The 57,671-nt window shown below is 55.6% G+C and carries 51 protein-coding genes, 1 tRNA gene and 1 pseudogene; 20 read left to right on the forward strand and 33 right to left on the reverse strand.

Annotated elements, in window-relative coordinates; all coding sequences use genetic code 11:
• Positions 1-79: 79 nt before the first annotated feature.
• The gene (locus tag AC4PS7_RS03630; RefSeq protein WP_029529211.1) at positions 80-1,306 is read right to left on the reverse strand and encodes an aminotransferase class I/II-fold pyridoxal phosphate-dependent enzyme; all 1,227 of its coding nucleotides are present in this window, start codon (positions 1,304-1,306) and stop codon (positions 80-82) included.
• Positions 1,307-1,643: 337 nt separating this feature from the next.
• On the opposite strand from AC4PS7_RS03630, the gene AC4PS7_RS03635 reads away from it, so the two are divergent.
• From AC4PS7_RS03635 to AC4PS7_RS03655, 5 genes are all read left to right on the forward strand, one after another.
• Positions 1,644-2,318, forward strand: coding sequence for an NAD(P)H-binding protein (locus AC4PS7_RS03635; RefSeq protein ID WP_010212268.1), 675 nt, complete (start codon positions 1,644-1,646; stop codon positions 2,316-2,318).
• Positions 2,318-3,226: a LysR family transcriptional regulator gene (locus AC4PS7_RS03640; protein WP_010212267.1), complete on the forward strand. Its 909-nt coding sequence runs from the start codon at positions 2,318-2,320 to the stop codon at positions 3,224-3,226. The genes AC4PS7_RS03635 and AC4PS7_RS03640 overlap by 1 nt, the downstream gene beginning before the upstream one ends.
• An 89-nt stretch (positions 3,227-3,315) precedes the next feature.
• Positions 3,316-4,509, forward strand: a complete 1,194-nt coding sequence (locus AC4PS7_RS03645; RefSeq protein WP_047541425.1) for a CaiB/BaiF CoA transferase family protein — start codon at positions 3,316-3,318, stop codon at positions 4,507-4,509.
• Positions 4,506-5,447: a hydroxymethylglutaryl-CoA lyase gene (locus AC4PS7_RS03650; protein ID WP_137206112.1), complete on the forward strand. Its 942-nt coding sequence runs from the start codon at positions 4,506-4,508 to the stop codon at positions 5,445-5,447. Before AC4PS7_RS03645 ends, AC4PS7_RS03650 begins: the two co-directional genes overlap by 4 nt.
• Before the next feature lie 59 nt (positions 5,448-5,506).
• The gene (locus AC4PS7_RS03655; RefSeq protein ID WP_010212262.1) at positions 5,507-6,838 is read left to right on the forward strand and encodes an MFS transporter; all 1,332 of its coding nucleotides are present in this window, start codon (positions 5,507-5,509) and stop codon (positions 6,836-6,838) included.
• Here the strand turns inward: AC4PS7_RS03655 and AC4PS7_RS03660 are convergent, their stop codons facing one another.
• A complete protein-coding gene (locus AC4PS7_RS03660; RefSeq protein WP_010212261.1) occupies positions 6,839-7,327 on the reverse strand; it encodes a DMT family transporter in 489 nt (162 codons plus the stop codon).
• Between the two features lie 77 nt (positions 7,328-7,404).
• Between AC4PS7_RS03660 and AC4PS7_RS03665 the strand changes: the two genes are divergently transcribed.
• Positions 7,405-8,322, forward strand: a complete 918-nt coding sequence (locus tag AC4PS7_RS03665; protein WP_010212259.1) for a LysR family transcriptional regulator — start codon at positions 7,405-7,407, stop codon at positions 8,320-8,322.
• A 204-nt stretch (positions 8,323-8,526) separates the two neighbouring features.
• The gene (locus AC4PS7_RS03670; RefSeq protein WP_005785958.1) at positions 8,527-9,054 is read left to right on the forward strand and encodes a DUF4142 domain-containing protein; all 528 of its coding nucleotides are present in this window, start codon (positions 8,527-8,529) and stop codon (positions 9,052-9,054) included.
• 54 nt (positions 9,055-9,108) lie between these two features.
• On the opposite strand, the gene AC4PS7_RS03675 is transcribed toward AC4PS7_RS03670, so the two are convergent.
• The 3 genes from AC4PS7_RS03675 to AC4PS7_RS03685 all read right to left on the reverse strand — a co-directional run bounded on the left by AC4PS7_RS03675 (position 9,109) and on the right by AC4PS7_RS03685 (position 11,220).
• Positions 9,109-9,534: a low affinity iron permease family protein gene (locus tag AC4PS7_RS03675; protein ID WP_010212258.1), complete on the reverse strand. Its 426-nt coding sequence runs from the start codon at positions 9,532-9,534 to the stop codon at positions 9,109-9,111.
• Between the two features lie 84 nt (positions 9,535-9,618).
• Positions 9,619-10,119 carry a methylated-DNA--[protein]-cysteine S-methyltransferase gene (locus AC4PS7_RS03680; RefSeq protein ID WP_010212257.1) on the reverse strand — a complete coding sequence of 167 codons (501 nt, stop codon included), beginning with the start codon at positions 10,117-10,119 and terminating at the stop codon, positions 9,619-9,621.
• 207 nt (positions 10,120-10,326) lie between these two features.
• A complete protein-coding gene (locus tag AC4PS7_RS03685; RefSeq protein WP_492179064.1) occupies positions 10,327-11,220 on the reverse strand; it encodes a LysR family transcriptional regulator in 894 nt (297 codons plus the stop codon).
• Between the two features lie 95 nt (positions 11,221-11,315).
• On the opposite strand from AC4PS7_RS03685, the gene AC4PS7_RS03690 reads away from it, so the two are divergent.
• Positions 11,316-12,479 (forward strand): MFS transporter, encoded by a 1,164-nt coding sequence (locus AC4PS7_RS03690; RefSeq protein ID WP_492179065.1) that lies wholly within the window; start codon positions 11,316-11,318, stop codon positions 12,477-12,479.
• Positions 12,476-13,660: an MFS transporter gene (locus tag AC4PS7_RS03695; protein WP_137206113.1), complete on the forward strand. Its 1,185-nt coding sequence runs from the start codon at positions 12,476-12,478 to the stop codon at positions 13,658-13,660. Before AC4PS7_RS03690 ends, AC4PS7_RS03695 begins: the two co-directional genes overlap by 4 nt.
• Before the next feature lie 75 nt (positions 13,661-13,735).
• Here AC4PS7_RS03695 and AC4PS7_RS03700 read toward each other — a convergent pair whose 3' ends face one another.
• The 15 genes from AC4PS7_RS03700 to AC4PS7_RS03770 form a co-directional block, all read right to left on the reverse strand.
• Positions 13,736-14,041, reverse strand: a complete 306-nt coding sequence (locus AC4PS7_RS03700; protein WP_021491044.1) for a DUF6482 family protein — start codon at positions 14,039-14,041, stop codon at positions 13,736-13,738.
• 23 nt (positions 14,042-14,064) lie between these two features.
• Entirely contained in the window at positions 14,065-14,589 is a 525-nt protein-coding gene (locus AC4PS7_RS03705; RefSeq protein ID WP_021491043.1) for a DUF3833 domain-containing protein, read from the reverse strand.
• 1,053 nt (positions 14,590-15,642) lie between these two features.
• Positions 15,643-16,488, reverse strand: a complete 846-nt coding sequence (locus tag AC4PS7_RS03710; protein WP_464710630.1) for a hypothetical protein — start codon at positions 16,486-16,488, stop codon at positions 15,643-15,645.
• A gap of 1 nt (position 16,489) precedes the next feature.
• Entirely contained in the window at positions 16,490-16,915 is a 426-nt protein-coding gene (locus tag AC4PS7_RS03715) for a hypothetical protein (protein ID WP_464710631.1), read from the reverse strand.
• A gap of 147 nt (positions 16,916-17,062) precedes the next feature.
• Positions 17,063-17,527, reverse strand: coding sequence for a hypothetical protein (locus AC4PS7_RS03720; RefSeq protein ID WP_464710633.1), 465 nt, complete (start codon positions 17,525-17,527; stop codon positions 17,063-17,065).
• A gap of 21 nt (positions 17,528-17,548) precedes the next feature.
• Complete coding sequence (locus AC4PS7_RS03725; RefSeq protein ID WP_492179067.1) at positions 17,549-18,646, reverse strand: helix-turn-helix domain-containing protein; 1,098 nt, start codon at positions 18,644-18,646, stop codon at positions 17,549-17,551.
• A complete protein-coding gene (locus tag AC4PS7_RS03730) occupies positions 18,636-19,256 on the reverse strand; it encodes a hypothetical protein (RefSeq protein WP_019096084.1) in 621 nt (206 codons plus the stop codon). The genes AC4PS7_RS03725 and AC4PS7_RS03730 overlap by 11 nt, the downstream gene beginning before the upstream one ends.
• A gap of 684 nt (positions 19,257-19,940) precedes the next feature.
• Positions 19,941-20,741, reverse strand: a complete 801-nt coding sequence (locus AC4PS7_RS03735; RefSeq protein ID WP_492179069.1) for a hypothetical protein — start codon at positions 20,739-20,741, stop codon at positions 19,941-19,943.
• Positions 20,742-20,840: 99 nt separating this feature from the next.
• Positions 20,841-21,991 (reverse strand): IS3 family transposase gene (locus tag AC4PS7_RS03740; RefSeq protein WP_139136479.1). Its coding sequence is split into 2 segments (ribosomal slippage): positions 20,841-21,757 and positions 21,757-21,991, totalling 1,152 coding nucleotides; the frame shifts between segments, so codons are not numbered across the junction.
• A 332-nt stretch (positions 21,992-22,323) separates the two neighbouring features.
• Entirely contained in the window at positions 22,324-22,431 is a 108-nt protein-coding gene (locus AC4PS7_RS03745; RefSeq protein ID WP_371923353.1) for a helix-turn-helix domain-containing protein, read from the reverse strand.
• 33 nt (positions 22,432-22,464) lie between these two features.
• A complete protein-coding gene (locus AC4PS7_RS03750) occupies positions 22,465-23,865 on the reverse strand; it encodes a hypothetical protein (RefSeq protein WP_104911771.1) in 1,401 nt (466 codons plus the stop codon).
• A gap of 58 nt (positions 23,866-23,923) precedes the next feature.
• Positions 23,924-24,253: a hypothetical protein gene (locus tag AC4PS7_RS03755; RefSeq protein ID WP_104911772.1), complete on the reverse strand. Its 330-nt coding sequence runs from the start codon at positions 24,251-24,253 to the stop codon at positions 23,924-23,926.
• Between the two features lie 97 nt (positions 24,254-24,350).
• Positions 24,351-26,492 carry a DEAD/DEAH box helicase gene (locus tag AC4PS7_RS03760; RefSeq protein ID WP_492179071.1) on the reverse strand — a complete coding sequence of 714 codons (2,142 nt, stop codon included), beginning with the start codon at positions 26,490-26,492 and terminating at the stop codon, positions 24,351-24,353.
• Positions 26,493-26,593: 101 nt separating this feature from the next.
• Complete coding sequence (locus AC4PS7_RS03765; RefSeq protein WP_492179072.1) at positions 26,594-28,225, reverse strand: HamA C-terminal domain-containing protein; 1,632 nt, start codon at positions 28,223-28,225, stop codon at positions 26,594-26,596.
• Positions 28,226-28,766: 541 nt separating this feature from the next.
• Positions 28,767-29,222 carry a helix-turn-helix domain-containing protein gene (locus AC4PS7_RS03770; protein WP_104912641.1) on the reverse strand — a complete coding sequence of 152 codons (456 nt, stop codon included), beginning with the start codon at positions 29,220-29,222 and terminating at the stop codon, positions 28,767-28,769.
• Between the two features lie 288 nt (positions 29,223-29,510).
• Between AC4PS7_RS03770 and AC4PS7_RS03775 the strand changes: the two genes are divergently transcribed.
• Together AC4PS7_RS03775 and AC4PS7_RS03780 are read left to right on the forward strand one after the other, a co-directional pair.
• Complete coding sequence (locus tag AC4PS7_RS03775; RefSeq protein WP_492179073.1) at positions 29,511-30,242, forward strand: metallophosphoesterase family protein; 732 nt, start codon at positions 29,511-29,513, stop codon at positions 30,240-30,242.
• Positions 30,243-30,713: 471 nt separating this feature from the next.
• On the forward strand, positions 30,714-31,211 hold the full coding sequence (locus tag AC4PS7_RS03780; protein ID WP_104911775.1) for a hypothetical protein: 498 nt from the start codon (positions 30,714-30,716) through the stop codon (positions 31,209-31,211).
• Positions 31,212-31,384: 173 nt separating this feature from the next.
• On the opposite strand, the gene AC4PS7_RS03785 is transcribed toward AC4PS7_RS03780, so the two are convergent.
• Positions 31,385-32,461, reverse strand: a complete 1,077-nt coding sequence (locus AC4PS7_RS03785; RefSeq protein WP_492179075.1) for a hypothetical protein — start codon at positions 32,459-32,461, stop codon at positions 31,385-31,387.
• Between the two features lie 778 nt (positions 32,462-33,239).
• Entirely contained in the window at positions 33,240-34,493 is a 1,254-nt protein-coding gene (locus AC4PS7_RS03790; RefSeq protein WP_492179077.1) for a hypothetical protein, read from the reverse strand.
• A 401-nt stretch (positions 34,494-34,894) separates the two neighbouring features.
• Here AC4PS7_RS03790 and AC4PS7_RS03795 point away from each other — a divergent pair.
• Positions 34,895-37,042 (forward strand): annotated as a pseudogene (locus AC4PS7_RS03795) (AAA family ATPase).
• An 88-nt stretch (positions 37,043-37,130) separates the two neighbouring features.
• The gene (locus tag AC4PS7_RS03800) at positions 37,131-38,429 is read left to right on the forward strand and encodes an FRG domain-containing protein (protein WP_492179079.1); all 1,299 of its coding nucleotides are present in this window, start codon (positions 37,131-37,133) and stop codon (positions 38,427-38,429) included.
• A 339-nt stretch (positions 38,430-38,768) separates the two neighbouring features.
• On the opposite strand, the gene AC4PS7_RS03805 is transcribed toward AC4PS7_RS03800, so the two are convergent.
• Positions 38,769-39,836: a tyrosine-type recombinase/integrase gene (locus tag AC4PS7_RS03805; RefSeq protein ID WP_492179081.1), complete on the reverse strand. Its 1,068-nt coding sequence runs from the start codon at positions 39,834-39,836 to the stop codon at positions 38,769-38,771.
• Between the two features lie 454 nt (positions 39,837-40,290).
• On the opposite strand from AC4PS7_RS03805, the gene AC4PS7_RS03810 reads away from it, so the two are divergent.
• Positions 40,291-41,082 carry a hypothetical protein gene (locus tag AC4PS7_RS03810; protein WP_492179082.1) on the forward strand — a complete coding sequence of 264 codons (792 nt, stop codon included), beginning with the start codon at positions 40,291-40,293 and terminating at the stop codon, positions 41,080-41,082.
• Positions 41,083-41,268: 186 nt separating this feature from the next.
• Here the strand turns inward: AC4PS7_RS03810 and AC4PS7_RS03815 are convergent, their stop codons facing one another.
• A complete protein-coding gene (locus AC4PS7_RS03815) occupies positions 41,269-42,051 on the reverse strand; it encodes a GIY-YIG nuclease family protein (RefSeq protein WP_492179084.1) in 783 nt (260 codons plus the stop codon).
• Positions 42,052-42,115: 64 nt separating this feature from the next.
• The gene (locus AC4PS7_RS03820; RefSeq protein WP_032893006.1) at positions 42,116-42,472 is read right to left on the reverse strand and encodes an MbcA/ParS/Xre antitoxin family protein; all 357 of its coding nucleotides are present in this window, start codon (positions 42,470-42,472) and stop codon (positions 42,116-42,118) included.
• Between the two features lie 206 nt (positions 42,473-42,678).
• On the opposite strand from AC4PS7_RS03820, the gene AC4PS7_RS03825 reads away from it, so the two are divergent.
• Positions 42,679-44,010: an RES family NAD+ phosphorylase gene (locus tag AC4PS7_RS03825; protein ID WP_492179086.1), complete on the forward strand. Its 1,332-nt coding sequence runs from the start codon at positions 42,679-42,681 to the stop codon at positions 44,008-44,010.
• 130 nt (positions 44,011-44,140) lie between these two features.
• On the opposite strand, the gene AC4PS7_RS03830 is transcribed toward AC4PS7_RS03825, so the two are convergent.
• On the reverse strand, positions 44,141-44,788 hold the full coding sequence (locus AC4PS7_RS03830) for a TetR/AcrR family transcriptional regulator (protein ID WP_492179088.1): 648 nt from the start codon (positions 44,786-44,788) through the stop codon (positions 44,141-44,143).
• A 348-nt stretch (positions 44,789-45,136) separates the two neighbouring features.
• Between AC4PS7_RS03830 and AC4PS7_RS03835 the strand changes: the two genes are divergently transcribed.
• On the forward strand, positions 45,137-45,979 hold the full coding sequence (locus AC4PS7_RS03835) for a hypothetical protein (protein WP_492179090.1): 843 nt from the start codon (positions 45,137-45,139) through the stop codon (positions 45,977-45,979).
• A gap of 391 nt (positions 45,980-46,370) precedes the next feature.
• Here the strand turns inward: AC4PS7_RS03835 and AC4PS7_RS03840 are convergent.
• From AC4PS7_RS03840 to AC4PS7_RS03865, 6 genes are all read right to left on the reverse strand, one after another.
• Positions 46,371-46,444: transfer RNA gene (locus tag AC4PS7_RS03840), tRNA-Gly, on the reverse strand.
• 86 nt (positions 46,445-46,530) lie between these two features.
• On the reverse strand, positions 46,531-46,725 hold the full coding sequence (locus AC4PS7_RS03845) for a hypothetical protein (RefSeq protein WP_080923184.1): 195 nt from the start codon (positions 46,723-46,725) through the stop codon (positions 46,531-46,533).
• 25 nt (positions 46,726-46,750) lie between these two features.
• Positions 46,751-47,635, reverse strand: coding sequence for an alpha/beta fold hydrolase (locus tag AC4PS7_RS03850; RefSeq protein ID WP_021491042.1), 885 nt, complete (start codon positions 47,633-47,635; stop codon positions 46,751-46,753).
• Positions 47,636-47,939: 304 nt separating this feature from the next.
• Complete coding sequence (locus AC4PS7_RS03855; protein WP_198832131.1) at positions 47,940-48,632, reverse strand: pseudouridine synthase; 693 nt, start codon at positions 48,630-48,632, stop codon at positions 47,940-47,942.
• The gene (locus tag AC4PS7_RS03860; protein ID WP_010212244.1) at positions 48,632-48,844 is read right to left on the reverse strand and encodes a cysteine-rich CWC family protein; all 213 of its coding nucleotides are present in this window, start codon (positions 48,842-48,844) and stop codon (positions 48,632-48,634) included. The genes AC4PS7_RS03855 and AC4PS7_RS03860 overlap by 1 nt, the downstream gene beginning before the upstream one ends.
• A gap of 84 nt (positions 48,845-48,928) precedes the next feature.
• A complete protein-coding gene (locus tag AC4PS7_RS03865) occupies positions 48,929-50,551 on the reverse strand; it encodes a methyl-accepting chemotaxis protein (RefSeq protein ID WP_010212243.1) in 1,623 nt (540 codons plus the stop codon).
• 262 nt (positions 50,552-50,813) lie between these two features.
• On the opposite strand from AC4PS7_RS03865, the gene AC4PS7_RS03870 reads away from it, so the two are divergent.
• A complete protein-coding gene (locus AC4PS7_RS03870) occupies positions 50,814-51,179 on the forward strand; it encodes a hypothetical protein (RefSeq protein WP_010212242.1) in 366 nt (121 codons plus the stop codon).
• 52 nt (positions 51,180-51,231) lie between these two features.
• Here AC4PS7_RS03870 and dspII read toward each other — a convergent pair whose 3' ends face one another.
• Positions 51,232-52,344 carry an enoyl-CoA hydratase/isomerase DspII gene (gene dspII / locus AC4PS7_RS03875; RefSeq protein WP_010212241.1) on the reverse strand — a complete coding sequence of 371 codons (1,113 nt, stop codon included), beginning with the start codon at positions 52,342-52,344 and terminating at the stop codon, positions 51,232-51,234.
• 136 nt (positions 52,345-52,480) lie between these two features.
• Between dspII and ung the strand changes: the two genes are divergently transcribed.
• The 3 genes from ung (at position 52,481) to AC4PS7_RS03890 (ending at position 57,562) form a co-directional block, all read left to right on the forward strand.
• Positions 52,481-53,173, forward strand: coding sequence for a uracil-DNA glycosylase (gene ung / locus AC4PS7_RS03880; RefSeq protein ID WP_010212240.1), 693 nt, complete (start codon positions 52,481-52,483; stop codon positions 53,171-53,173).
• Between the two features lie 212 nt (positions 53,174-53,385).
• Entirely contained in the window at positions 53,386-55,407 is a 2,022-nt protein-coding gene (locus tag AC4PS7_RS03885) for a hypothetical protein (RefSeq protein ID WP_010212239.1), read from the forward strand.
• Between the two features lie 193 nt (positions 55,408-55,600).
• Positions 55,601-57,562 (forward strand): hypothetical protein, encoded by a 1,962-nt coding sequence (locus AC4PS7_RS03890; protein WP_010212238.1) that lies wholly within the window; start codon positions 55,601-55,603, stop codon positions 57,560-57,562.
• The last annotated feature ends 109 nt before the right edge of the window (positions 57,563-57,671 follow it).

Genomic DNA, 57,671 nt, shown 5'->3' on the forward strand with positions numbered 1-57,671 from the left:
GTTGAGCAAGTCATCGAAAACCCAACTGTTAGAACGAGCCGCATTGTTAGAAGCTCTGAATTATTGGAAAGCACAAAGATTAAAGGTCGATTTTATTTTCTTCTATCAGACTCATGAGCCTTGAGCAAAATGAAAGTATTGTTTCATGGGCCATGTCCGCTCGGAGCGTTACGCGAATTGCCGCGTTCCCTCGGGGCACCACGGGGAAAAACACGGCCGAAGTGAAGAAGCCACTGTTGGCGAGTTGTGCAGCGATTATGTTCGCTTTTTCCGCCTCGCCACAGGGTATCAAACGGATAGCAGTGCGCGTACCTTGCTGCTCCGTCTCTATAAGGCTGTCAAATAGCTGTATGTTGGCGAGGAGCCTTTCCTGGAGTATAGGTAACTCATTCGTTTGATGGATTTTTATAGAGGCTAGGCCTGCGCCGATAGAGGCGGAATTTAAACTTTGGGACCAGTTGCTAGGGCCGCCGTATCGATACATGAGGCTCTTTTGTTTTTCACTACCAAACATCACTAATCCTCCGCTGGCACCGAATGACTTGCCGAGAGACGCGACAATCAAAGTTTGATCGTCTAGCGATTGAAAGTGTGGTCGGATGAATCCTCTTCCTTTCTCTCCAAATGCAGATAAAGCGTGAGAGTCGTCCAGATAAAGAAATAGCCCATACCGCGATTTAAGATAGAGCAAGCTGTCAATATCCGCTTTTCCACCCATGCTGTAGATGCCGTCTGCTATGTATGCGACGTGTTTGCGCTTCTTACATAAGTCTTCAATAAAACATATGTCATTGTGAGGTGCGGTTGTTACATCTGTCTCATCTGCACAGGAAGCTTTAATATGGTTCATCGAATAATGAGAGTGTTTGTCGAATACCATTGTCGGGGGCGTGTTATCAGTGAAGGCGCCACTAGCAAGTAAGGGCAATAAGCCGGCACTGGCTGCACTGCAGGACAAGGTGCTTAGACATGTTGAGTTGAATAGAGTTGATAGCGTTGTTTCGTATTGCTCAAGTATGTCTAGCTTACATCGATTTTTTGAATTTGCGATTCGTAATGTCTTAGCGGTCGTTATGCCTTGGATAGCGCCTTCCAATATTTGTGGGTGGTAGTCAAGACCAAGATATGAGGTGGTGCAGAAGTGGTGAAGGTCTCGTCCATATTGGTCAGTAAAATAGTTGGGTTTCTTTACGGTTACATTAAGTTCACAAATTCGTCCGGTTTTGGCTGATTGCCAGTCTTTATCAGAGAGCGCGATTATCTTTTTGTGGTTTGAGAATTTATGTGTGACTTGTGGAGTTTCCATTTTTTCGTCCTTGGAGGTGATGGGCGGAAACAGTAACGGGAAAAGTTTTGAAGGTTAAGTCAGGCGCTTCCTATACGATCAATGCCAGGCGAACATTTTAGTGTGAGTAATTTCCTACGAGGTTTAATGGCAAATCAATGTTTGCGTCTATGTAGTAATGGGGGCGAGGAGTATTTTATTGTGGTGTGTCGAGCTAAGCGTTTGAGGGGGCTTGCGATTTGTTGAGGTCGCCTCTCACTATATTGAGTAAGGTGGCAGTGTTGAGGACGGATGTGACGATGGCTTTCGAAGGCCTGTCTCTCAGGTAGTCAAACTGGCGGGATGAAGGGAGTACTAGATGAGAGTTCTATTATTCGGTGCCACCGGCATGGTCGGCCAGGGCGTGCTACGCGAGTGCCTGTTGGCCGCCGACGTGCAGGAAGTCGTCGCCGTCGCCCGCACGCCCTTGACCCAGGAGCACGGTAAGCTGCATCAGGTGTTGCACAGCGACATGCTGGATTTCCAGCCCCTGGAAAATCTGCTGCAAGGCTTTGATGCGTGTTTCTTCTGCCTCGGCGTTTCGTCGGCGGGGATGAATGAAACCCAGTACACCCAACTCACCTATGACCTCACCCTGGTCGCCGCCAGTACGCTGGCGCGGCTCAATCCGCAGATGACGTTTATCTATGTGTCCGGCGCCGGTACGGATAGCTCCGAGGCGGGCAAGTCGATGTGGGCGCGGATCAAGGGCAAGACCGAGAACGCGTTGCTGCGCCTGCCGTTCAAGGCCGTGTATCTGTTTCGGCCGGGAGTGATCCAGCCGTTGCATGGCGTGCGTTCGAAGACGCCGTTGTACCAGACCTTCTACTCAGTGCTTGGGCCGTTGTTGTCGTTGGTGCGGCGGCTGAAGCCGGGTTGGGTCGTGAGCACCGAGACGGTGGGCCGGGCGATGTTGCAGGTGGCAAGCCAAGGTGCGCCGCAGCCGGTGGTGGAGCAGGCCGAGATCAATCGGCTGGCCAGCGAGCGTCGCTGATGTTGCACAAGAGCCTGGTGCGTCGGCTGGACTTGATCACGCTGCAGCTGTTCGTTGCGGTGTTTGAGGAAGGTACGCTGACCCGCGCCGCCAACCGTGAAGCCATTGCCGTGTCGGCCGCCAGCAAGCGGCTGATGGAGCTTGAGCAGGTGCTGGGCGTCAGTCTGTTCGTGCGACGGGCCAAGGGCATGGACCTGACGGCGGCCGGCGAAACGCTGTTGCACCATGCGCGGCAGATGCTGTTCAACGTAGAGAAGATGGGCCTGGAGCTGGGCGAGCACAGCCACGGCGTGCGCGGTTATGTGCGGATGCTGGCCAACCTGTCGGCAATCATTCAGTTTCTTCCGGAAGACCTGCGGGATTTTTCCGAACGGCATCCCGAAGTGAAAACCGACCTGGAGGAACGCCCCAGCAATGGCGTGGTGCAAGGCGTGCTGGATGGCGTGGCGGACCTGGGCATCTGCTCCAGTGACACCGATACCAAAGGCCTGCCCAGCGTGACCTATCGCCACGACAAACTGGTGGTGCTGATGCCGGCGGATCACCCATTGGCGGCGCGCAAAAACCTGGCATTTGCCGACACCCTGGACAGTGATTACGTGGGCCTGCACGCTGCCAGCTCGATCAATATGCGCACCCACGCCGCCGCACGCGAGGCGGGCAAGATGCTGCGCCTGCGCATACATGTGCCGGGGTTCGATGCGATGTGCCGGATGGTCCAGGCGAATATGGGCATCGGCATCCTGCCGCAGAAAGCGTACGAACTGTTTGGGCGTGCCTTGGGTTTGCATGCCGTGCCGCTGACGGACGACTGGTCGGATCGCAGCCTGATCCTGGTAGTGCGCGATGAGGCGCAGTTGTCGCCGGTCAGCCGGCTGCTGTTCGATTATCTGAGTGTTCGCGTTTAGCGAACGCTCCTTGCCAACTGACGGTTGGATTTCTCCGGCCTCTGGCCTCTAGTCTTGGCGTCACATTCCAAGAATAAGAGGTACACCCCATGACGGCTCCCCTGAGCGGTATCAAGGTGGTCGAGATCGGCACCTTGATTGCCGCGCCGTTCGCCGCCCGGATGATGGCCGAGTTTGGTGCCGAGGTGATCAAGATCGAAGCCATGGGCCAAGGCGATCCGCTTCGCAAATGGCGAAAGCTGCACGAAGGCACCTCGCTGTGGTGGTACCTGCAATCGCGCAACAAGAAGTCGCTGGCGCTGGACCTCAAGTCGCCGGAAGGCTTGGACCTGATCAAGCAATTGCTCGGCGACGCCGACGTCCTCATCGAAAACCTGCGCCCCGGCGGCCTGGAGAAACTCGGCCTCGGCTGGGACGTGTTGCATGCCCTCAACCCCAAGTTGACCCTGGTGCGCATCTCCGGCTACGGCCAGACCGGCCCTTATCGTGACCGTCCGGGCTTTGGTGCGATTGGCGAGGCCATGGGCGGGATTCGCTACACCACCGGCAATCCGGATTCGCCGCCAGCGCGAGTGGGCGTGAGCCTGGGGGATTCGCTGGCTTCGTTGCACGGTGTGATTGGCGCACTGATGTCGTTGCTGCGGGTCAAGACGGGGCAGGGCGACGGGCAGATTGTCGATGTGTCGCTGGCCGAAAGTGTGTTCAACCTGATGGAAAGCCTGGTGCCGGAATACGACATGCTCGGCCATGTGCGCGAACGCAGCGGCGGCGCCTTGCCGGGCATTGCACCGTCCAACACCTACCTGACGGCCGACGGTGCCTACGTGGTGATCGCCGGCAACAGTGATCCGATCTACAAGCGGTTGATGACCACCATTGGCCGTGCCGATCTGGCCGAAGCGCCTGAATTCGCCCACAACGATGGTCGGGCCGCCAAGAGTGGGTTACTCGACGCCGCGATCACGCACTGGACCAGCAGCCTGCCCATCGAGCAAGTGCTCAGCGCTCTGGAGGCCGCTGAAGTACCGGCCGGGCGTATCTACTCCGTAGCCGATATCGTCAGCGACCCGCACTACCAGGCGCGTGACATGTTGCTCAATGCCGAACTGCCCGGCGGTGTGTCGGTGAAGATGCCCGGCATCGTCCCCAAGCTCTCGGAAACCCCTGGCGGCGTGAATTGGCAGGGCCCGACGTTGGGCCAGCACACCGACGATATTCTCGGTAGCCTGGGCCTCACCGGCGCCGATATCCAACGCCTGAAAACCGCGGGAGTGGTGCAATGATTTCCGACTACTGCGACGCGCTGATCGTGCAGGAAGTGTCGCCGCGCGACGGCCTGCAGATCGAGCCGACCTGGGTCGAGACGGCCGACAAGATCGCCCTCATCGACCAGCTATCCCTCGCCGGTTTTTCGCGGATCGAGGCGGGTTCGTTCGTCTCGCCCAAGGCCATTCCGGCGTTGCGCGATGGTGAGCAAGTGTTTCAGGGCATTGAGCGCAAGGCCGGTGTGATCTACGTGGCGCTGATCCCCAACCTCAAGGGCGCGCAGCGTGCCATTGAGTCTTGCGCCGATGAACTGAACCTGGTGATGTCCGCCAGCCAGACCCACAACCTGGCCAATATGCGCATGCGCTGCGAGGCGTCGTTGGCGGCGTTTGGTGACATCGTCAGTTTTGCCGGCGACTTCCCGGTGAGGCTCAACGCCAGCATCGCTACCACCTTCGGTTGCCCGTTCGAAGGCAAGATCGATGAAGACCGCGTGTTGCAGATTGTCGAGGCGTATCAAGCACTGGGTATCCGGGGCATCAGCCTCGCGGACACGACTGGCATGGCCAACCCGCGCCAAGTGGAACGCTTGGTCAAACGCGTGCTGGAGCGCGTGTCCGCCAGTGATCTGACCCTGCATTTCCACAACACCCGCGGCCTGGGCTTGTGCAATGTGCTGGCCGCCTATGAGGCCGGCGCCCGTCGTTTTGACGCGGCGCTGGGTGGCTTGGGTGGCTGCCCGTTTGCGCCGGGGGCGTCGGGCAATATCTGCACCGAAGACCTGGTGAACCTGTGTGATGAAGTCGGGATTCACACCGGCATCGACCTGCCGCACCTGCTGAATATGTCCCGCCGTCTTCCCGCTTTGCTTGGACACGAGTTGCCCGGCCAGGTAGCCAAGGCCGGACGCAATTGCGACCTGCATCCACCCCCGGCGTACATCGCCACGCTGTAACGCCGCACCAGACAACAAAAACAATCGGGCGCCTGTGAGCAGCCCGCTGGAGAGAAACCATGAGCACTAATACGTTGGAGGCCGGCGCGCGCCCGGCCGCTGAAATCGATGCCGAAAAAGCCCTGGTCAGCAAGGTCGCCTGGCGCCTGATGCCGCTGATCATGGTGTGCTACCTGTTCGCGTTTTTTGACCGGATCAACATCAGCTTTGCCAAGTTCCAACTGCAGGCGGACCTGAGCCTGAGCGACACCGCCTATGGCCTGGGGGCCGGGCTGTTCGTGGTGGGGTATGTGATCTTTGAAGTGCCGAGCAACATGATGCTGTACAAGGTCGGCGCCCGGCGCTGGATTGCACGGATCATGATGTCGTGGGGCCTGGCGACGGCGGCCATGGTGTTTGTCACGGCTGAGTGGCAGTTCTATGCGCTGCGCTTTCTGATCGGCGCGATGGAGGCGGGGTTCGCGCCGGGTGTGCTGTATTACCTGACCCTGTGGTTCCCGCAGCATTTCCGAGGACGCATCACCTCGATGCTGTTCCTGGCGTCGGCGTTTGCGGGCCTGGTGGGCGCACCGTTCTCCGGCCTGGTGCTGGAACACCTCGACGGTGTGTTGCAGATGCGCGGCTGGCACTGGTTGTTCCTGCTCGGCGGCTTGCCATGCATCGGCCTGGGGTTTCTGGTGCTGACGCTGCTCAAGGATCGCATCGAAGACGCCCACTGGTTGACGGCGGCGGAGAAGACCCTGCTGTCGAGCCGCATCGCCAAGCATGAGCCGAACCAGCACGGTGGCTCGCTGTTGTCGGCAATCCGTATTCCAGGGTTCCTGATGCTCGGCTTCATCTACTTCCTGATCCAGGTGGCATCCTACGGCCTCAACTTCTGGGCGCCGCAGTTGATCCGCAGCGCGGGCACCCAGAGCCCGGTGATGATCGGCCTGCTCACGGCGATTCCTTATGTGTGTGGTGCCATCAGCATGGTAGTGATCGGGCGGCTGTCGGATGCTACGGGTGAGCGCCGCAAGTTCGTCTGCGGCCTGGTGGTGCTCGGGGCAGTGGGCTTCTTCAGTGCTGGCATTTTTGCCGACCACACCACCTTCCTGATCATTGCTCTGGGCATGTTGGGCGCGGGTATCATCGCCTCGATCCCGACCTTCTGGACGCTGCCGCCCAAGTTGCTGGCCGGCGCCGGTGCAGGCGCGGCGGGCGGTATTGCGGTGATCAACACCCTCGGGCAATTCGGTGGCATTGTCAGCCCGGTGATGGTGGGGCGCATCAAGGACCTCACCGGCAGTACCACACCCGCTCTGTACGTGATTGGCGTGTGTGCGCTGTTGGCGGCAGCATTGCTGCTGTGGGGCCTGCCGCAGAAACTGCGCACCCTCGATAAGGGTTGATCAGCCTGCGGTTGCCAACGCCCGGGCAGGTGTGGCACTGAACTGAATCAACACCACGCCGCCGATCAACAACAACGCCCCCAGTACGCGGGGCGTTGTCAGTTGGCGTTCCACCAGGCCGAACAGACCGAAGTGATCCAGCACCAGCGACGCCAGAATCTGCCCGGCCATGGCCAGTGCGATAAACCCCGAGGCGCCAAGCTTAGGCAACAGCATCAACGCCAGGGAAATAAAACACACGCCAAACGCGCCACCGGCCCACATCCACAGCGGTGCCTTGCTGATAAACGCCAGGCTCGGCAGCGGGAGGCGCAGCGCCAGAATCACCGGCAGCAACACGATGATGCTCACCAGCAACGACGCCAGCGTGGCCCACAGCGGGTGACCAAGCCCGCGCCCGAGGTTGGCGTTTATCGCACTCTGAAACGGCACCACCGCCCCCGCGATGACCGCCAGCGCGAATAAACCCACCCAATGCAACGTTGTCATGTCGAATCTCCCAGAGGTTTTGCTGGACTCTAGGCTATTCGTCGCGCAAATTTAAATTCCAATTTCTTATGCAGAGCATGCAGCTGATGAATGATCTGCGCCGCATTGACCTCAACCTGCTGGTGATCCTCGACGCCTTGCTCAGCGAGCAACACGTCACCCGTGCGGCTGAGCGCTTGCACCTGAGCCAACCGGCGGTCAGTCACGCGTTGGCACGCTTGCGTGACCTGCTGGGTGACCCGCTGCTGGTACGCCAAGGTGGCAGTCTGGTGCCGACTGCTCGCGCGCTGGAGTTGGCCCCGCCGCTGACAGAAGCGCTCGGCCAGGTACAGGCGTTGCTGGCGCCGAACCGCTTTGACCCGGCGTCGGCCAAGCGCAGATTTCGGGTGGCGATGTCCGATTACAGTGCGGCGATTTTCCTACCCGACCTGGTGCGAACGCTGCGCCGCGAAGCGCCGGGTATCGATCTGCAAATCATCCAGGCCAGCCGTGAGGGCATGGTGGACGGGGTGCTCAATGGCGACCTCGACCTGGCGGCGGGTGTTTTTCCCGATATGCCTGCCGAACTGCGGACTACGCCGTTGTTTGAAGAGCACTACACGTGCCTTGTGGACCGCGATAGCCTGCCGGCAAGCGGCACACTGGATCTGCCGACCTACCTGTCACGCCCCCATGTATTGCTGGAAATGCGCGGCAGTGGCACTCCGGAAATCGAGCGGGCACTGACAACGATTCGCGAACGTCGGCATGTGGCGATCAGCCTGCCGCACTGGGGTGTAGCGCCGCAACTGATTCAAGGCACCGACCTGATCCTTACCGTATCGTCCCGTGGCCTGCTGAATATTGATCACCAGCACTTGCTGGCGGTGCCCGCGCCGTTTCATATCCCTTCGTTTGCATTTGAGCTGGCGTGGCATGCACGGCGGGGCGGGGATTCGGGGTTGCAGTGGTTGATTGGGCAGGTGCAGGGTGTATTGTCCGAAGGCCACTGCTGACAGGACAACAACACCCTGCGCTGCGGCTTCACCCACCTCGCCTACCTCCCATTGCCGGGGCTGTTTTGGCAACAAGCCCGCTGGATTTGACGATGACCGTTCGTCGCACTGGCGAGTTTTTTCTAAACCTTTGCCGCCCTAAAAATTCGAATTGAGGGCGGGGTGTGTTCCCCCGCCCTTATTTTTAGTCTGGAGGAACCCATCATGAGCCGCATGGCTATCCGGTTACGCACCGCCAGTTTCGCGATGCTGCTGGGCCTCGGCGCCAGCAATGCCTTCGCCCAGTCGCCTGCTGAATTCATCGAGCAGGCTTCGGCCAAAGGGATGGCCGATATCGAAACCAGTCGCATGGCTCACGCCAAGACCTCGTCCCAGGAGATCAAGGATTACACCATCGAGGTGATCAACGAACGCACCCTGGCCAACCAGCACCTGGCGGCTATCGCGAAGAAGCTTGACCTGCCGGTGGCGCCTCGGGAAAAGATCGTCGACAAAGCCGAAACCCTGATGCCCGAACTCAAGGACGGCGACTCCTTTGATGCGGCCTATACCGCGCAACAGGTCAAGGAAAACGAAGACGCCATCGCCCTGTTCAAGAAGGAAGGTGCAGCGTCGGATGTACCGGAAATAAAAGCCCTGGTGGATGAGACGCTGCCCAAGTTGGAAGAGCGTCTGCAAAAGGCTCGCGCCTTGGCATCGACTTACGGTAAAGGTCATCAAGGCGACGGTTGAAGCCATGACTTGAAGTAAAAAACGGCGGTTGGACCTGTTCCAACCGCCGTTTTTTCATGCCTGGTTCAAATCGGTTTTGATCGGTGCCGCATCGTCGGCAGCATGACCGCAACTGCTGTTCAGACTCACCGTGCCCGCGTTGCCGATGCTGCGGTATTCCTGGCGCAGTTTTTCCAGTTCCTTGCGATCCAGTCCATCCAGGCTGAGTACGGCATTCTGCGCATCCTTGGACACACGTAGCAGTTCATCGATCTTGATATGCAGGATGTCGTTGTCGCGGTTCTGCGTGTTCTGGATCAGGAACACCATCAGGAACGTGATGATGGTGGTTGAGGTATTGATGATCAGTTGCCACGTGTCGTTGTAGTGGAAATACGGCCCGCTCAGACTCCATGCCAGGATCAACGCCACTGCCGCGTAAAACGTGCGCGGGCTGCCGGCCCAACGGGACAGGGATTGAGAGACTGCGGAGAATTTCATGACCGTTTTTCCTTTGTAAGGGGGTGATGAAATAATGGACCGCACGGTGGCTTTGAAATTTCTTTTTACATTTGATCCGCGTTTTTAGAACACCAGTTCGGCCTGGCCTGTCCCTTCCAGCGTCAGTAAATACTGCTTGGCTTCCAACCCGCCCGCAAAGCCGGTCAACCCGCCCGATGCGCCAATGACCCGATGGCACGGCGCAATGATCGAGATGGGGTTACGCCCATTGGCCGCCCCCACTGCGCGTACGGCTTTGGGGTTGCCAATCTGCTGGGCGATCTGGCTGTAGCTGCGGGTTTCGCCGAAGGGAATGGTCAGCAACGCCTGCCAGACCTGTTTCTGGAAGTCGGTGCCGGCGAAGTCCAGTTCCAGCTCGAAATGTGTGCGGGTACCCGCGAAGTATTCCTGCAACTGGCATTCGGTTTCCAACAGCACCGGGCTTTCAGGCGCTTCGTACAAGTCGCCCAGACGCACACGGTTGGCGCGCTCGGTAGCCCACAGGATGGCGCCGAGTTTATCGTTGCGCGCCACCAGGGTGAGCTGGCCGACAGGGGAGGGCATGAGCTTGTATTCGTAGGCCATGATCAGGGCTCCTGAAGGTGGGTGTAGGGGGAGTCTAGACCGGCGGCCCTATGGGCAAACTACGTTTCTTGCGGTCAAATTCAGCGCCGCCAGTCGAGCCATTCCGAGAACGCTGGATAAGGGTCGATGACCGGTCTTTTTGGGGCGGCGGTAGTTGGCATGTGTGAGCGCATAGAAATGGCGTCCGGGAGAGGTGTTGCGATCGAGTTACCGCATGTGCAGGGGCTGCGCAATGACGGCGAGGAACGCATCAACCAGCACACTTTTTGTTGCAGTCCGGGTCAACACCAACAACTGGGCACAGGCGTCCACTTCCACCAACGGCCTGTACGTCACGCCCTTATTCATCAGGCTCTGGGTACATTCCGGCACCAACGCCACACCTTGTCCGGCAGCCACCAGCGCAATGATCGACGTGATCTGCCGCCCGGTCGGTCCAAGGCGTAAAGGCTGGCCGTGATGCCGATAAAGCTGTTCGATGGACTGGTTGAGCCCCGATCCATAATCTGCAGGAAACAGAATCAACGGGTAGGCACTGAGCTGCGCCAGGTTGACGCTTGGCTGGCGCGCCAACGGGCTTTCACTGGACACGGCGGCCACCAGCCGTTCTTCGCCCAGCGACAGCGCTTGCACCGCTTCGTCTTGCGGCAACAAGCGACTCAAACCGAGATCCAGCCGCCCATCCGCCACTTGCGCGCCCAGGCTGCCGGAGGCGCATTCCACCAGGGTCAACTGCACATCGGGAAAGCGCTGGGCAAACGCCTGGATCGCCTGGCTGAACAGGTCCGACAGGGCAATCGAACTCACATAACCCAACGCCAGCTGCCCTGCGGTGCCCGCCGCCAGTTTGCCCGCGATCACTTGCGCCAATTCCACCTGCTCCAGCACGCCGCGGGCGTAGGGCAGGAACGACTGGCCTTGCGCGGTAAGGCTGACCGTACGGCTGGTGCGATCGAATAGCTTGAAGCCCAACTCGGTCTCCAGCGCCGATATCTGCCGTGTCAGCGGCGGCTGCGCCAGGTGCAGGCGAATGGCGGCTCGGCCGAAGTGCAACTCTTCGGCGACCGTCAGAAAGTAACGCAGCTTGCGTAGGTCGAGCATCCTGGTCCTTGGGTATTGATCGGTCCGAAATCGGTATTGGTTTCAGACCTGCCGGCCATTCTATAAAGACCTCACAAAATAAAACGAGAGGTTTCATGAAACCGCGCCTGCATTGTGCCCGCGTTGCCCTGTTCCTGTGTGGCTGCGCGGCATTTCTCAACCTGTATGCCACCCAGAGCATTCTGCAGACCTTTGCCACGCAGTTTCACATCAGCGCCAAGATGGCGGGGTGGAGCATCACCGTGACGACGCTGGCCGTGGCGATCACCGCGCCGTTTGTCAGCCGGCTGACCGGACGCTTCGAGCAGCGCACGGTGATCAGCGTGGCGGCCTTGCTGCTGGCGGTGCCGGCGCTGATGACAGCCTATGCCGACAGCTTTGCCGAGGTGCTGGTGTGGCGGTTTGTCGAAGGGATGCTGATCCCGGTGGTGTTTGCCACCAGCGTGGCGTATATCGGCGACCGCTGGAGAGGTGGCACGGTCACCGAAGTCACCAGCCTGTACGTGGCGGGCACCGTGTTGGGTGGGTTTGCCGGACGCTTTGTCACGGGGGTGATGACCGAATACGCAGGCAGGCGCGAAGCGTTTGAACTGCTGGCGGTGCTGAGTTTGACGGTGGGCGGGTTTATCCAGTTCCTGTTGCCTGCCAGCCATGGGCGACCGTTGAGGGGTGAAACCGCTTTCTCGGCGGTTTTTCGTAAGCCGTTGTTGGCGGCCTACGCTGTAGGTTTTTGCGTGTTGTTTTCCCAAGTGGCGGCGTTTACCTACGCAGGTTTGTACCTCGGATTACCGCCCTTCGGCCTGGGGCCTGCAGCGTTGGGGACGCTATATACGGTGTTTCTGCTGGCACTGATCGTGATCCCCATCGCCGGCCGCCTCAGCAAGTCCCGGCCTCACGCTGAACTGCTCAGCGTCGCTGCCGGACTGGGCATCAGCGGTTCAGCGCTGACGCTGGTGCCCTCGTTGTGGTGCATCGTGGTGGGCCTGGCCCTCAGTTCTACCGGGGTGTTTCTCGCCCAGGCGACGGCCAACGCCTTCACCGCCGCTACCGCCGGCGACAACAAAGCCGGCGCCGTGGGCATGTACCTCACGTTTTATTACCTGGGCGGCAGTTGTGGTGCGATTGTCCCGGCGTTGATCTGGGAGCGTTGGGGCTGGGCCGGGTGCGTGACGCTGATTATCACCTTCCAGATACTGACCTTGCTGATCGCCCTGACCGGCTGGAAGCCCGTTAAACCTGAACTGATCCCGACACCATGAATCACGCCGTCGCCATGCCTGTTTCCACACGCCGCCGCACGCTGATCGCCGGGTGCAGCGCCCATGCCGTGCATGATGGTCTTACCGATGTCATCTACGTGCTACTGCCGATCTGGCAGGCGCAGTTTGCGCTGTCCTACGCTCAGATCGGGCTTTTACGCGGTGCCTATTCCGGGATGATGGCGGTGTTCCAGCTCATGGCCAGCCGTGCTGCGAAACGCTGGGGACGTGTGCCGATGCTGGTGGGCGGCACCGCGCTCGCCGGTGCGGCGTACGTGTTGGCAGGCCAAGCGACCGGGCTGACGATGTTGTTAATGGCACTGATGTTAGGTGGCTTGGGCGCCAGCACTCAACACCCGTTGGCTTCTTCGATGATCAGCGATGCCTACGAGGACGGCGGTGGAATCAAGCAGGCACTGTCCCAGTACAACTTTTCCGGCGATATCGGCAAAACCCTGGTTCCCGGGCTGGTCGGTCTGTTGCTCACGGTCATCAGTTGGCGCGCCAGTGCCACGTTCCTGGGATTGCTGGGGTTGGCTGCGGCGGGCCTGTTGTGGTGGTTGATTCCCAGCCAGTCGCGCACCTCGGTCGCGCCCCAAAAAACCAAGTCGCCCATCGGAACCGGCTCCACCACGGGCCTGCGCGCGCTGATCCTCACCGGCACCCTCGACAGCGCCGTGCGCATGGGTTTTCTCACCTTCCTGCCGTTTCTGCTGGCCGCCAAGGGCGCCGGCACTGCTGGTATTGGCCTGGCGTTGACCCTGCTGTTTATCGGCGGCGCGTTCGGCAAATTATTCTGCGGCTACCTGGGGGCGCGCATCGGCATGATGAGGACCGTATGGCTGACGGAGAGCAGCGCGGCCTTGCTGATCGTCGCTGCGGTGTATTTGCCGCTGACTGGGCTGATGGTGATGTTGCCGCTGTTGGGGCTGGTGCTCAATGGCACGTCTTCAGTGCTTTACGGGGCTGTGCCGGACCTGGCGGGAGCCGAGAAGCGCGAGCAGGCATTTGCCGTGTTCTACACCGGCACGATTGGTGGCGGAGCGTTGGCGCCCGTGGTGTTTGGTGGCGTGGGAGATGCGTTGGGCGTGCCGGTGGCGGTGATGGTGCTGGCGGGGGTGTTGTTGGTGACGTTGCCGTTGGCGTGGGGGGTGCAGCGGGGGATGGCTGAGCCGGATTGACGCTCGCGATTACACAGTGCGAAATCGATCCATTCGAACCTGGAGGATAGGAACGACCTCAATACCTGCACCGCCTTAAAAGGACGCATCCAGCGTAAACGGAATCCGCAATGCGCCAATGGGGCCTTCCCGAACTCCGCACATTTCATCGTGCACGCACTGTTGCACCAGCACACAGGGAAACGGCGGAACCCGTTGCAACAAGTCGCGCAAGTGCGTGGTGGAGCGGATGCGCAGCGGCTGGTTATCATCGCCCAGCAACGTCATTTCGACATCATCCAGCCTGACACGCGCGATATAGAAGCCACCCTCCAGCGACTGCAACTGCAGCTCGCGAACTTTTCCGTTTACCGCCCATTCAGTCAGTTTCTGCAGATGCATGATTCACCTCCGTTGCAGGTCATTCACTGGCGACGAAAGAACAACGTGACCTGGCCCCATTCGACGCCGAACTTGGTCATGCTGGAGCGATTGATCAGGGTGTCTTCGTCCATCAGGTACATCCAGTCATCAAAGCTCACCTCGTAGACAGAACCGTCTACCGGCAGGTTGAGTCGGTAGCGCCAACGCAGCGCGTTCCCCGCGACCTCGCCGATGGCCTCGCCGACCACATCACCCGCCCGACCGCGCCAACGCCCCGGACCGTCGGGTGTCAGCGTCCACACCCGCCGCTGACGCGTGCCGTCGCTGTACAGGAAGCGTTCGTCGAGAATCAAGGCGTTACCTTCGCGCCGGCTGGCTATATCTACTTCAAAACGCTTGGCCACCTCGCCCGAGCGCTTCTGGAAAATCCCCCAGGCCTTGACGGGCTTGCTGAAGAACCGCTCCAGGTCCAATTGCGGTTGCTGGTCAGCGTAGTGCTTGACGCCTACGTTGGCGCAACTGCTCAAGCTCAACATCAGCAACAATGAAACCAATAGACGTGTCATTGCTTGGCTCCTTGATCGTGCCTCGGCGCGTTGCAGTGATAGTTGTACAAAAATATTAATTTGTACAGGTATGTCCGACAGGCATGACTGCTACCGTAAATCGCAGCCACAAAAAAACCGGTCTCAAAGGACCGGTTTCTTTAGGCATCCCCCGTCAAAAACAACCTGACGCGGAACGCGAATTTGAGTGGAGCGGGTAGAGGGAATCGAACCCTTATTGGACAGAAACACCTACAACAGTGTATCCGTGTAGTCCTCAATCCATCTCCAACCCCGTAATCATTGGAAATCCCGCTAGATTCTGACGGTGCACCTTGGTGCACGAAGTATTTAGCTCCTTTTGAGCCATCGCCCGGTGCTGATTCCTTAGGAGGCACTGACGGGTGATGAAGGGTAACCGGAGGCTGATAGACATGAGACTTCTAGTTGGCAAACCAGCATCCGCTTCCCGAAACCTACAGTCGTCAACAACTCGCTCGTCTGTATTGTCTGGTTGCGGTCATTTTTGGATGGGAGGGGATAGTCACCAGCAGTCAATTTCTCCGAGGTGATCTCCCAACGACTGCTGCATTTGGAGAAGGCAACGGTAGCTTCGCTTTTTTGATCTCAAGACTAAACGGTGCGCTGGTATTGAGATCGTGGCTTTGGAGAACCTTCACTCCAACGATCACCGGGCCGGTGAGATCGGGCAATTGATACCACATCAGTGGGTACCGAGCTGAGTCACGCAATGAGTTAGCCGGACGCTTACCGTTTTTACACCCATTTCGGAAGCGGTTGTGCTCTGGCATGAAAATCTCCGATGGGGGTGCATGATGCGTTAGAAACGTGTAACCTGCGCCTAGGTTATCTACTAACCTCTTCGTCCAGACTGGGATCCATGAAAAACTGGAGGCTGGTCAGGCACCGTGGGTGTCCGTAGCCGGGAACGTCACCAGAACCTAGGTTTAGCGTGGCTATGACTTGTTACTGCGTTCAGCGAAGGGTATGCGTAGCTAGATATCACGAGAAAAGCGGGCCCCCATTTGCATATGCAGGGCCCGCTTTTTCGTTTCAGCTTGGAGCAGTCCAGTAGTCGTTCGAGAACACGTTGACGTGCGACTTATCTCTTAACTCCAGAATCCGGTCATGGCAGTCCTTGAAAACGCCGGATATTGTCCCGTTCCTTCCTTTGTCCTTCGACACGTTATAGTGTTCGTTGGTGGCAATTCTTTGGCCAAACCTGAAGTTTCCGTTCAGCTTGCACAGTGGCAGGTGAGTCGCGCCCGTCTCCAGTTCTGAATGATGTTCTTTTCCATAGGAGAAGAAGGTCTCGTTGTCATCCACATAGTATTTTTCAGGATAGTCCTCTTTGCGCTTCGGCATTCTGCGCTTGTTCAGGTCACTAATTGCCTGGTCGAGTGTCGGGACGAACTCTGATGCAAGTGTGCTCTGAGCGAACAGCTGCTCCAGTGCCATAAGCTCTGCTGCGATGAAGTTCCGGAAGGGAAGCTGCAACGCATTGCGGCTGCCAGCATCACGCATGTGCGTGTATACATGGGCCAGATTTTTGACCATCCTTGTGATGGTGGCTTGGAGGATGTTTTTGTAGCTGCTTGCCTCTGGGTTGAGCTCCACTCTGGCTACGAAGCAGGCGTTTGAAACCTTTGCTGTCAGCCTTTGATATCGGCTGTCACACAGGATGGCAACGCCATCAGCGCTTCTGGCTATATGAAGCACATGCTGTTCAAGCTGAAATTTTGCAGTAGAGGGGTTGAAGATGCTTGTGACGAAGTCGAAGCCTATCGCTTTGACTCTCTCGACTTCGCGTAATGAGCGTGGGATAAGAGCTTCTTTCTCCCTATCGAACAGGCTGCACGCACCCGGGTCATCCGAGACCAAAATGATTGCGCAGCGCATGTTATTTCATCATTTTCACGAGTACAGAGACGGGAATAGTAACCCGATCAAGCTCTTCGTCAGATAGGGATCCGAGCGAGTGCAATAACGCAAGGACGGCCTTTTCGCCTTTGTGTGTTGTGCGAGGCGTCTTCTGGGCTTTGCTCTCGACCGCGCTGTCGGTGGGGAATTCGAATGTCTCCGCCGCAGGTGCGACGGCTACCTTAGCCTTTTGGGTCGCATGCTCGATCAGCCTGACGTCCATTTCAGTCGCATAATCCTTAATGAAGGATTTGATATTCTGCGGGCCTAGGATAGATTTGAAGTTCGGCGCCTTGGCTTCCAGCACTGCCGGTAGATTGCTCAGCAAGAGCGGTTTCTTGTGGGTTTCCCAGTAGTCTTTGGCCACGGTTTTAAGCGAATCTTTGACTTGCTGCAGATCGGTCACGTTGTATCCCTGTCAGTGGTTCGAGCGAGCGCGGATTATGGCACATTGCCGTTGGCTGGAATCTCACCATGAAAGCTGATCTGGTGAGTGCCTGGGTAGGTGCACCTCTATGGATGGTCGACCAGCTTAAGTGCTGCTCTACAACCTTTACATCTTCGTCCGTCGTTGAACAACGGTACTATTTGTGATCCGCCTGTTGATTTTTTCCTTCCAAGCGATTTGTTTGGCACTCAGATTACGTTTGAGCCGAGTACTCATCAAAAATGTGTACTCGCTTTCGTAGATATACCCAAACTTGTAGGCGTGAATGATGAGGTCTAGATTCGCATTGGCCTGGCTGTTTTTGGCGATGCGCTTCAACCCATCAAACAGTGTTCCGGTATCGATGCCGAGGAAGCGATTGATGCACACGTTGCCTACATAGGTCTTGTGGCCTGTCAGCTTGTTCTCAATCCAGCAGTGTTCCTTGATGTCCTGCCCGCAGGGGCAGTTGTCAAACTCCTCGCTGATCTCAATCCCGACCAGTACCCATTCCTGCCGCGCCACCGAGAAAGTCTTCGCCATTGAAAGCGGGAGGATATGTGCCTGTAGTCGTTCGAAATTGTGCTCCATATCCGCCTCGTAATTGAATATTTAAACCAGTCTCAAAGGTGACTCAGGTGGTGTGAGCATGAAGCGGCTTTCAACCATCTCGCGGGTAAGCCCACAAGCTTTGAGAGCCTTTCTCCAGCTAGCGTGATCCAGCAAATCCAGTGCGCGCTGCACCAGTCGAGGTGATTCCATCTCGATCTGATCATCGAGATCTTCTCGCCGTGTGAAGCCCTTGCGATTCAGATAGGTGAAGCCTGATTTGGCCTGTTCTTGGCTGATGAGATCCAGAGCCTGAGCCCGATAGATCAGAGCCTTGAAACTAACCTTCCACCTCAGCTTGAGCTCACCCAAGGCTTGCCAGTTGAGATATCGGCCTCGCATTGCAGGGAATTCTCCTGCAAAGCTTGCCCTGGGCATCAAAAGGGCACTTGCGAATTGGTTGGCCTGATCTTCCGTGTGCCGGCAGCCCGTTTCCACACCTTGGTGCATCACCAGGTGACCGAGCTCATGGGCGATGTCGAAACGTTGTCTGCATGGGTTCTGCTTGGCGGTATTGCGAACAATCAGTGGGCGCTTGTTGTGTAGGGAGAACGCGTCGATGCGGTCATCCGCTTCAGCGATATTGACGACCAGCACTCCAATCTTCTCGACCAGTCTGGTGACGTTCGAGAGAGGCCCAAGCCCCAACGATTGCTCTCTGCGAAAACGCTCTGCAATATGTTCGATAGTATCGACGCTTGTCACTGGTTCATCATGTGTCCGAAAGCTGATATCCGGGAACGCGACTTCTTTGTCGAGCTCATCGATCAGCAGTTCGAAAAGCTCAACCTGAGCTGCAATTGATTTCTTCACCGTCACCGTTGAGGCGCGCACGCTTCGGAAATGGCATTGCTCAAGTTCAACGGAGCTGCGTCTAGGCGCAAAGAAAAACTCCTGAGTGACGCCCAGAGCCGTGCTCAGCATTTCCAGCTGTACGGCGGAGGGAAATCCATTCACCTCCAGTTTGTGAGCATACTGCCGGGTAACTCCAAGCAGGTCACCGATGTCTGCAAGCGACCAACCGGACGCGCAGCGCGCAAGGCGCAGCTTGTCCGGAGAGAATTCGTCGCCTAATGCCAGTTGCTGTGTTCTATCGTCCATCTACGCTGCCAGGTTCGTCGGGTTTTTTCGTGTCGGCGTCTTTGTTTCTGCGAACCACCAAAGGTTCCTCGATCTCGACTTGAGCAGGGAGATCGCTGGTTCTGACCGGCACGCTGGCCTTGTATTCATGTGCCCAGTGGCAAAGGATATTTTGGTTGATATCGAAGCCCACGATCGTGGCTTTGAACTCAGGGAATTCGAGGTCGTTGTTCCCATCAACAAACAGTCTCCAAGTGGAAACCTCGGGGCTGGCCTCGAAGAGACTCAGTTGGTGCAGCTCGACCAGATTGGCCTTGAGCCGATGCAGCTTCTTAGGAGCATCAGGATCGTCGGTGACGATCTGTAGCAAAACACCGTTGATGCTTATCGTGAAGTCCATGGTGCCGTTTCGCAGCTCAAGCCATGGCAGGGTCACATCGGCACCCAACGCCTTACAGAGCCCTTGAAGACGCCCGTAGAGCAGGGTTGCGCGGGTGTATGCGGTATCGTTTGGTGTAGATGCATCAGCCAGCGCCTGATACGCAACTGAGATCACTTCCTGGCAGACCAGATCCAGGTATTCGGGGAGCAACTCGGGTGCGAAATGACTTGGGTGCTGGGTTTCGTGCATCGATACGACCTCGAAAACTGTGCAAATAAGGGATACTGTCAACCGGCATTTTTGTGCAGAAATCTTGGTTTGTCAACTGGATGATCTGCAGGCGCTTCGCACCCAAAAGCGTCTCAGCCAGCGGATACCGAGCCAAAACGTTTATTGATCGGTCGGGTCTATGCGAGCTCTGTGAGCAGCCGACACAACGCATGGTTTGGAGTAATGCTAAGCAATTCCTGGCATCACTCAACCAGCGGCACAATCCGCTGCAAAGTCCCCGCGCCCGTAACCCTCGAAAACCGTTCAATCTCGCACATGCACCGTTCCATAACGCTAACCCATGCGACTACAGGTTCCTGACTAAGGCCACCGCGTTCATTTCCCCACCAGAACCATCTTCATTAGATGTGAGCACTAGCACTTGAGGGATGGCCAAACCGCATGCCGGGCTAAGAGCGAACCCCGGAGCCCATAAGGAACCCGCGAACTCGTCGGCTTTGATCGTCCGATACATCTGCGAATGCAGCACAAAAAGCTCACCTGGCGTTACGTTACAACCCGAATCAGGGTGTCATCCTGGCGCGGCAGGCCACGAGGTGAACGCCGGATCGGATTACCCATTTTGGGCATTTCCGTATCTGTTGGAACCGAGCAATAACGCCGATGCCGTAGCGATACGATCATCGGCGCTGGCGTTATGATTTAGAAAGACATTCTGTGAAGTCGGTTGTCGAGGCGGATTGCCCAGTAGTCGCTGTTGCCCAGTGACAACGTCGTCTCGTGCTCTGTTTCGAAATCCTCATGGGTCTCGCTCGACGCGCCGTCGATAAACTTTTTCAGCACACGAAGAGGCTTAAACATCTTTTTGATTAATGGATGCGAGGAGTTCAGCGTGCAGAATCCGCTGTCATCAATCTCGATTAATTGCTGGCCTGCTGCTCTCTCAAGGCCTTCAGCTAAATCCGCGTCTTTGAAGTTATCTATTTTTACGCGCTGTTGGAGACCGATTTCCTTGCAAGCCACGTAAGACACGTGCTTGGGCAGATTCTCCAGTTGAAGGCCAAGGTCAGTTTCGAGTTGATCAAGCTGATCCGCCTCACCCGTATACGCACGCTTGATCGCGGCCACTTCGTTTTTGTCTTTGGCTTTCTCAAGTTTTGCAATCAGATCCTTCTTCTCCTCCAGATCCGCTTCCTGGTCGGCTATGTACTGCCTGGCGTCATCCAGGTCGCTCACAACTTTCGCATGAGCGGCGGCGGACACCTGTTGATGGCTGGGCAGCTTTTTGAGAATTTTCGGGAGGCCTTTGAGGAATACATCGCGTTTGGACTCCCAGCGGGCAGTGTTCTTTCCAGTGAGCCCAAGCGTCGAGTTGAGCTGGTCTCGAAGTTCGGAAAGTCGTGTAGCGCTATTGATCTCAGTGAGTTGCGCGCCGGTGAGCACACCTTTGACATCTTCGAAGGTCAGAGGCTTCACCAGCAAAGGGAATAGGTTGTGGGACATCGCCCAGGTCGCGCCCAGCTCACAGAGACAAAACTGGGAAGCAAGATAGTTGGGTGTGATAAGGGCCACAACAGCTTTGGGTGAATCGCCCCGGATTCTTTAGACACCTTGCAAACTCATTGCGTAACGTTTTTCAAACTCTACCGGTGACAGCTGATTGTTGAAACCATGGCGGCGTTTTGCGTTGTAGAACATCTCGATGTAATCGAACACATCACTCCGAGCATCTTCCCGCGTGATGTAGATTTTTCGCTTGATCCGTTCCCGTTTCAGAAGCTGGAAAAAGCTCTCGGCCACGGCGTTTTCATGACAATTGCCTCGGCGGCTCATGCTGGCGACCAAATTGTTTGCCTTCAAAAAGCTGCGCCAATCGGAGCTGCTGTACTGGCTGCCCTGGTCAGAGTGAACCATCACCTCCTGTTTCGGTTTTCGCCTCCAAACCGCCATCAATAACGCATCAATGGCCAAATCACTGGTCATCTGCGACTTCATTGACCAGCCAACGACCTGACGGGAAAACAGATCCAGCACCACCGCCAAATACAGCCAGCCTTCATACGTACGAATATAGGTGATGTCGGTGACCCAAACCTTGTTGGGTTCCCCGACATCGAACTGGCGCTTCAGCAAATTGGGTGAGGCGACCGCTGGCTTACCGCCGTACTTTCCAGGGCGACGTCGATACCCTGTCTGAGAGCGTAGACCTTCAAGACGCATCAACCTCGCCACACGATGCCGACCACAATCTTCACCGACCTCGCGCAGGTCGTCATGGATTTTGCGATAGCCATAAACTCCGCCGCTCTCCAGCCACGAGTGCTTGATCAAACCCAGCAATCGCTGGTCGTCTTTAGCGCGTGCAGATTGCGGCTCAGACAACCAAGCGTAATAACCACTGGGATGGACTTTCAGCGTCAGGCAAAGCCGTCGAATGGAATAGTCGCCCGCGCGCTGCTTGATAAAGGCGTACTTCAGCCGCACTCCTTGGCAAAGTACGCGGCGGCCTTTTTTAAGATGTCTCGCTCTTCAGTGACCCGCTTGAGTTCCGCTCGCAGACGACGCAGTTCAGCGTGCTGATCATCGTCTTGCTGCCGTTCTGCCTGAGGTTTGCTGTAGCGCTTTATCCAGGCATAGAGGCTATGCGTCGACACGCCAAGACGCGCCGCTACGTCAGCGACGGGAAGCTTCTTTTCGGTCACTTGATTGACCGCTTGGATTTTGAATTCTTCGGGATAACGTGGGTTGCTCATGGCACCTCCTGATTGGCCTCAGTTTAAGGCATGGAGGTGTCTACGAAACCCGGGGCGATTCAACATGCATCAAGATGCACGGCGCATTTCCTTTTCGTTAACTGGGGCGGGGCGGGCAGTTGCCTCAGCATTAACTACTCGCTGAGAGACAGAGCACCAAGTTGGATGGCATAGTGATATGGCTGACGAGGCAGCGACAACACGTTTGCACGGCCATTCTAACTAAATGGGTGGTTACCTATGATAGCCATGGGAGTTAGCCGCTCCGACCTATTCAGGCCTCAGCGGTTTGTTGATATTGTTGACCGGCGCTTAGTCGATCTCCCTGGAAGTTATTTTCTTTTGAGATGGTTGCTGACTGTCCGCCTAGCGACGCCAAGCCGCCTCGCAACTTCAACTTGAGTCAGGCCCTGATCCATTAGCACCCTGGAACTCGGCATCTAACAGCTAAGCCACAAGAACGCGGACAGACTTCACATCGGTTTTTGCCATCCGGACTTTACGTAACGGAACCTCGGTTCCTGAACCTTGGGGCCGCCGTGATCTTCGCCCTCAATCCTGAATGACTTGGCCATGAGATCTCGCATACCACCTAGGCGCTCCATTGCGGTGAGCTCCTTGGTTATGTCCTTCACGACGGTTGTGAAGGCTTTGGTCGATTCTGTTTTCATGAACTCAGGTGTCGAGAGAGCGAAATCGCGGTCAGGTAGTGAAATCCCGAATAGGCTGGTGACTGAGCTTGCCGTTTTAATGAGAAAGCTGCCCTGAATGCCCTGAGTAGACCGTACACCGTAGCTACGTCTAAGGTCGCCGCAAATCTTGTCGACGTCGTCCATGAGCTTCGTAACGCGCTTGTTGCCGCTCGCAATGCCCTGCTCGTCGAACGCAATGCGAATGGCTTTGAGCGTTTCACGCATGGTGACGAAATGACCTTCGTTGCGGAGCTGTCTGGCAGCCTCAATGGCATTGGAGACGCTACCAGTAGATTGAGTTAGCCACGCCGAGAACAAGGGCAGATCCAATGCAACAGTTTGGGTTGCTCCGTGTGATTGGATTTCCGAAATGCTCGTTCTTGTCTTGTCCGCGAGGTTGGCCAGGAGTCGGGCGGTGAAATCATGGCCAAAGGCGCCGACTTTTTTCATCCAGTGCACCTGATAAGCGTGCCGGATGGGGTGGATGAATGAGTCAGCTTTCAAGTGTTTGGCGGCAGTCGAGTAATAAATGGATTTATAGGCGAGCCAATTTAGGGAGGCTACGAACATCTCCAACTGCCTTGTGGGGCCACCATAGTCGCCCCGGCTGCTTTCTGAGAACTCTGACTTACTGAACACGTGACCATCCGAGCTTACAAGCTTGACGTCCTTCGACCAGCGCCCGCGCGTTTCGCCTGCATCACTCAACTCTGCGAAAATAGCTGCACTTAAAGCGCTGTACTTGCTGTATTCCTCAGAGCCACGGTAGCCCAACATCCTCATGGTCAGGTAATACACGCTGGAGGCTTGATCCCAGGTGCACACCATGTTCATTTTTAATTGCTCCAATAGGGCGCTGAAGTCCTCATCCACAAATTCTCCCCCCCGAATTTCGGGACGGATTGATGCCGCTTCCTTTTGCGCGACCGCATCCACCTCCTCAAGACCAAATTCAGTGGGCGCCAAGAACCGAAGGTAAGGAAATTGCTGTTTCCGACTGTCTCTATGCTCAGGCTTGTAGTTGTCTATGCAGAGAAGATCATCGTAGAAGAGATTGCCTTGCAGAAAGTTCTCCAAAGCACACAGATCCCCGTTGATCGTGTCGCTGGTCTTGACTGCTACCGCCCCGGTGGCGCGCTGGACGGCTGTGAGTGTGGCATTGTCGATCAGTGCATACGTCATGGGTCGATAGTCTTGTCTTGAGATGGCCAGAAGGACATTCGTTGAGGTGGAGGAGTAATTACGTTGCCGAGGCCTTAACTGCTTTCTTTACGGAAAACTCCTGCTCGCTCCCATCACTGAACTTCACGACGAACCCCTGCGTGGTGCCACCATTTGGGCCGCTCCCACGCGCGATATTGCGCGCGTAAAACGCAACAGGATTTCCTGGCGTTGGCCAGTTGGTGGCCTGGCAATACCGGACGTACAGCTCTTCGAGCAAATCGAATTCAGTGGAGCCTTTGATATCTCCACCGCTGACGAGGTTTCTGTCACGCATGGCGTAAAAAAAGCGCTCCGCCTCAATTTGGGATGAAAAACGCTGACCTTTGATGACCAGTGGGTTTGGCATTTTCGTTCCTCTCTGCAGGGTTGCTGGCAGACTCGTCAATTGGTGGAAGGCCTGAATCCCGATAAGCCTCCCAGCATCCGTTCTCGCCCGTCCACCATCACATCTCAGCGACCGCCCATTGCATCACATCTTTCTCAAAGCTGGTGAGCTGGAGGCGCTCCACCCGAGGGGCAAGCAACCGCAGTTTTGCCAGCAAGTCGTTCAGGTGCTCTGATGGCAAGATCAGGTGCTTGATCTTGGTCGAGATCTGGGTAGGAATTCCGTATTCGTCGAGTGCGGTGAGCAGGGGATCAAGGAACATATTTTCCAGTTGCTCAGCGAAGAAGCTGAAGTCTCCAGGTTCGTACCCCTCTTGCTCCAGTACGTCGACCTGGATTTTGTGAATGGCCATGATGTCCCGAGGCAACCTGAAGCACACCATGTTTCTAATGAATTTCAGGCGCAGGTTAATAGCTTCGCTCGCTGATACATTCACCCACCGATTTTCCACCGCTTCGCTCAGGTAGGCCGGCAGGTTTTTCTGATTTCGGAGCTCGTTGATGTGCCAGGCTAACTGAGAGCTGGACGCGATCTGGTACTCCATCAGGTTCTCACCTTCCAGGCTGTAGACCAGCTCACACAAGTAGTTCAGCTGGTCAGGCTCAGGGATGCCTTTCCAGCTTAACAATTCGTGGTTGTCTGGAAGCTCACCTATGATCGTTTTCGCGACCTTGACCTGCCGCTCGATAGGAATGTGGCGGTTTTCGATTAAGGTCGCGGGTGACAGCACCTCGTTGGCATACGCTTCCTGGAGCCGGCCTCGCGAGATGTCCGTGAGGTATTCGTTTTCTAGTTGCATCAACAGGCCGATAGGTGAAGTCTCATCCTGATGGCCGATGGGGTACTCGACGGTCAATCCCTGCTCAACGGGCGGGGCTTCGAGCATGAACACCTTGCCGATGAAGTATTTGTTCATGCGGCCAGCACGCCCGGAAATGTTCTTGTAGGTGAAGTAGTCGAGCGTGGACGTTTTGAGGCGGCGGTCATAAATAATGACGTTTTCAGCCGACGTATTGACGCCCTCGATCATCGTGGATGTGCAAATGATTCGCTTGATAACGCCATCGTTGAATAGCTTGACGATGTACTGCTGCAGCGCGCGAGGCACCCCGCCATGGTGTATCCCGATGCCCAGGGCTATCGCCCTGGCAACGTTCCATTCCGGGTGGTAATGCTTGGAGATCCAGGCAGCGATTTCTTGCGTCTCCGGCACCGGGGCCAACCCGGCATCTTGGATCAAATACTCAGCGACTCTGTTTGCGCTTGCGGGCGCCTGACAGTAGATCAGGGTAGGGGACTCCAGCGTCCTGACCAGCTCCAGGAGCTTTTGTGTGCGCTGTTCAGAGCGCATGCCCAGATTGAAATTCTGGATATCGACCGCGACGGTGCTGTAGTCGGACGGGATGAAATGGTACTCGTAACCGTCCAACCCAGAGATCTTCTGAATGTGCGGCCCTAGCATGTAAAACTGTGCACCGGTCTTTGCGAGCTTGTGGAACGCCAAGCTCAGATCGACGGCGCGTGTGCTTCCATCCTTATCACTCGCCAAATCGATTTTGTAAAATTCGTCCAGGATGAAGAATCCCACATCATCCAAGTCTGGGCGCTGGATGACTCGCTCCTGCGTCAGCAAGTACACGTTAGTGGCGTCTGGCACAGCTTCCTGGCTGGGATGCGTGATCAGGTTGAAGTCCCGGAAGCGCTTGACCAAGCGGCGTCGGGTTTCGTCGATTAACGCAATGGTGGGAACGATCACCACCACCTTTTTGAACCGTCGCTGGGCAAGTACCGCGTCGATGACCAGGCTCTTGCCGACACTGGTGGAGGCGCTCAGGACGACGTTTTGACCCTGCATGATCAAGCTGAAAACGTGTGCCTGAAGGTGATGAAACACCATGCCAGGCTCTACACCTTCAACCCTGTGAGCCTCGTAAGCCAAGCGGTCAGACAGGGCCATGTTGCTCAGGTGGGGCGTGATGTAAGGAAAGAGCCCAACAGCTCGCACCATGTTGAGCAGGAGCGATTGCTCAACTGCGTCAAAGAGTGCGAATTTGTCGAGCGCCCGGATCACCAGGTCGCGTCCTTCCCAATCGGAGTTGCTTCGGTTGACGATGGTATTGATGGCGAGCAGCACATCGACTGTTGAAGCTCCCTCATCACTGAGGTTGGCCAGACTGTTCTTGATCGTTTCGTAGTTCATTACCGCATCGTTCCTTGAGATCGCCGAAGTTGGCTTGGCCAGCTCGGAATACCTTCATCCTGTAGTGTTTTCAGCTGTGCAAATTGACCGCACGCCCGAGGTCATACCTGCAAGTTTTCCAGTGTTTTGCAGCGAGCATTGAAGGCATTGGTCAGCTTCTCGGTGCTCTCCATTGGCACGAGGAACACCATGACCTTCACTTGCTTGATGTTCTCTGGCAACTGGGTGGTGAAGGTGCTGAAGTGGGCTTCGATCTCTTTTCTGAGGTGGTTCACGTAATCAGCTAGCCAGCCTGATGAGAGTGCGTGACTGTTGTAGGTCAACAGGATAGGGAAGCAGAGGACGTTCAGCATGTCATCGACTGGCGAGTTTCGATGCAGTGCCTGGTTGAAGGCGTCCGCTTTCGGTTGATGGTGAAGAGGCTCGCGCAGGTTGATGATGATTTCGCGTTCTGACGACAGTACCGTTTCCGAAATGGTAGCGTCCAAGACGCCGCAGATCTGGGCCAACGTCGCGTCCATGTTGCCTGCTTCAATCAGGCGCGCGAGCCCTAGCCATAGCTGATCGTCCTGGCCAGGTATCTGGACGATGTGGGCGTTGCCAAATTCGGAGAGCTTGCCACCGGATTTATAGAAAACCTTGCATGCCACGGGCTCGCTGTTTTGGCGGCTGCGCAGGATGGCGTGGAGGATCAGTTCGGCGACCAGCCTATCGCGAGGCAGCTCGCTGTCGCTGAAGGCATTGATGGAACGAGCGAGCATGGCCTCGGCATTGTGCGCGAGGATGTTCACGATCTCGCTCGCCTTGAGTGAGAATTCTGGGAGCCATTCGACCAGGTGTTTAGCAAAACCATCGTGCCGCCATGCCTTCAGCGCGTAGCGAACGTCGAAGCCGGAAAATGTGTGCAGCAGGCCTTCATCGGTGCTTGCGTGAAACTCGACCAGGAAGGGATCTGGACGTTTTTTGTAGGGTTTGGCTGTAGCCGTTGACTGGTCATCTGCGGCCTCTAGTAGCTGCGTGAGGTGGGCCAGAGCCGGAGCCCGCAGAATGATCTTCGTCGATGCTGCTGTTTTCACGTTGGCCGTGGCAGCCTTGTCAGCCATCTCCAAGAACTCATCGTAAATAGCCTGCATCTGGGTATTGTTGGGACGGTTCCCGAAATCCTCAGCAAGCTTGGAGAGGGCCTTGATGTTGACCGCTTCTAGTGCCTCCACATCCCCGTAGACCTGCCAGACGCAGTTCTCTGCCCAGTAGGCAAAACTCCGATTTTGTGGGGAACTGAATGTCTTGAACTTCTTGAGCAGGGCCTTGCCTCGGGCCGTGGTGGTGTCAGGCAGATTCCGCTTATCCAGCTCGGTTTTGAAGCCGTTGAGAATCTTTGCGACGTCGCGCTGGGTCACAATTCGGAAGCGGGCAGGGCCAGAACGAACATCGCAATTCAGCGATTTATGGAGCAAGGAAGAGTTGGCTTTGGTGCCATCCAGCTTGGTCACCTCTTCCATATTCCATTTGTGGTCACCCTCAGTCGTCTTGACCTGAATGTACTCGTTGACGAGCTCCCCAGCGCACTGAAATACGGCCACGATATCGTCGGCGGTCTCGCACTCTACTTGGGAGTAACTGCTATCGCGCAGCATCTTGAAAATGAAGCTGACGGCTACATGGTCTTGATACTTGAAGCCTTGCCTCGCAGCGGGCCCACCTTTGTTGGATGGGCTAGTAATACGCACCATGACATCCCTGTATCGCGAGTAATTTCCAGAAATGGGCATCCGATTGATCAACCTAGGTGACAAATACGGAGCCTGCTGATAACGCAACGCTACCACTAATAGCAATTGGCCGGCTATCGGCAAAATTGAGTAAACCGACGATTGCCCGCACCGATTAAGCAGGTACCCAATACGCTTGAGAAGTTCGCTAGGTGAGCGGGGCGGTAGCCAAATTTGGTGAGTGCTGGCGACCCAGTTTGGACGCAAATCGAGTCTAACGAACTCGACCTGTAAACCCAGAAAATGACTTGTTAACCTAGATGGTTTACAGGTCATTTTTTCGGTTTACACCGTCCGTAGGCTAGATTCTGGAAGGCCCGGATCAAGGCATCGTTAGCGGGGAATACCATTCAAACAAGGAGCGATAGAGCCCAATGAGCAACTCTCGGCATTGGGCTGCTGAAGCTCGTGAACACCAAAGCGGTGCGCCAAATATTGGGCCACCGATAACCGAAGCTACAAAACGGGGTAAGGATACCTGATTGCCCTGAGCAACATTCCCCTAGTTTTCGGTGGTAGGGGAGCGATCCCATAGAAAGCCTACCGTCGAGCGGCTCATCCCAAGCTGCCTGGCGGTTTCGGCTTTCGTCAGCCCAGCATTCTTGCTCTCAAGCACTTGCTGCAGTTTCAGAGGATCGGCTGGGCGCGCGGCGGGGCGCTTCACAATCTCTTTACCGGTCAACTGCGCTGCGATATCGCTCGGGCTGATCTTCGCTTCTATCGCCTTCAGTTGGTCTGCTGCTTCTGTCAGCACGGTCGAGGTGGGGACATTGTCTCGTGTCGCAATGACAAGGGAGAGCAAAGCAACCGGGCTCAGGTTGAGGGCGGCGGCGAGCTCTGTGAACTTGTCGAGGGTAGGGGAGCTGACCGCATTCTCGATCTTCGCTGCGTAGGTGCGCGAGATAGCATGGCCCAGCCCTTCCTGGGTCAGACCCAAGCTTCCTCGGACTGTCCGTATAACTGCTGCAAGCGCCGGCCTTATCAACACAGATCCCCTTAAAACTGAGGATGTAGCCACGGCGCGGTGTACAGTTACACAGCATATAGTGTATAAAACCGATCATGCGCGTCGCTGTGGATGCCTTATGCCGTCCACGTCATGGATGGCTTGTGAGAGGTGTCATTAGCTTGGCACCCCTCCAAGCCTTTGCTTCCTTGGAAGACAGCGTGGGAGCGGCGTTCAATAAACCGTTAAATCGTCAGTTGCTTATGCTATGTCGTTGCAAACCCTATGGAGGGTGAAGGTTTGAAAGTCAGGATCTACTCAGACCTGCATAGTGAATTTCACCCTTGGAATCCCCCCGATTGTTCAGGCGTTGACCTGGTGATATTGGCTGGAGACGTCGACAAAAAGACTCGCGGTGTCCAGTGGGCCAATGAGTCGTTCGAATGCAAGGTCGCCTACGTCATGGGTAATCACGAGCTGTACGGCGGTCATCTCGATCGCACGCTGCAGAAGATGCGGGATGCCGCTGCGGCGCACGTGCATGTTCTGGAAAACCAGATCTTGGAGTTGGCTGGCGTCAGGGTGCTTGGCACGATGAGCTGGACAGACTTCACGAGCACTGGCGACCAGGTTGCCGCTAGCAACATGGCGAGAGAGTGGATGACAGATTTCAAACAGATCAGGACAGATAGTAACTACCGTCGCATCCGTCCAGATGATCTGGTCAGCCGAAATCAGCTGGCCAAGGCGTGGCTGACTGAGCAATTGAATCAACCCTATGAGGGCAAGACGGTTGTCGTGACCCATCATTGCCCGTCCTCGGTTGTGGCCGGAACTCAAAATGAAGGGCATCTCAATGCCGCTTATACCAACGAGTGGGCAAGCCTGATCGAGAAAAGTGACATATGGGTATTCGGCCACACTCACCATGCCGTCGATGTAACACTTGCCGGCTGCCGATTGATTTCAAATCCGCGAGGCTATCCAAATGAGCCTACGGGTTTCGATCCGTTTTTTGAGATTGAGATCTGATGTCGAGTTCAGTGTTGAAGTATGAGTTCAGGGGCAAAGAAGGTGGCTCGGCTCCTAATCAAACTGTTCCCACCGAGGTTGTACAGGCGCGAAATCTGGATTGGGGTGTGACTGTAGATGCCTACTTGGTCGGGGCGGCCAGGGTAGGAGATCGCTTTGCGGCAAGTGTTTTTCACGATTTGTCGGGCGTTAATGAAAATGCTATGACTGTAGTAACTCCCCCTCTGCAGGAGGTTGAGCGCAGGTGCGGATTCAAATTAATGCGAAGTGTAAGTGGTGCGGACTACTTTGTTATTGTCAGTGAACTGAGTGGCTCAATGTTTTAAGTGCAAGCTATATGTGCGTGCTTGAGTTCGACAAGCGCTGCTGGCATTCTAGCAACTGCAAATGATCAGTTTTGAGAGTGCTTCCTTTCCTGCCAAAAAAACGGTGGGGTAGGTGGCCTGTGTTCAAGTGAATTAAGGACGTTCCATGTCTGACCTCAAGAAAATTAAAGTAGTAGTGAAGAACTATGATGTGCAGGGCTCGGGTGACCTGGATGCACTGTATGGCCGGGTTAGGCTTGAGGATGAACAAGGTCAGACGTTTTACTTCAAGCAGGTAGTAATGCCGAAATACTTGAGGCAACATGGCGCGATGGCAATGAATGTGCCACGCACATGGTTTTACAAGCATGTTTCCAAGAAATCAATTGTGGTTATCGCATTCGAGAATGCTAGCGGAAAGGTTGAATATGACCTTAGTGATCTGCAGTTGATCGCCAGGTCAACAGTTATGAAAGGTATTTTAATGACGATTGCGGCAATCCCAATGGGCGTTATCGCTGCGACGGCGACTTATGGGGTGGGGCTGATACTCATTCCTATGGGATTCTGGTATGGATATCGGAATACGTTCAAGCTGCCAGCGATGCTTAGCCGGAAAAGAATTCTCCGTGACTTTTCTGACTATGGCATTGTAGTTCGCTAGTTTCTTTGGCTGCTGACATCGCGACTCAGTAATGCTCGTCCAGGTATTGTGAGTGGGTTTTCGTACCATCGTCGCCTGCCGCACCTTCGGCCTCGGCATTTCTTCTCGAAGGGAATCTTGAATGGCAGCGCACAAGGAACGCCCGATTTGCTCGGGCGTTCCTGTTTTGGCGCTTAGGCTTTGCCGCTAAGCAGTCTTGTAAATTCCGCGCGAAGCACGGGATCCTTATTTTCAATGAGATCATCAGGAATGCTTGTGGTGATATTCAAGATACCATTCTCTGACTTGCCATACGTCAATGAACTTAAAATGCCACCAAAGCGAGCAAGAGGCGCATCTTTGGTGATGATTGCATAGCGCCCTGCAGGGTCTTTTTTCTGTAGGTTCAAAAACACTTCCATGATGGCGATGTCTAGGCAGGCGTTGTAAGCTGACTTTTCCAAATACGGATCAGTGATCTTGAGTACGCCTAGGCCTGGTGAGTCCTTCTTCGGGGCAGATACGCCAATCAGCGCTAGAATTGTCACGATATCCGTTTTCAAATCATACTTTTCTGCTATCGCTGCAATGTTTTTCCAGCGCTCCAAAACTTTATCAGTAGCGATGCAGGGTTTGACGTGAGGCGCTACCTCGATGAGAAAGGCCATACGGTTTTCAATGCTTGGTCGCATGTGATCCATAAGCCGCCAAGTGTAATCCTCGACAGGTTCGGGATACTGTGTAATACGAACGCCAGGCGCCGCCTGCTGAAGCTTTTCTCTGGCCTCTTTAACCTGGCTTGCAATTTCTTCTTTTGAAGGGAATTGCTGCGTGTTCGCCTCCATCGCATATGGAAGTAGATCGATGCTAAGATTGAAGTGCCTTAAATCATCGAACCATCCAGCGAGGCTTTCTTTCTTTGCTAGATTATTTTCGAAGTAATTGCCTATCCTGCTTATGAAGTTTCGATCGGCAAATATAAAGCGATTCAGCATTCCGAAACCAGGTGGCAACCACCCTCCCTTCACCAAGCAGTATGACTGAAGCAGGTCGGGAATCTGGCTGGTTACTTTGATTTCAGTAATGTGGCCGTCTTCCAAAACGCTAAGATCTGTGAATAGGATCTCGATAGATTGGTTATTTCTGTAACGATTTAAGTCATCAAGGCTCAGCGGCTGGATCGTCCAGCGAGTGAGCGTAACAGGCCCGTGATCACTTGAGTTTATTCGAAGGTTTCCATTTTCCAGAACACCCATCTCACCAATAGACATTATTCCATCCTTAGTATGCACATCGAAAATTATTGATATCGCAAATTGCTTCCCTGAGGAAAGGTCACATCGCGGCGTCAATCCATGCCTCAATCAGAGCACGATGAATCAATACCACACAGGCTGGCGTGTTTTCTACCTGAAAGGTCACCGACTCCCCATTCGGTGAAATGAGCCTTGAGCGATGCACGCCGGCACCCATTTTATGCGCCATGGCTACTCCGGTAGGGAAGTCCCTAGCTCCAGGCCGTCTGGTTGTTTTTTAACCAAAAATATCAGAGATATCGGGCTTTTTGTGATTCGTGTCACGCTTTTGAAATCGCTACCCCTTGAAGATTTTTAAACGAGACGGAGTTTCTGTATTTGAGAGCAAAAGATTTTTTGACGGTGGAGGCACCGCTACTTATGCCCGATCAGAAGACGGGTGATGGCGCAGCTTTCCGGTTTTGATTTTTGGGGTTTTGGGGTTCTTGGCTGCCTCGCCGGTAGGCGAGGCTAGGGTTGTTAGGGGGGGGCATTTAGGGCCGATAGGCCCTGCTTAGGCTTTGACTACAAACCATCTCGCTTCCCAGATTTTTTTGAGCGGGTCACTTCGCCTGAGTTTGTTACCGTCTCATCCAACGGTGGCGGTGTTGGATGGGGTAGCCCGGTATTGCTGCAGGTACCACTTCGCAGTCCTGGCTGGGTAGCATCGCGAATGGCGGCGTTATGAGAGGTGTGGTGGCCATGCTGCAGTCTTAGGCAGCATGACCAACCCTTGCCGGGGCGTTAAAGCGGCTCAGGTATTCTCCTGAGCCGCCGCTCTAATGGGCTCAATCTTGGTGTCATAACGTTTGAAAAAATCTTGGACGGAGGTGAACCAAGTGCCGTACCAGCCTTCGTAATTCTCCGCGATCGGATATTTGTGTTTGTAGTCAAAAATGTCGTCGAACCAATGCGCGCCCCCACCCGTTGTTTTCTGCATGAACAGTGCAGGGTGTGTTTGCCCAGATAGAATGTTGGCATATTCTTCGGGGCCTATCACCCTTCCAAAAATCCGCCCTCGGTAGTCGTCAGCCAACTGCTTAAGCATGTCGTAGACTTCGGGGATCTGGTGATGGTCTCCCCACCAGGCAGCAAAATTAAGATCAAAGGCGATGCTGTAGATCTTCCATTTTTTCGAATGCAGGTGTGCAAGTATCACAAGCTGTTGCGTCGTGCCGTTGATGAGCACATGTACCGACGCGGGTGATGCATTCCTCAACCACTGCATTTGCTCCCAGTGGTAGGTTGAGATGGACTCGATCGCAAACATGCCCCTCTCGCCATGAGTCAGCCACTCATCGCTAACACCTGTCGTATTACAAGCGCTTGCGATTTCAATGTCATTCATCTGGATCGTACCGGACTCCAGATACGCCAGTCGTTGCTCGCTGTCGTAATCGATCAGATCGATGAATCGGCTTGGCGACATGGCAAGGCTCGCTCTTAGGGCGCTGACTCTGGTACCGCAGTCATAGAAGCGTTTCGCCAACCTGGCCGTATTTGCACTGCTGGCCTGATGTCGCTCGGCATCCAGTAGCTTTCTAATCTCAGCAATCTCCACCGCGCACGTTATTTGAGTGACTTCAGGGCTTTCATTGGCAAGGTGAGCCAGCTGACTTAGAGGGTAGATCGTTGAAGCCCAGCCGTGGCTAGCACACGCACTGCGATAGATTTCCTCCTCAGTGCCAACGACGGCGGATATGCATATGACGACCTGGTCGATCTTGTCGCGGATGTGGCAGTCTTCGCGCGTGAGTTTCTCGATGTCCGCCAACACTTTTGCCTGTGTTCCAGTATTTTGTCCTGTGCATAGTACGGCGATATACCTGCCGTTGGCCTTGATGTAAGACAGCAGGTCAGCAGGGCCTTGAGTCACTCGCCCTGAGAGATTCAAGGTGTCTGAGAGGTTCTCATAATCGCTTGAGACGGTGGGTAGCAGCCGGCCCACGAATTTTTCGAGCTCTGCCCCATGCAGCAACCCGATTTTAGCCTTCAGTATTTCGATCAAATCAATCCGTTCCTTGTGATGAAGCTGACACGTGCAGGGTATGCTCGGGCGCCTTGATCAACGTGGGGCGACTGCCCGTGAGGTCAGAAATGATACCTTGGATCAGGATTGTATGGGCTTGGCTGAGCCGTTTCGTTGAGGGCATGCTGGGACTGCCAGTTGTCCCCTCAGCCATTCAGGTAGCTGCCTGGTCAAAGGCGATCTGTTGAGAGCCATGCGCCTGGCTGGCATCAGCGGAGACGTCGGCAAACTGTGGGTTGAACAGGTCACGATTGACGTGTCGTCGAGGCGAAGGTTGGCTGGGGGCAAACACCTAAACAGGCCTCGAAAGTAGTCTTTCCTCTTACGCACGACGGTAATAGGATAACGAGTAGTGGCCTTCAGCAGCTAAGGACAGCATCGTGATAAAGAATTTGATATTGCGCGGCGTTTCGAGCTACCCCCCCGAGCAAAACTCCCAGATCGGCCCACTCACGAAAGTGAACATGTTCTATGGGCACAATGGAACGGGTAAGACCACGATCGGCAACTATCTTCAAGATCCTTCTGACCTCCTCTACCACCAGTGCAAGACCCAGCCTGTCTCGGCGGAACGTGAAGTGATGGTCTACAACCACACGTTCATGGAGACCAATTTTCACGCAAGCTCGCAGCCCGGCATCTTCACGCTCAATGAAGGAAATATTGAGGCCGAAAAAAAGCTGCTTGCGGCTGAAGAGGCACTCAAAAAGCTACTGGTTGAACATCAGGCCGAGGTGGCAGCGGGCAATGGGTTCGGGGAATCCCAGAAATCCAATAAAGCGGATTTGCTCGATCAGCTATGGGCCCTCAAGAGACCGTTCGATACCGGGCCTCTGCGGTACTGCTTCGCTTCTCTCAACACGAAGGATCGGCTTGGAGAAAAGCTACGCACCCTGTCTCTTGTGCCGTCGCCGGATGATTTCTCAGCGCTGGCGGTGGAGGCGGAACAGCTGCAATCAGCCAGTGATGCTGAGTTGCCGGCGATACCCACAATGAGGTTTGCCGAAGCAGACGTTGAGGCCAGCTCTCTGCTGTCGGAGGCCATTGCCGGCTCCGGCGACTCCTATCTTTCCGCGTTGATCACCGACCTGGGAAACTCCGATTGAGTCAAGCAAGGTTTGCAGTACCCGCAGCAAGAGGAGTGCCCGTTTTGTCAGCAAACCCTGCCATCTGGATTTTACGAAGAAATCCAGAAGGTGTTCGACAAGACGTATGAGCAGCGCATCACCCAATTGAAGGCCCTGAAAACGCGGTACGAAGGCGGCGTCACTCGCTTGAGAACTCAGTTCAAACGTCCCGAATACGACGCGTCTGAATATCAGCGGCTGATTACGAAACTCGATGCTCTCCTTTCGCGGAATACCCAAAAGCTGGATGCCAAAGTAGCCAGTCCTTCAATGGTTGTGGCACTAGAGTCTACCGGGTTGATCATTGATGATCTCACCGATTTGATTGCTGAAGGTCAAATGAAAATTGATGCTTTCAATCTCAAGGTGAAAGACAAGAAAAATCACCTGGAGAAAATCAAGACGCGCTTTTGGGTCTGCTTCAGATCCAGTTGTGATGCTGCCATCGCATCGGCCAGGCAGGTGCACGAGGAGCTTGGGGTCAAGAAGGAAGCGAAACGCAAGCTGGCGGATGAGATCCGTCTCAAGTCACAAGCTCACCAATATGTCATCGCCGAGAGTAAAGCCAAGATCACGAATATTGACCAATCCATTGGCAGCATTAACTCGTCACTTACCGCATTGGGCCTGAACGGCTTTGTGGTGGTCAGGGAGGAGGGGGAGTTGCCGCGCTACCGTCTGCAGCGGCCTGATCAGCAGGCTGGGGTATTCAAGACGCTCAGCGAGGGTGAGAAGACCCTGATTTCATTCCTGTACTTCCTGGAAGTCTGTAATGGCGAGCTCGACGAAAAAAGTGGCAAACTCAAAAGTGAGCGGATCATTGTCATTGACGATCCTATATCAAGCCTCTCTCACAACTATATTTACGACATCGCCACAATGATCCATAGGCGAGTGCTGAGCCCCAAGGAACGCTTTAAACAAGTATTCATCCTGACGCACAATTTGTTCTTCTTTCATGAAATGCTCAAGCACCTCAGGAAGTCCGACGAATACTCGTTGTTCCGGATCACCAAGGCAGCCCACAGCATGATCACACCGATGAAGGCCAGTGACGTACAGAATGACTATCAATCATTCTGGCAGGCCATCAAAGATGCTCAAGCAGGTCGCACTTCTTCTAGCGTTATTCCTAACATGATGCGAAATATTCTAGAGTACTACTTCACCTTCGTACATCGGCAGGATGAGCTCCAGGCAGCACTTATGGCACTGTCTGACGAGGATGCAGAATTCAAAGCCCTCTATCGATACGTGAACCGCGAGTCTCATTCCGACGCAGTCAATTTGACTGATTTTGGTGAGATTGTGCCATCGCATTACGTTGATCGATTCAGGGAGGTTTTTGTTAGGACTGGTTTTGAAGAGCACTATGAGAAAATGATGGGGGAGCATGCTTGAATCGGCTGGTGATGTGAGTTTCAATCGTAACAGTGAAGGCGTCGGTCTTGGCATATATTGGCACTAACCAAGGAAGGGGGTAAGGGTTGTGTATAATTTTCTAGTGACGTCTCGCGAGGGGGCATGGGAAAGCGGCTATGAATATGATAAGAGCCGCTTTCTGGAGTACACGAACGATGATATTGCTGCAAGTTTCAAAGAGCTCAAAGAGCCACAGCTTCAAGCACTGATGGAGCTCCCCTGTCTGTTCGCGTACGAGGGTACGCAACACACCATGAGAGTGGGGAAGGTTGAGGTAAGGCTTCGTAGAGACGGCAAAATTTTGTTTGCTCGACCGATCATTGATGAGCGAATTGCACCCATTGAATTTGCGCAGATCAAACCTCATCAAGCCGCTCTTGATATTCGGGATTGGGAGATCAATCGCACGCACTGGGCGGTCAAGGATGAAGACCTTTTTGCCATTCTTCATCGCGCAGGTATTTTGCCGGAAGGGATGGTTGGCTCGAAAGTCACCAAGGAAGATCTTCCTGCCACCTCGCCACCGGAAACCCAAGCTGACAGCGTCGGTGCCTTCATTGAACATGTTTTTCGACTAAACCATGGCCGTCGCGAGGTTTTTTATCGAGGGCACTCGAACAGCAAAAAGTATCGCTTGGAACCCTCGATTTTTCGCAGGGATCAAGATGGTAACTTCGTATACCGAGATGCTGAAGATAGGATGTATCGGGAACTTCTGGTTTCCAACTCCCTGGATTTCAGTGGCGATATCTATACCTTGGATCGCCTGGTGCGGATGCAGCATTACTCGCTGCCGACACGATTACTCGATATCACATCGAACCCATTGATCGGGTTGTACTTCTGCTGTAAGAGCCACTTAGATGATGCTGGAGAGGTTATCGTGCTCTCCATGGATCCTGGTTATATCAAATACTTCGATTCTGATACGGCGAGTTGTATTGCTAACCTGTCTCGTTTGTCGAAAGGCGTCAGGGACTCAATCACATTCGATTCTGAAGACGTAGATGCTTTTAACGATCAGCGGGCATTGAAGCAGTTGCTTCATTTTATCAAGGAAGAAAAGCCATTCTTTGAACCCCGCCTGGAACCTGGGCATCTCCGCTCCGTGTTGTGCGTCAAAGGAAAACACACCAATAGCAGGATCTCATTTCAGTCAGGAGCTTTCCTTCTGTTCGGTGATGAAGCGGTGTTGGATGAGGAAGGCACTTCCGATATTACGCTTCACCGCATAGCGGTAACGAACAAGAGAAGTATTTTGAAAGAGCTTGATCGGTTGAATATAAACGAGAGTACGGTGTTTCCCTATATAGAAAGCTCGGCGAAGTACATTGCTCAAAAGTTTTCCTTCCAAGCCAGTGAGTGAGTACTCGCCACCGTATGCTCGGTCAGGAATATAAGGTAACTCAAGACGGTGTGATTCACCTTTGATCGCTAATGTCCTGTCTCGGAAATACGTTCTCTTTTGGCGAGTGGCTTGGGTGTCAGGCCAAGGCGCCGCGACGAGTCATAGCAGGGCTATGGCGAGGAGTGGCAACGCTGGCCGGGCAGCCAAGACGCCGCCAAAAGTGAACAGCTTATTTCCGAGACAGGACACTAGGTCAGCACGGCACCGCCTCAACCTTGCGAGTTAAGGCAGAGACGGCCTGTGTAGAAGGCCACGGGAAAGGCCTGGCTACCTAGCGTCGCACGTAGCCAGCCTTATTTAGGTACGACGCTTCTTGGTTTTCAAGGCCGCATTAACGGCTGTTGTAGTGAGTGAAAAATAGTGTTCGGTCGTGGAACTAAAAGAGTGACCCAGCTGATCGGCGATTCGCTTGCCAGGCTGATGCGGTGGGGTGAACGCTGCTAGTTGTGCCATAGCTGCCCGTCTCAAGGTGCTTGGCGTGAGTGTTGAGCGGGGGAGTTGAGCTTCTCGTTCCCACGACTGAAAAATCCGAAGCAGTTGCGATGTCGACATGGGTTGCTTCCGGTCATCACTCGGGAAGAGATAGTCATCGGCAGAGAGATTTTCTTCCCTGATGTACTTCTCGATTACTGCTGTGTTCGCAAGAAGTAGTGGTGGTTTCGCTTTTGTGACCTCAATGGATATCTCTTTGCTCGAAGGCATATGGGTTTCCAAGCTGACAACCTGGGAAACCTCGGCACCAAGGATGACGTGCCCCCGAAGCCCTGTCTCCAGCAATGCGAAAAGGCTCCGGTCGCGAAGGCTTCCTGAGTTTTCGACGATCCGCTTGATTGCATCACTGTGAGTGAAGACATCCAGTCCCAACGAAATGGCCTGGAGCTTCGATGGCTTGTGCGTTATAGGTGGACACGTGTAGCGCGGGACTTCTGACTCTGGGGCGGTGGTGTTCACAGGACAGATTTCAGTCTGGTCTAAATCAGGTATTGGGATCGTGGTCACCTTCACGCCTCGTGAGGCAACCCCCTTGAACGTGCTAAGCGCTTTCAACGGGAGCACCTCGACAAAAGGGTCAAGGATGCTGCGCGGTACTGAGGTGTCGTTGGCCAAGGTCAATACCGAAAAAATCGCAGCCGCAAGCTGGGTGTGCGTGGTACTCAGGGCAAGCGTTTCTGCATCCCGAGACCAGTTGACGGACTCTTTCATGAGATCGTGGTAATTGGCATACCCTAGTCCCTTGGACAGGGTCTCTCGGGCAATAGAGAGCTGGACGGGTGATTGGCCTGGCCATCGTTTCTGGATGATTTTGGCGAGTCTTTTGAAGGCGGCTTGGGGGAGCAGATCTTCGGGATAGACCGGAACGCGCATGGCAATTCTCCAATGTCACGGTGTCGGCTGCCCGCTGACAATTGTCGAAGTGCGTGCGAAAGAAGGGGAGAAACACCTGAGGCGCAAAGGCTTTGCATACCGACCGCTCGATCCAGGAAGACCGTGGTCGGTACGGTAGCATCGCTTCTGTTGCTGATCAACACTGTGGGTCTTGTCAGCTGGACGGGCTTGCCAGTTGTACAGGCTTGACCATGAGGCGGATTTTTTCGGCTGCCCTGATGGAAGTCATCGTACAGGGGGTAACGGGGGAAACTGTCCTGGGTTACGAGCTATGCTTCACAGGACGGGTACTACTGATATTGATTGCGAAATCATATTCTTATTGGCTTCAGCATCGCATCCTATTGCGTGAATCGGTTCGCTTAGATGGATTGGCGCATTTAAGGAATCAGCGTCGCAGGTTGAAGACTCTTGACGAACAAAGGAATGATCTATGTGGGAAAAGCATCCTGATACTTGTGCGGTGGTTTTTGATCCAGATAACGAGAAGATCTACGAGTTTCGTAGGTCAATGCTCATTAATCAGATAACTCGCGACGCTGATAGAATTGCTAAAAGTTTTGATGCGTTACATAGTGCTGACCTTGAAAAAATGAGTGCACTTTTTGCCCATTGCTCCGCTATCTGGGCTTCGGGGATGTTCAGGGCCGAACGCAACAAAGATAAGCTTCGCATAGCGTGTGCAGAACTCCTCTCTAATGCCCTGAACTCCATGGTTGGCGCGGCCTACATGCTTCGTGGTGGCTTCGTTTTGCAGCCTGGGCCGGTCGTGCGCTCAGCCATTGAAACCATGGCCGTAGCCCTGCATCTCATGCAATTTCCGGAAGACTTTCAAAAGTACCAAGAGCACAAATTTGAATCTCCGCGCGCCGTTTCCAGTGCCAAACGCGTCTTCCCTCCATTCGGCCACATCTACGGCTTATTAAGTCGAGAATTTACACATATTGGAACTTTGCATAAGCAGTTCACACCCATTCGTGAATACGCTGGTGCTGAGGAATCGTTGCAGTTAAATATTCAGTTCCTGACTGGAGGGATATGGATGTGCTATGTATCCTGCGAACTAGTATTCCTGGATAGTGTAGCTGCACCAAGATATTGGCGTGAACTGCCTGAACAAGTTGAGGGTAAGACTGCTTATTCCTACGAGCCCAGTGAGGAGGAGCGCGCTTGGATGGCGGACTTTCTAGGCTTGGATAATCCGGTCTTTGGAGGAGATGACTGAGGTGCATCAGGTGCGCTTCTTCTACGCGGTTGGATCCGGTGCTGGAGGGGAGCTCTCGTCACCTGGTTGCAGCTGGTCAGGGGAGGCGGTCGATCGCGGCGCCGTAGTCAAAGTTCACGGTTGATCCGGACACGAGGACTGCTTCAAGCTGATGCTTGGATACGTTCTTGACGATGTGAAATTCGCTCACTCCCCTGCCTGGCGGGTGAGTTTCCAGATCAATCTGAGCTTCTCGCTGGCCATGCCCAGCTGTATCGCACCTTGGGCAGACTTGGCCAGGAAGGCATTGAGCTTGCTCTTCAGCTCAAACCTGGAGTCGTATGGGTAGGGGCCTAGGGTGAAGGGGCCGTCCCCAATAACTCGATCAAACTCGATTCTGGGCTTCATGTGTAATGCCTGGATTTGGCGATGCTCCCTCGTGCGGTTCCAAACCGTGATACCCCTGGCGGTACAGTGCTCGATCCAGCGTGTCTCGGCCTCCAGTGAGGCCTCTTCAGATTCGCAGGTTTCCACAACTTTGAATGCTGGAGTCATTCCGTCATCGAGTATCTGGGCGATCTTGGCTGCCGCGCGCTTGGAGTCGTGGTTGGCTTTCCCAAGATGGCCTCGCTGCCGGCCTTCGAAGTCGCCTGTCTGCCCCACGTAGAACGGCTCCTCCGTTACGGGATCAATGATCAGGTAGACGACGTAGTCCTTGGCAACCACGCCGTCCAAGTTCGGCTGTTGAGGCGTGGCCATCGACTGTTGCCCGGACGCTTGCGTGCTGAAGTGAAGAACCGGTGAGTGGTTCGAGCCTGGCGTGGGGGTGTTCTGGCGGTACCACTCCTCAGCGAGCTCAAGCGTTGCGAACGACTGGTGTTTCGCTTCCGGAAAGCGGTCAATCGACAAGCGAGCCCCACATTCCCAGCTATTGAAAATCCCGAGTTTCCGTCCGTGGACAACAGCGTAGAACTTCGGCTTGTTGGCCATCCTGTGCAACCTCCCTGAATCACTTAATCGGCCTGCGGGGTGATCTGCAAACCTCGCAATGCTTTCAGGCACCGAACCCATGCTCAATGCGCGCAAGAAGCTTCAAGGCGTCGTCGATGTGGACATCCATCGGGCGTTTCGCTCCCAACGCTCGTAAGGGTTTCGATAGCCACTCCCCCGCACTTTTCTTGTCGCCGAAGATTGCCATGGCTGCATCAAGCAACCGTGAGTCAATCGTTTCCGAAGACTCCGGGCTTTCCTCCCTCGAACTCATCGCGTCATTGATTGCCTCTGCGAGCGTTTCCAAGGCCTCTCTGAGGCGAGTATTTTCTCGGAAATCATCAGAGCTTGGCTGGTGCTCTGTGCAATGGTGCAACAGCGCCTGCGCGTCGTTATGGTTCAGGTCGAGCTCGATCAGCATGTCGATTCCTTGAGGGCTCAGTATCCGGATTATGGCAGCGTCCGGATCTGGTATCTGGGGACGCAATGGAGGGCATCCTGTCCACTTCGGAGGGCAGCGCTTATTTCTAAGCAATCTGAGCCTTGAGCTATTTGGATGGTATTCCAATCGTGGCACTTCAGCCATCATGCCTGTCTTACTGAACAGGCTCAGGTATTGCCAGCACCATGCAAGAGGAAATGTTGAAGTACAGCAATCCCACCGAGGTGGTTTGCTATGAGTGCGTGCACGATACCTTCCTAGGTCGGCAGATTCGGCGCAATGGGACGACATCCCATTGCAGCCTGTGCGACTCGAAGCGCAAGTGTGTGCCTCTCGCTGAGATCGTCGAGCGGGTCAATGAAATCCTTGGCACCTATATCACTGAAGGTGAGCACGTTTGGCGGTGGAGCGAAGGGCGCATCGAATATCAGGAGGGGGATGGCATCGATTATTGGGTGAGCGAAATCTTTGGGTGCGAAGACCAAGAGCGCATCGTTGATGCGGTGTGCAGGCGCCTGACGTCCTACAGTGACGACATTCAGTACTCCAGACAACGTTTCAGCTTGAATGACATCGGCCACCAATGGTGCGAGTTCCAGGAAGGTATGAAGCATGGAATCCGCTTCTTCAACGATAGCGCCAAGGAGTTTTTGGGCTGGATCTTCAAAGATCTGGATAAGTACTCGGCCTCGTCCGATGAAAATGCCGTGGTGCGGTTGCTCACGCCTGAAAACTCTCCGTCGATCTTCCGCGCCCGAACCTGTATGGGCGGCGAGAGTGTTTCCGAGATCACATCCAACCCTGCGCGTAATCTGGGAGCTCCCCCGAAAGAGCGAGCTGGGGAGGGGAGGATGAACCCCGCAGGTGTTCCCGCCTTCTACGGAGCCTTCGAGCGCAAGACCTGTGTCGCTGAGCTCCGTCCCCCGGTTGGCGGCACCGTCGTGAGTGGCAAGTTCAGGTTGGTCAGGGAGGTCAAGGTGTTGGATTTCGGACGCTTTGAAAGAGCAGATCTCGGCCCCATGCCAAGCTTCTTTGACTCCAAATACCATTCGAAGGTGGGGCGGCGGGATTTCCTGAGGTATCTGCATGACGCAATCACGGTGCCGGTGCTCCCTGGAGCAGAGCGCGACTATCTGACTACTCAAGTCATCGCTGAGTACCTGGCGACCCACTGCAAGCCCCGTATTGACGGTGTGATCTTCAAATCCGTGCAGGAGTGCGCCGGCAGTAATATCGTGCTGTTCTCGCACGTCGCCTGCGATGCTACCGCTTCGATGGGAAGGGTTCGGAACGGCTATATGGTCAGAGGCCCCAAGGAGTCCGATGGGCCTTGCATCGAGTATGTCAGTGACAGCCTCGTCTACCACGGGATCCGGCAGGTGAAGTACGACACAGATGATCAGGCGCTGCCGGAGGACAAGCTGTTGCCGTTGCCAGTGCAAAGCGTGCTGACTCCACCAAGTAGCGCGCATTCGCTTCCAGCAGGTATGGAGGGGCTGCTGGATGGGGATTTCTGATTGAGTTTAGGTCTGTGGTCTGTGGCGTCAGGGTTCGGGGAGCGGGGCCCTAGAGGCCTCTAGGTCTGCGCTGTGTGGACTGATCGTGCGTGTTCGGGTGTTTGCAGGCCTTTCGCTGATCTGTAGGATTTCAGTGCCGGAGCGATCGCAGGAAGGCGTCCACGGTGCGCTCCACGATCTGCTCGATCTCCTCGCGGGCAAGCGGCTCGCTGTTGGCTCTGACCTGTTTCCAGAGAACCCGACCATCGAGCATCTCCATGAAGTCGCAGGCGGCAGTTTCAGGCTCTTGGACTGCCAAGGCACCTCTGCGTGCCAGTTCGGCCAGGTAGTCGCTGATGACGGTCATTGCCGGCGCTTGGATAACCTCGTCAAATCGGCTGGCCAGCACAGGGAATCGTCTGCCTTCCATGATGACCATGCGTAGGAAGTCGGCGGCTGCCGGGCCAGACCAGAAGCACGCGAACTCGGTGGCGATCTGCATGAGACCCCTCCTCGGGTCGGACAGCGCGCGCTCATCTGTTGCAACGTTCATGACGGGGAAGGCTTTCCACATCCGCTCTGCCACCGCCACGAAAAGCGACTCCTTGCCATCGGGAAAGCGGTTGTACAGAGTCTGACGGGTCACCGCTGCAGCCTTGGCGATCTCCTCCATGCTGGTTCCTTCGTACCCGTGCTCAATGAACATCCTGCCCGCAGCCGCCAGAATCCGGACTGGGCGTGATGCGCTTTCGCCTGGGTTGAGCAAGTCGTCGACGGGGGAGGAAGTGGCCACGTTCATATCAGTTACCTATGTAGAGTCGGTTAAGTGTTACTGAAAGAGATGCGATCCGCCACCCATGTTTCGCCTAATCAACTTTACTGGGGTGTAAAGTAAAGCTGCTTGGGCTGCGGGGCTTGGTGGTTGTTGTTAGTTGTTTTCGGATTATTTGGACAAGAACGTTGTTTCATCATCTGCCGCTTCAGCTTTGGTTTCGGCTTGATGCTTGGGCTAGATGCTCTGCTCAGGCTTGACGTTTGGTGGGGCGCGCTGAGGGTACCCATGACGGAAAGGTTTTTTTTCGGATAGGTACCGACACCTCACGGCTGAGACCTTATCATCGGCTTATCAATTAATAGAGGTTTTGAAATGGATGTTAAAGGTCGTGCCACTGCAATCGATGTGTGTGAAAACATATTGCGTGAGGACTTTAAATATAATGAGGAAAACGGTACCTGGCGCAGTATCAACCGGATCATTGAGAGTCTGCTGGGACGCACCATTGAGCTTGCTGATGTCTACGTCGAGCTGCATGCCACACTGGCAGAACAGCCCAGGGCGCTAAGTTCATTCTTTGATGTTTTCACAACCACTGTGTACTCCTGGAATCCTGGAAAGATCAAAGAAGCTCGCGAGGAGCGGGAGAAGCTCACTGAGTTGAATGTGAGAATTGCAAAAGTTTCAGAGTTGCTCTCGGAGTTGCTCTCGCGGCGCACCGAGGTTAAAGAGATGTCCAGTTTTAGTAGTGATACCTACTACCATATTATGGATGTCGTTGAAGAAGCCTCTGAGGATAATGGGCTTTTCAGGTCTCACGTGAAAGGTAAGTTGGAGAAGTTGACCTATCAGTATGATCTCAAATATTGGCCTTCCATAACTAAAGTGGTGGCGCAGATTGGTATCAATGCGGCTAATGCAGTAACAGTTGCTGATCACTCCGCTGCAAGTGCAGCAACTGAAGCTCGTCGCCCTGGGCTGGCTGACTTCTTGAAAGCATTTGAGGCAGAACTTGATAGGAACAGGGTGGAGAATATTGGCTTCATTCCCAATGATTTTTCACTGACCGATAGTTCTATGGCGTCGTTGGTAAACTGCGGACTTGGGTTGGGAGTCGAAGAGCTGATCGAAGCCAGCTTTGTAAAGCGTTACCGCCAACGTGAGCGCGATCGTGATCGTGGTCAGGAGCTCGGACGGAAGATGGGGATCGACTGAACATTGGAATGGATGCTGGTGGTCGTTTGGAGGCCTGTATACGTCCAGGTGATTTTTGAGGGGGAGGGCTGGCCATACCGCTCACTCCCTCTCGGGAGTTCTGGGTCGTCTTCCTGGGTAGCATTCCGGGACTGCATTCTTGAGCGCACGATGATGAGCTTGTCGGCGATCCAGGCTAGGTACGAAATGAGCTTTTTGGGGTTTATTGGGTGGCACGAGGAAGGCGATGATCTGTCGATTCGTCATTCTGGACGGCGTCGACGGTGCACCAAATTTTGGTGACTCTAGGGGAGGTACTGGGGAGCTGGGATCGATGCGTTGCCATGAGGCTTGGAGGGGCTTACTGATTGGGGGGGATCCCCTGGAAGGCCCGGAAACACTGGCTAGAAGGTGGAGCGGGTAGAGGGAATCGAACCCTCAACTAAAGCTTGGGAAGCTTTCATTTTACCACTAAACTATACCCGCATTACGCGTTTTTACTATGCACCAAAGAGGGGTGTCCAATAAGAACCCTCGTCGGAAGCTTGGGAAGCTACTGTTCTACCATTAAACTATACCCGCTCAGAGCGGCTGACTTTGTACCAGATGTTCGCCGGGATTTGAAGTTTTTCTTCAAAAATGTGTGGGTTACAGGTGTCACACTGGACGAACTGACCCAGTGTAGGAGCGAGCTTGCTCGCGAAAGACTCAAGCGCGCCGCGTTCCTCCAGGAAGCGAGCGTTATCCTTGACGTTCTTCGCGAGCAAGTTCGCTCCTGCAAGGGAGCGTATTTCAGAGTGCGAAGGCATGCTGTGTCTGGCCCTGTTGATAGCGCAACCGGCTGACCTGCCGCTCCGGTTTCAAGAAGCCCACGACTGCGTCCCGACTATCTCGGCACGCCGCCTTGTGCTCCATATCCAGGAAATGCCCCGTCGCCTGAATGGTGCTGAAGCTGCTGTTCGCCACGTGCTGGCCAAACAGCTTGGCGTCCTGGGCGCTGGTGTATTCGTCCCATTCACCATTCAGAAACAACACCGGAATGTCGATCTGCCTGGCCGCCTTGAGGTAGCACAGGCGATCACTGTTCAGCACATGGCTGATGTGAAAGTGCATCTGCCCATATTCATGTTCGGCCAGACTGCTCACGTGCCGGTAGTTGAAACGCTTGAACAATGACGGCAGGTGTTTGCCGATGGTGCTGTTGACCAAATGGCCGACGCGGTCGCGGTCGAGGTTGCCGAGGTAGTCGACGCCGCGTTCCAGGTAGTCGCGCATCGGTGCGTTGATCACCGGCGAGAATGAGCTGATCACCGCCTTTTCCACGCGACGAGGGCGGTGGGCAAGGGCGACCAGGGCAGCGGCACCGCCCCAGGAAAAGGACAGTACGTGTTCGGCGGCGAAGTGGTCGATGAGCTCAAGCAAGATCTGGCCTTCGATTTCCTTGGTCAGCATCTGCTCATGACGGTTGTGGATTTTGGAGCGGCCAGCATAGGGCTGGTCGTACAAAACCACATTGAATTGCGGGTACAGGCTTTTCACGGTTTGGGCGAAGGATGCCGTGGTGGCCATGGAGCCGTTGACCAGGATGATGGTCTTTTCAGCAGCGTCCGCGCGATAGAACTCCGTGTAAACCCGATACTGACCCTGTATATCCAACACAGCGATTTCTGGCCTCATGTCGTAAGACTCCTGGCAAGCGGGTAGGGCGCGCAGATCACTCTGCACGAGCTTTGTGACAGGTAGGCATACGCCTGGAAAAGGAGGCCCATGTCGATCCAATGACGGCTGGCCGACGGGTGTTGTTAGGGCGGGCTGTTTGCCGGGAAGGCCCGTGGATCAAGCGCGGGCGGGGCAAGGTGTTTCTTGGAGGTTATAGGCGACTCGCCAGTCATATTTGAACTGGTGATCCTGATTCAAGCAGCAGAGCGGGCACCTCGCAAGGCGGTGAAGCGGTTTTTTGCCATCACCGGCTGAACGGTCATCAGACCATTCGGATTTCGTCGTCGGTAAGTGCTCGATACTCACCCGGTGCAAGGGCGGCATCCAGCACCAAGGGCCCCATGCGCTCGCGATGCAGGCCGACGACCTTGTTATCAAAGTGCCCGAACATGCGCTTCACCTGGTGATAGCGCCCTTCGATGATGCTCAGCCGCGCAGTTCTCGGTCCCAGCAACAGCAGTTCGGCGGGTTGGGTAGTCAAATCTTCGAAGGCGAAATACAGGCCGCGGGCAAACGTTGCGGCGTAGTCCGACCCGATGTCCTGCTCGGTCTCCACAAGGTAGACCTTGGGCAGTTTGGTCTGCGGCTGCGTCAGGCGACGCGACCATTGGCCGTCGTTGGTGATCAGCATCAGACCGGTGGTGTTGAAGTCCAGGCGACCGGCAATGTGCAATTCATCTTTGTCCGGCTCATCGAGTAAATCCAGCACCGTCGGGTGTTGCGGATCCGCCGTGGCGCTCACGCAACCCTGGGGCTTGTGCAGCATGAAATAGCGTGCCGGTTTGCCCGCCTGCAGCACCTCATCGTCAACGCATACGCGGCTGAATGCGCGCACCTCATGATGGGGATCGCTGACCGCCACGCCATCGACCGACACCCGCTGCTCAACCAGCAACAGGCGCACTTGCTTGCGATTGAAACGCGGCAGGTTACTGAGGAAACGATCGACCCGCATTACGTCGGCTCAACGCCACGCAGTTGTTCATCGACCTGGGCGCAACGCGGGCACAGGCAAGCCTTGTTGCGCAATTCGTCGGGCAAGGCCTGGAGGACTGCCGGGTCGATGGTGACGCTGTAGCACCAGCACGCCTGGTCGACCGTACGTGGGTCAGCCAGGGAGCAGTCGTTGCGGGCGCCGCAGGCGGGGCAAAGGGTTGGCGTGGTCATGGGCAGGTTCAGGCTGGATCGGGCAAGGTTCCGGAGAATCCCGGTATGCCTTGTACGATACAGGGCCGCCCCTGCCCAGGCTACTTAGAGCTGGAACTTGCTGACCAGTACGTTGAACGAAGTGGCCAGGCGCGACAGGTCCTGGCTGGACGCGTTGGTCTGATGGGCGCCGGCCGCCGTCTGAGTGGACAAGTCCTGGATGTTCAGCAAGTTGCGGTCCACTTCGCGGGCCACCTGGGCCTGCTCCTCCGAGGCCGAGGCGATCACCAGGTTACGCTCATTGATCTTCGCTACACTGGCGGTGATTCGTTGCAGCGCTTCGCCGGCGTTCTGCGCCAGGGTCTGGGTGTTGTTGGCCCACGTCAGGCTCTTGTTCATTGCCGCGACTGCATCGTCGGCGCCGGTCTGCACATCACCAATCATCTTTTCGATATCGACCGTGGATATCTGGGTGCGGTGGGCCAGCGCCCGCACTTCATCGGCGACCACCGCGAAACCACGTCCTTGCTCACCCGCGCGGGCGGCTTCAATGGCCGCGTTGAGGGCCAGCAGGTTGGTCTGGTCGGCGATGCCGCGGATCACATCGATGACCTTGCCGATTTCTCGCACTTGGCCGGCGAGGTCTGCAACCGATTGTGTGGAGTCGTTGATCTCGACCACCATCGAACTCATGCCGGACACTGCCTGCTCCACTTGCTGGCGGCCATCTTCGGCCTCGGTGGTGGCCTGGCGCGAGGCTTCGGAGGTGGAGACGGCGTTGCTGGCCACTTCGTCCACGGCGGCGGTCATCTGGTTGACGGCGGTGGCTGCTTGTTGGATTTCATCGTTCTGGCGGGTCAGGCCGCGGCTGCTTTCATCAGTGACCGCACTCAGTTCCTCAGCCGCCGATGCAAGTTGGTCGGACGCGTTGGCGATTTCCACGAGGGTGCTTTTCAGGCCGCCTTGCATGTCCGACAGCGCCATCAGCAGTTGCCCGGCTTCGTCGGTGCGCTCGGTGATGATGGCCTGGGTCAGGTCGCCCTGGGCAATGCGTTGTGCGCTCTGCACGGCTTGAGCGATGGGACGGGTGATCAGGCGGGTGATCAACACACCGATGATGATCGCAATGAGGAAGGCCAGCACAATGCCGCTGATCATCCACGTCAACGCGCTGTTGCGCAGCTCATCGGCGGCGACCGCGCCTTCCTTGATCTGGCGGTTATTGGACTCGATCATCACGCGGATCAGCTCACGCGCCTGGCGGAACAGTTCATTGTTGCTGGTGTTGAGCTGGGCACGGGCCTGGTCGACTTGGCCGCCATCGAGCAGTGCCATGATGCGTTCGGAACTGCTGATGTAGGTGGGCCAGATCTGGTCGAGTTTGTCGCCCGCCGCCCGTTCGTCATCTTCCAGCGGGGTTGCGCGGTAGGTGGCGTAGGACGCCTGACTGCGCTTGAGTTCCTGGGCTATATCCTGGCGCACGCGGTCGCGATCCTGCGGGGAGACGTCACCCTTGCTGGCATCCATCAAGCGGTACAGGCCGCGGTTGTGGGCCACCAGGCCGTTGAGGGTGGCGGCCGTGTTGCTCACCGAAACCAGGTTGTTGGAAAACGTCAGTTCCAATGCCGTGGAGAGGCGAACCACCCCTTTGATTCCCAGCAGGCCTACCGCTAGGGTGACCAGCGCACACAGTAGAAACGAGAGCAGCAGTTTGGTTGAAATCTTCATGGGTCAGGTCCGAACAGGGTAGCGAAGGGCGCACGCTAGAGCCTCCCTGGCTTTGTGCGATGTCATAGTGACATCATCGCAATTGAGAAAGTTGCGAGCCAGACAAATTTACTGAACCGATAAAGCTGGCGCAGATGTATCAAGCTGTTGCGAAAACGCACCAGATTCCGTTTTTGATGTCAGATGTCTCGTCATTCAGTGAAAGCTGAATGCCGCCCTCCCGCGTCGCTGGAGGCGCTCTTCCGCGGTCCAGGAGGCCGCCATGTATCGACGACTGCTGCTCAGCGCTTTACTCGGTCTGACCCTTTCCGCTTGTGTGCCTTATTACGATGGAGGCCAGAGCTACTATCGGTCCGAGGTCTACACATCACCGGCGCCGGTGTATTACTACGGTGGTGGTACGGCGTACCCGTATCGGCGTGACTACTACCCTGCACCGCGCTATTACGCGCCACAACCGCGCTACTACTCAGCGCCGCGTTATTACCAGCCGGCCCCGCGTTATTACGGACCGCGCGCCGGTTACCGGCCTTACCCGAACCAAGGCTGGGGCGGCGGTAACCGTTGGGGGAATGGCGGGCACGGCCGCGGTTCCGACCATGGAGGTGGTCGCGGCGGTCACCGTTGACACGTCTGCATTGCAAGCGGCGCACGAAGCGCCGCTTTTTTATGGGCAACTGCTAGTAATCGGACAGGTCGGCCAGGGGGTGGCGACCTTCCCAGGCCTTATTGAAATGCGCCTGCACCACCGCATCCGGAATCGCGTTGATATCCGGCCAGTGCCAATGGGGCGTCTGGTCCTTGTCGATCAACCGCGCACGCACGCCTTCGCTGAATTCCGGGTGACGGCAGCAATTGAGGCTTATGGTGTATTCCATCTGGAACACTTGGGCCAGGGACAAATGCCGGCCGCGCTGGATCTGTTCCCACACCAGGTGCGCGGTCAACGGGCAGCCTTCGCTGAGCGTCTTGCCGGCCCGGCTGAACAGCGGGTCAGCGTGTTCGCGCAGTTGGCTCAAGGCCCGCCAGGCACAGCGCACATCGCCTACGTCCAGCCATTCGTCGATCTGTGCCCGGCGTGGCAGCCATTGTGCCTGCGGTTGTTGCTCGACAGCTTCCTGGGCCAACGCCTTGAGGAGGCTGTTGAGCTGCATTGAGGTTTGCTCCTGCCAGTTCAGTTGCAGCAGGCCGTCGAGCAGTTCGTCTTGCTGGTCGTCGCGCAAGAAGCGGTCGGCCAGTCCCAGGTCCAGCGCGTCACGCCCGTTGATATGGGCACCCGTGAGGCCCAGGAACAACCCGAGCTTGCCTGGCAGGCGCGACAGGAACCAACTGGCGCCGACGTCCGGGTACAGCCCGATGCTGATCTCTGGCATGGCCAACCGACTGCTCGGCGTGACGATGCGCACCGCCGCACTTTGCAGCAGGCCCATCCCACCCCCCAGTACGTAGCCATGGCCCCAGCAAATCAGCGGTTTCGGGTAGGTGTGCAGGCGATAATCAAGGCGGTATTCCGCCGCAAAGAACTGCGCAGCCAGGGCCGGGACAGCGCCTGGCTGTTCCCTGCAAGCCTGAACCAGGCTGCGCACTTCACCACCGGCGCAAAATGCCTTGGGGCCGTTGCCGCGCAGCAGCACGCAGACAATGTTCGGATCCTTGGCCCAAGTGTCCAGGCGTTCGCCCAGGGCGAGGATCATCGGCAAGGAGAGCGCATTGAGGGACGTTTCAGCATCGAGGCTGGCGATACCGATGCGGGCACCGTCGCTGCCGGTCAGTTCTTCGAAGTGCAGGTTCATCGTGACCTCAATCGATACGTTGGAGGATGAGTATGATCGCTTCGTAGGAAAGTGTCGGTGGTGTGTCAGATCAATTGACAAGCGGGGTCGGCTTTCCTAGGGTTCGCCTCATTCTTTTTGACAAGACCATTCAACCATGACCGAAGACGACCGTATCAAACTCGAACCCAGCTGGAAACACGCCCTGCGGGATCAGTTCGAGCAGCCGTACATGGCCCAGCTGCGCGAGTTCCTGCGCCAGGAACATGCCGCCGGCAAAGAGATCTACCCGCCCGGCCCGCTGATTTTCAACGCGCTCAATTCCACGCCGTTGGATAAGGTCAAAGTCGTGATCCTCGGCCAGGACCCGTACCACGGCCCCGGCCAGGCCCACGGCCTGTGCTTCTCGGTGCAACCGGGTGTGCCGGCGCCGCCGTCACTGGTCAATATCTATAAAGAGCTCAAGCGCGACCTGAACATCGACATCCCCAATCACGGCTACCTGCAAAGCTGGGCCGACCAGGGCGTGCTGATGCTCAACACCACCATGACCGTCGAGCGCGCCAACGCCAACGCCCATGCGGGCAAGGGCTGGCAGTTCTTTACCGATCGGATTATCGAGGTGGTCAGCGAACATCAGCCGCACCTGGTGTTTTTGCTCTGGGGCGCTCATGCCCAAGGCAAGCAGAAGCTGATCGATGCCACCAAGCACCTGGTGCTGACCTCGGTGCACCCGTCGCCACTGTCGGCGTATCGCGGTTTTTTGGGTTGCGGGCATTTCAGTCGCACCAACAAGTTTCTTGAGCAGAATGGCGAGACGCCGATCGAGTGGCGGTTGCCGCCTGTCTGATGGTTGTGCGGGGGCAAGTTTCCCCCGCTCCCGCAAGTCATTGTTTGACGGTGCTTTGGTCGTGCGTTCCACGCAAGCCAAGCACTTTCGGCCCGACCGTACCTGTTAGTTCTGACAGTATCCGTTTCGGCTTCAATCGCATTAACTCCTCTCTCTGGTCTCTGTAACCGATGGCCAATAACCCTCACTGAGGCTTGCCGAGGAGAGTAGACATGCCAAAACCTGAACCCATTGGAGTGACAAACGCCGGCATTCTGGAGTTGCACGCACCGTTGGCGCCTGACTCACTGGATTTGATGCCTGACGATGACGGCCGGAAAATACCTGTGTCGTTTCAAAGCACGGGACTGCGCGTTGAGGTGCCTGAACTTCCGCCCGGCAGTGATAGTCTCGATCCGGGCGATATAACGGTATTCAAGTGGTATTGGGATGACGCTCTGTTTGAGACCAAAAAGCTGGAGGCGCCCTATGACGAATCCGACCTGCCTGATGTCGATGCCGTGGTGCCTTCGTATCTTATGGATGTCGGCGGGCTGCATCGTCTGAAATACGAAGTGGTCTTGAGAGAAAGCAGCGGCAACCCTGGCGTTGCCTCATTCATAACCCTGTTGGACAGCGACAGGGTCGGCCCGAATCAGGGGCAGCGCGGACCGCGGTTGCGGTTTTCTGCGCAGATCGATGCCGAAGGCGTCACCGACGCATACCTGGATGATCCAGCCAATGGAAATCAGGTGGTCGGCACTATCGCTCCTCTGTGGTTGGACGCCCGTTTAGGTGACGTTGTCGAGGGTTATCTGACCCTATTGCCCTTCCACAAACCTGCGCGCAAACGTAGCCGCCGTCTGGACATTGTTGCCACGACAGAGATCACACAAGAGCACAAAAACGGGACTCGACCTGTTGAATTACATTTTCCCGGCGACTATCTGCGCGGGTTGAAAAATGCCGAGTACAACGGCCTCTATTATCTGCGCGACCGCTCGGGCCGCGAGTCTGGCCCTTCCCTTACTTCCCCTCTATTGATCAATTTGACGCCGACGCCCGTCGAGCTGCGTCCTGTTCAGATACCTCAATTGGCGGACGGCCTGATAAACCTCGATGACGCCCGCCAAAAACCGGATGGCGTGTACATGCAAATCCTCGAAGTATACGGCGCCGCGCCGGGGGATTTTTTGCATCCTTTCTGGGACCGTATACCCCTGGCTTCTATCCAGATTACCGAGATTCAGGCGTGGCCTATCACCGTCCGCATTCCGTATTCAGTGTTGGCCAGTGGCGGTTATGAGTACACACCAGGGGTGATCCGAGCAGAATACAACTGGCAGCGGGGGAATGCGCCCGCGAGGCCTTCGGCCACCCGGTTTGTTCCGGTTAACCTGACCGTGGCAGGGGATGTGAGCCCTGACAATCCGAAACCGACCAACCACTTGCTGCCGGTGGTGACCGTCAAAGGTAAAGATGGTGACAACCAGTTGAGCGTGAATGATGAAGGGCTGCGCGTACGTGTGGTGGCCCCTCTATACAACAATCCGAAACCAGGTGAATTGCTGGAGTTGATGGCGGGCACCCATCCAGGACCGATTGCGACGTATGAAGTGAAACTGGGGGACACGGCCGGGAAGGAAGTCGAATGGTTTGTCGACTGGGCCTTCATCGAGATTCTGGCGGGCGGGCTGGTTCCGTTCTTTTATTGGACCTTCAACGGCGTTAACAGGCAGCGAGCACGGGATACGCCGGTATTAATCAACATCATCCCGATTGTGGGGTTGAAAGACCTCGAGTATGTCGGGGTGACCTACGACACAGGCCCGGATTCCGGGTTTATCAGTTGCTCTTTGCGGCCGTGGGTTAACGGCGTGGGCGTCAAGATTCCTGGGGATGAGAGCCGGTTGGCCCCAGGCGATGAGCTGAAATTACACTGGGCCAGTTATGCGCATCCCGCCGGCTTTTCCGGTGCGGTCATCCCTGAAACCATCCAGACCTTTAAGCATACGCTGACCGGGAATGAACACCGTGACGGATATACCTTTCAGGTGCCGTTCGTTCCGTACATCAAGGCACCCGGTCTGGTAGAGCCTGCGCCGGGCCAGACTGAGCCTCGCCATGGCTCGGCTGTCGCACGCTACCAGGTCATCAGGCCCTTTGGCGCAGGCATGGGCTATTCCGGTCGCAAGTTGGTGTACATCAAGTTGACTCGCCTGGCTGGCCAGCCGCCTTGTCTTTCGGATGATTAAAACGTTGCATAATTGTCAGATTTGACAGTTATGCAACCTTCTCAAAGTCTATTCAATGAACGAGACATCATCAGGTTTGTGAAGCCATACCAGTTGAACGTCAGTTGTTTCCTTGAGTAATGACAGCCGGGTGTGTGGTCAAGCATGCCTTGTATACCCGGACAGATACCTATCCTTATCAGGAGTTAGAGTTATGTCCAGTAATACACAGAAACCCATCAACAAAAGCAGCGTTCAAGAGCTAGGGCCTTTGGAGGACTGGGAGGACCCCATCGAGAACCCTTCTTTTTCGCCGCCGCCAATTATCGAGGGTCTGTTACAGGCTATCGTGGGTGATACGCACCGTGATGTAGTGCCGCGGGCGCTGCAACAGACGGGTTTGGTGCTGCAAATACGGCCTTGGGAGCGCGGGCTTTTCAATGCGTTCGAGCCGCTCACCGTATTGGTTAATGACCGGCCTGAATTCATCACGAGCTTTGAAACCAGCGTCAATCTACCTGATCCTGTGGTTATCAACTTGGGGCCTCGAGATGCGCTTAAAGAAAATGGGCTCAAGGACATCAGAGTCGTTGTGGTTAACGCAAGCGAAAACGTCATCAACTACAACGTCAGGCGAGTGTATGTGGATGCACGGGATCCTAATGGTAATAAACAGCCTGCCCCGCTTGAATTTGAAAACTATGGCGCGGAACTCACCCCCACATACCTAGAGGGTAAGCTGGGTCTGGAATGCACCATTCCCGAGCCTGCAGAGCGGCGGGGCGGGGACAAGTACAGTATTCATGTGGGCACCTCCACGACGCACATTGAAGGTGACGTCCCCTTGACTGGCGCCATTACGGCGATCATCCCCACTGCAGTGATCCTGGAAAGAGCCGGTACAATCGAGAATACCTACCGGCTAATTGATCGTTCAGGAAACCAGACGAACCTCTCTGATCCGGCCTATGTGCGCGTAAGGCTCAACAATCCGCCGGTGTTCGGCGCTATCAGAGTTTTGGAGGCGCCGCTGGTCGACAAAGAAGAAGCCCGCAATGGTGCAACAGTACGGCTGGAAAGCATTACAGGCCACTTGCCCACGGATTTCCTGAGAGTGACGTGGGGAACGGTAGAGATCTACAACCAATCCATCGGCTCGATCAGTGGGCCGATTGATATTCCCGCCCGTTATGCTGCCATTGCGACGGGTGGTAGTTTTTACACTGCTGATATTCAGCTTTTTGTGGATCGCGCTGACAGCCCCACCTTCCCGTCAGTCGTCGTTCAAGTGGATGTCGACCTGCGTGAGCCAGGTGACAGCCAAAACCCCGGCCCAGGTCCTGTGGATCCGACGCTCGCCATGCCCGTACTGTTGGGCGGCGGGCCTCTGCCGCGTCCAGACAACCGTATCTCTGAAAAGGATCGTGGCTTTGATGCAACGGCTACTCTAGCGTTGCCTGCGGGATTGACAACGGGCGACTTCATCGACCTGATCTATGGCCCCAACGGAGATGTCGCGTCCACCTATGCCGCCACAGGCTCGGAGCCAGCGGGTTTTCAGGTGCCTTTTACCGTTGACTGGACGCTCATCGAATCGTTTGGCAATAGCTCTGCCCTCCCGATTTATTGCAAGATCCGCGATGCGATCAACTACAAACACACCCCGACTCAAAATGTGGTGGTTGAAATTTTCAATCTGGCGGGGTTGGCCGATCCTAGTTTCAACAACGCAGCAGTCTTGCCATCTCACCCACATGCCGGTTACTTCATCAATTGTTCACGGAGTCCATGGCTGGGTGTTCCAATCAAAGTCCTGGACCCGGCGATACTCCAAGTGGGGGATAAGGTCAAGATCGAGGCCTACCGATACGCCTATGTCCCCGCTGGAACGCCTCTCGGCGCACCTATCGGGTCCCCGGTGATAAGTGCTGATTTCGATATCGACAGTAGCCATGTAAACCTGGGCTTGATCGTGCCTTTGGATTTGAGCGCCTGGTTCAGGGACTATACGGGTACCTCAGGTCGGGGCTATGTCGGTGTGCGTTGGACACTCTTCCGGCCGTCCACAGGGGATCGTGGGAATTCCATGGAGGTCAGGGCGCTTTGGGACCTGGTTGCTTCTGGCACACCTCCTACCTGTGTGCCAGGCGCAACACGCCGTAGCGGGACACTCTGATTGCCTTGGCCCCACTCGCCTTTGTGAGGCGGTGGGGCCTTTTACTGCAACAACCTATAGCCGTTAAGCAGGGGATATTAAGAAAAGTCCTACGTGTTCGGGGGATTCA

This window comes from Pseudomonas sp. DW-iso3 (genome assembly GCF_058725305.1).

Coding starts and splice junctions, on each gene's coding strand:
- AC4PS7_RS03885 (WP_010212239.1), top strand. CDS start 53,386: ATGCCAAAACCTGAACCCATTGGAGTGACAAACGCCGGCATTCTGGAG.
- AC4PS7_RS03640 (WP_010212267.1), top strand. CDS start 2,318: ATGTTGCACAAGAGCCTGGTGCGTCGGCTGGACTTGATCACGCTGCAG.
- AC4PS7_RS03820 (WP_032893006.1), bottom strand. CDS start 42,472: ATGCTGATCGAGCTCGACCTGAACCATAACGACGCGCAGGCGCTGTTG.
- AC4PS7_RS03810 (WP_492179082.1), top strand. CDS start 40,291: ATGTGGGAAAAGCATCCTGATACTTGTGCGGTGGTTTTTGATCCAGAT.
- AC4PS7_RS03815 (WP_492179084.1), bottom strand. CDS start 42,051: ATGGCCAACAAGCCGAAGTTCTACGCTGTTGTCCACGGACGGAAACTC.
- AC4PS7_RS03730 (WP_019096084.1), bottom strand. CDS start 19,256: ATGCACGAAACCCAGCACCCAAGTCATTTCGCACCCGAGTTGCTCCCC.
- AC4PS7_RS03680 (WP_010212257.1), bottom strand. CDS start 10,119: ATGGCCTACGAATACAAGCTCATGCCCTCCCCTGTCGGCCAGCTCACC.
- AC4PS7_RS03855 (WP_198832131.1), bottom strand. CDS start 48,632: ATGCGGGTCGATCGTTTCCTCAGTAACCTGCCGCGTTTCAATCGCAAG.
- AC4PS7_RS03675 (WP_010212258.1), bottom strand. CDS start 9,534: ATGAAATTCTCCGCAGTCTCTCAATCCCTGTCCCGTTGGGCCGGCAGC.
- AC4PS7_RS03720 (WP_464710633.1), bottom strand. CDS start 17,527: ATGGAGCACAATTTCGAACGACTACAGGCACATATCCTCCCGCTTTCA.
- AC4PS7_RS03765 (WP_492179072.1), bottom strand. CDS start 28,225: ATGGTGCGTATTACTAGCCCATCCAACAAAGGTGGGCCCGCTGCGAGG.
- AC4PS7_RS03805 (WP_492179081.1), bottom strand. CDS start 39,836: ATGCGCGTTCCGGTCTATCCCGAAGATCTGCTCCCCCAAGCCGCCTTC.
- AC4PS7_RS03780 (WP_104911775.1), top strand. CDS start 30,714: ATGTCTGACCTCAAGAAAATTAAAGTAGTAGTGAAGAACTATGATGTG.
- AC4PS7_RS03870 (WP_010212242.1), top strand. CDS start 50,814: ATGTATCGACGACTGCTGCTCAGCGCTTTACTCGGTCTGACCCTTTCC.
- AC4PS7_RS03635 (WP_010212268.1), top strand. CDS start 1,644: ATGAGAGTTCTATTATTCGGTGCCACCGGCATGGTCGGCCAGGGCGTG.
- AC4PS7_RS03835 (WP_492179090.1), top strand. CDS start 45,137: ATGGATGTTAAAGGTCGTGCCACTGCAATCGATGTGTGTGAAAACATA.
- AC4PS7_RS03860 (WP_010212244.1), bottom strand. CDS start 48,844: ATGACCACGCCAACCCTTTGCCCCGCCTGCGGCGCCCGCAACGACTGC.
- AC4PS7_RS03830 (WP_492179088.1), bottom strand. CDS start 44,788: ATGAACGTGGCCACTTCCTCCCCCGTCGACGACTTGCTCAACCCAGGC.
- AC4PS7_RS03750 (WP_104911771.1), bottom strand. CDS start 23,865: ATGACGTATGCACTGATCGACAATGCCACACTCACAGCCGTCCAGCGC.
- AC4PS7_RS03645 (WP_047541425.1), top strand. CDS start 3,316: ATGACGGCTCCCCTGAGCGGTATCAAGGTGGTCGAGATCGGCACCTTG.
- AC4PS7_RS03705 (WP_021491043.1), bottom strand. CDS start 14,589: ATGACACGTCTATTGGTTTCATTGTTGCTGATGTTGAGCTTGAGCAGT.
- AC4PS7_RS03725 (WP_492179067.1), bottom strand. CDS start 18,646: ATGGACGATAGAACACAGCAACTGGCATTAGGCGACGAATTCTCTCCG.
- AC4PS7_RS03850 (WP_021491042.1), bottom strand. CDS start 47,635: ATGAGGCCAGAAATCGCTGTGTTGGATATACAGGGTCAGTATCGGGTT.
- AC4PS7_RS03700 (WP_021491044.1), bottom strand. CDS start 14,041: ATGCATCTGCAGAAACTGACTGAATGGGCGGTAAACGGAAAAGTTCGC.
- AC4PS7_RS03890 (WP_010212238.1), top strand. CDS start 55,601: ATGTCCAGTAATACACAGAAACCCATCAACAAAAGCAGCGTTCAAGAG.
- AC4PS7_RS03745 (WP_371923353.1), bottom strand. CDS start 22,431: ATGCCGAGTTCCAGGGTGCTAATGGATCAGGGCCTGACTCAAGTTGAA.
- AC4PS7_RS03825 (WP_492179086.1), top strand. CDS start 42,679: ATGCAAGAGGAAATGTTGAAGTACAGCAATCCCACCGAGGTGGTTTGC.
- AC4PS7_RS03690 (WP_492179065.1), top strand. CDS start 11,316: ATGAAACCGCGCCTGCATTGTGCCCGCGTTGCCCTGTTCCTGTGTGGC.
- dspII (WP_010212241.1), bottom strand. CDS start 52,344: ATGAACCTGCACTTCGAAGAACTGACCGGCAGCGACGGTGCCCGCATC.
- AC4PS7_RS03735 (WP_492179069.1), bottom strand. CDS start 20,741: ATGTCCCACAACCTATTCCCTTTGCTGGTGAAGCCTCTGACCTTCGAA.
- AC4PS7_RS03760 (WP_492179071.1), bottom strand. CDS start 26,492: ATGAACTACGAAACGATCAAGAACAGTCTGGCCAACCTCAGTGATGAG.
- AC4PS7_RS03670 (WP_005785958.1), top strand. CDS start 8,527: ATGAGCCGCATGGCTATCCGGTTACGCACCGCCAGTTTCGCGATGCTG.
- AC4PS7_RS03695 (WP_137206113.1), top strand. CDS start 12,476: ATGAATCACGCCGTCGCCATGCCTGTTTCCACACGCCGCCGCACGCTG.
- ung (WP_010212240.1), top strand. CDS start 52,481: ATGACCGAAGACGACCGTATCAAACTCGAACCCAGCTGGAAACACGCC.
- AC4PS7_RS03655 (WP_010212262.1), top strand. CDS start 5,507: ATGAGCACTAATACGTTGGAGGCCGGCGCGCGCCCGGCCGCTGAAATC.
- AC4PS7_RS03785 (WP_492179075.1), bottom strand. CDS start 32,461: ATGTCTATTGGTGAGATGGGTGTTCTGGAAAATGGAAACCTTCGAATA.
- AC4PS7_RS03865 (WP_010212243.1), bottom strand. CDS start 50,551: ATGAAGATTTCAACCAAACTGCTGCTCTCGTTTCTACTGTGTGCGCTG.
- AC4PS7_RS03665 (WP_010212259.1), top strand. CDS start 7,405: ATGCAGCTGATGAATGATCTGCGCCGCATTGACCTCAACCTGCTGGTG.
- AC4PS7_RS03660 (WP_010212261.1), bottom strand. CDS start 7,327: ATGACAACGTTGCATTGGGTGGGTTTATTCGCGCTGGCGGTCATCGCG.
- AC4PS7_RS03685 (WP_492179064.1), bottom strand. CDS start 11,220: ATGCTCGACCTACGCAAGCTGCGTTACTTTCTGACGGTCGCCGAAGAG.
- AC4PS7_RS03630 (WP_029529211.1), bottom strand. CDS start 1,306: ATGGAAACTCCACAAGTCACACATAAATTCTCAAACCACAAAAAGATA.
- AC4PS7_RS03755 (WP_104911772.1), bottom strand. CDS start 24,253: ATGCCAAACCCACTGGTCATCAAAGGTCAGCGTTTTTCATCCCAAATT.
- AC4PS7_RS03650 (WP_137206112.1), top strand. CDS start 4,506: ATGATTTCCGACTACTGCGACGCGCTGATCGTGCAGGAAGTGTCGCCG.
- AC4PS7_RS03710 (WP_464710630.1), bottom strand. CDS start 16,488: ATGCGCTGCGCAATCATTTTGGTCTCGGATGACCCGGGTGCGTGCAGC.